Origin of the sequence: Nocardia sp. NPDC051030 (assembly GCF_040683015.1) — a bacterium.
Taxonomy (GTDB): Bacteria; Actinomycetota; Actinomycetes; order Mycobacteriales; family Mycobacteriaceae; genus Nocardia.
Map to the genome: position 1 here is coordinate 57,101 of NZ_JBFBCD010000010.1, position 56,263 is coordinate 113,363.

54 protein-coding genes, 2 tRNA genes and 2 pseudogenes (2 of these 58 cut by a window edge) are annotated in these 56,263 nt (G+C 65.5%); 21 read left to right on the forward strand and 37 right to left on the reverse strand.

All coding sequences use genetic code 11. From position 1 onward, the window contains the following. Positions 1-810 carry the 5' portion of a sigma 54 modulation/S30EA ribosomal C-terminal domain-containing protein gene (locus tag AB0N05_RS30575; protein WP_364700260.1) on the reverse strand. Its footprint begins 27 nt before the window's first position, so only the first 810 of its 837 coding nucleotides appear in the window; its start codon is at positions 808-810; its stop codon lies beyond the left edge, outside the window. 295 nt (positions 811-1,105) lie between these two features. On the opposite strand from AB0N05_RS30575, the gene AB0N05_RS30580 reads away from it, so the two are divergent. Then, positions 1,106-1,753, forward strand: coding sequence for a response regulator transcription factor (locus AB0N05_RS30580; protein ID WP_364700866.1), 648 nt, complete (start codon positions 1,106-1,108; stop codon positions 1,751-1,753). 73 nt (positions 1,754-1,826) lie between these two features. Next, positions 1,827-3,560, forward strand: a complete 1,734-nt coding sequence (locus AB0N05_RS30585) for a GAF domain-containing sensor histidine kinase (RefSeq protein WP_364700262.1) — start codon at positions 1,827-1,829, stop codon at positions 3,558-3,560. A 130-nt stretch (positions 3,561-3,690) separates the two neighbouring features. On the opposite strand, the gene AB0N05_RS30590 is transcribed toward AB0N05_RS30585, so the two are convergent. After that, a complete protein-coding gene (locus tag AB0N05_RS30590) occupies positions 3,691-4,887 on the reverse strand; it encodes a beta-ketoacyl synthase N-terminal-like domain-containing protein (protein ID WP_364700265.1) in 1,197 nt (398 codons plus the stop codon). 163 nt (positions 4,888-5,050) lie between these two features. On the opposite strand from AB0N05_RS30590, the gene AB0N05_RS30595 reads away from it, so the two are divergent. Both AB0N05_RS30595 and AB0N05_RS30600 read left to right on the forward strand, forming a co-directional pair. Next, positions 5,051-6,412, forward strand: coding sequence for a diguanylate cyclase (locus AB0N05_RS30595; protein ID WP_364700267.1), 1,362 nt, complete (start codon positions 5,051-5,053; stop codon positions 6,410-6,412). Positions 6,413-6,573: 161 nt separating this feature from the next. After that, on the forward strand, positions 6,574-8,850 hold the full coding sequence (locus AB0N05_RS30600; RefSeq protein ID WP_364700270.1) for an ATP-binding domain-containing protein: 2,277 nt from the start codon (positions 6,574-6,576) through the stop codon (positions 8,848-8,850). Positions 8,851-8,986: 136 nt separating this feature from the next. Here the strand turns inward: AB0N05_RS30600 and AB0N05_RS30605 are convergent, their stop codons facing one another. From AB0N05_RS30605 to AB0N05_RS30615, 3 genes are all read right to left on the reverse strand, one after another. After that, a complete protein-coding gene (locus AB0N05_RS30605; protein ID WP_364700272.1) occupies positions 8,987-9,439 on the reverse strand; it encodes a universal stress protein in 453 nt (150 codons plus the stop codon). A 367-nt stretch (positions 9,440-9,806) separates the two neighbouring features. After that, positions 9,807-10,223 carry a DoxX family protein gene (locus AB0N05_RS30610; RefSeq protein WP_364700274.1) on the reverse strand — a complete coding sequence of 139 codons (417 nt, stop codon included), beginning with the start codon at positions 10,221-10,223 and terminating at the stop codon, positions 9,807-9,809. A gap of 85 nt (positions 10,224-10,308) precedes the next feature. Further along, on the reverse strand, positions 10,309-11,193 hold the full coding sequence (locus tag AB0N05_RS30615) for a helix-turn-helix domain-containing protein (protein WP_364700276.1): 885 nt from the start codon (positions 11,191-11,193) through the stop codon (positions 10,309-10,311). 56 nt (positions 11,194-11,249) lie between these two features. Between AB0N05_RS30615 and AB0N05_RS30620 the strand changes: the two genes are divergently transcribed. Further along, the gene (locus AB0N05_RS30620) at positions 11,250-11,720 is read left to right on the forward strand and encodes a VOC family protein (protein WP_364700278.1); all 471 of its coding nucleotides are present in this window, start codon (positions 11,250-11,252) and stop codon (positions 11,718-11,720) included. Between the two features lie 48 nt (positions 11,721-11,768). On the opposite strand, the gene AB0N05_RS30625 is transcribed toward AB0N05_RS30620, so the two are convergent. Both AB0N05_RS30625 and uvrB read right to left on the reverse strand, forming a co-directional pair. Beyond that, positions 11,769-12,932, reverse strand: a complete 1,164-nt coding sequence (locus tag AB0N05_RS30625) for an ATP-grasp domain-containing protein (protein WP_364700280.1) — start codon at positions 12,930-12,932, stop codon at positions 11,769-11,771. 224 nt (positions 12,933-13,156) lie between these two features. Then, the gene (uvrB, locus tag AB0N05_RS30630; protein ID WP_364700282.1) at positions 13,157-15,322 is read right to left on the reverse strand and encodes an excinuclease ABC subunit UvrB; all 2,166 of its coding nucleotides are present in this window, start codon (positions 15,320-15,322) and stop codon (positions 13,157-13,159) included. 347 nt (positions 15,323-15,669) lie between these two features. On the opposite strand from uvrB, the gene AB0N05_RS30635 reads away from it, so the two are divergent. After that, positions 15,670-16,251 carry a DUF402 domain-containing protein gene (locus AB0N05_RS30635; RefSeq protein ID WP_364700284.1) on the forward strand — a complete coding sequence of 194 codons (582 nt, stop codon included), beginning with the start codon at positions 15,670-15,672 and terminating at the stop codon, positions 16,249-16,251. A gap of 95 nt (positions 16,252-16,346) precedes the next feature. On the opposite strand, the gene AB0N05_RS30640 is transcribed toward AB0N05_RS30635, so the two are convergent. After that, entirely contained in the window at positions 16,347-16,775 is a 429-nt protein-coding gene (locus AB0N05_RS30640; protein ID WP_364700286.1) for a hypothetical protein, read from the reverse strand. A gap of 189 nt (positions 16,776-16,964) precedes the next feature. Here AB0N05_RS30640 and AB0N05_RS30645 point away from each other — a divergent pair, with 189 nt between their 5' ends. After that, positions 16,965-17,489: a DUF402 domain-containing protein gene (locus tag AB0N05_RS30645; RefSeq protein ID WP_364700288.1), complete on the forward strand. Its 525-nt coding sequence runs from the start codon at positions 16,965-16,967 to the stop codon at positions 17,487-17,489. A 93-nt stretch (positions 17,490-17,582) separates the two neighbouring features. Here the strand turns inward: AB0N05_RS30645 and coaE are convergent. Next, positions 17,583-18,521, reverse strand: a pseudogene (coaE, locus tag AB0N05_RS30650) (dephospho-CoA kinase); the annotation flags it as partial. A gap of 339 nt (positions 18,522-18,860) precedes the next feature. On the opposite strand from coaE, the gene AB0N05_RS30655 reads away from it, so the two are divergent. Further along, positions 18,861-19,076 carry a hypothetical protein gene (locus AB0N05_RS30655; RefSeq protein ID WP_364700921.1) on the forward strand — a complete coding sequence of 72 codons (216 nt, stop codon included), beginning with the start codon at positions 18,861-18,863 and terminating at the stop codon, positions 19,074-19,076. A gap of 109 nt (positions 19,077-19,185) precedes the next feature. Here AB0N05_RS30655 and AB0N05_RS30660 read toward each other — a convergent pair whose 3' ends face one another. From AB0N05_RS30660 to rpsA, 3 genes are all read right to left on the reverse strand, one after another. Beyond that, positions 19,186-20,715, reverse strand: a complete 1,530-nt coding sequence (locus AB0N05_RS30660; RefSeq protein ID WP_364700290.1) for an alkaline phosphatase family protein — start codon at positions 20,713-20,715, stop codon at positions 19,186-19,188. Positions 20,716-20,860: 145 nt separating this feature from the next. Continuing rightward, a complete protein-coding gene (locus tag AB0N05_RS30665; protein ID WP_364700292.1) occupies positions 20,861-21,859 on the reverse strand; it encodes a hypothetical protein in 999 nt (332 codons plus the stop codon). Between the two features lie 84 nt (positions 21,860-21,943). After that, positions 21,944-23,425 carry a 30S ribosomal protein S1 gene (rpsA, locus tag AB0N05_RS30670; RefSeq protein WP_364700868.1) on the reverse strand — a complete coding sequence of 494 codons (1,482 nt, stop codon included), beginning with the start codon at positions 23,423-23,425 and terminating at the stop codon, positions 21,944-21,946. A gap of 295 nt (positions 23,426-23,720) precedes the next feature. On the opposite strand from rpsA, the gene AB0N05_RS30675 reads away from it, so the two are divergent. Further along, entirely contained in the window at positions 23,721-24,593 is an 873-nt protein-coding gene (locus AB0N05_RS30675; protein ID WP_364700294.1) for a class I SAM-dependent methyltransferase, read from the forward strand. A gap of 48 nt (positions 24,594-24,641) precedes the next feature. Here AB0N05_RS30675 and AB0N05_RS30680 read toward each other — a convergent pair whose 3' ends face one another. Beyond that, a complete protein-coding gene (locus AB0N05_RS30680) occupies positions 24,642-24,812 on the reverse strand; it encodes a hypothetical protein (protein WP_364700296.1) in 171 nt (56 codons plus the stop codon). Beyond that, entirely contained in the window at positions 24,812-25,696 is an 885-nt protein-coding gene (locus tag AB0N05_RS30685; RefSeq protein WP_364700298.1) for an SPFH domain-containing protein, read from the reverse strand. The genes AB0N05_RS30680 and AB0N05_RS30685 overlap by 1 nt, the downstream gene beginning before the upstream one ends. A 188-nt stretch (positions 25,697-25,884) precedes the next feature. Between AB0N05_RS30685 and AB0N05_RS30690 the strand changes: the two genes are divergently transcribed. Together AB0N05_RS30690 and AB0N05_RS30695 are read left to right on the forward strand one after the other, a co-directional pair. After that, the gene (locus AB0N05_RS30690; protein ID WP_364700300.1) at positions 25,885-26,088 is read left to right on the forward strand and encodes a cold-shock protein; all 204 of its coding nucleotides are present in this window, start codon (positions 25,885-25,887) and stop codon (positions 26,086-26,088) included. A gap of 284 nt (positions 26,089-26,372) precedes the next feature. After that, positions 26,373-27,317, forward strand: coding sequence for a hypothetical protein (locus AB0N05_RS30695; protein ID WP_364700302.1), 945 nt, complete (start codon positions 26,373-26,375; stop codon positions 27,315-27,317). Between the two features lie 41 nt (positions 27,318-27,358). Here the strand turns inward: AB0N05_RS30695 and AB0N05_RS30700 are convergent, their stop codons facing one another. Next, entirely contained in the window at positions 27,359-28,723 is a 1,365-nt protein-coding gene (locus AB0N05_RS30700) for an FAD-binding oxidoreductase (protein WP_364700304.1), read from the reverse strand. 71 nt (positions 28,724-28,794) lie between these two features. On the opposite strand from AB0N05_RS30700, the gene AB0N05_RS30705 reads away from it, so the two are divergent. The 3 genes from AB0N05_RS30705 (at position 28,795) to AB0N05_RS30715 (ending at position 31,085) form a co-directional block, all read left to right on the forward strand. After that, complete coding sequence (locus AB0N05_RS30705) at positions 28,795-29,718, forward strand: LysR family transcriptional regulator (RefSeq protein ID WP_364700306.1); 924 nt, start codon at positions 28,795-28,797, stop codon at positions 29,716-29,718. Between the two features lie 96 nt (positions 29,719-29,814). After that, entirely contained in the window at positions 29,815-30,246 is a 432-nt protein-coding gene (locus tag AB0N05_RS30710) for a helix-turn-helix domain-containing protein (RefSeq protein ID WP_364700308.1), read from the forward strand. After that, positions 30,243-31,085 (forward strand): alpha/beta fold hydrolase, encoded by an 843-nt coding sequence (locus AB0N05_RS30715; RefSeq protein ID WP_364700310.1) that lies wholly within the window; start codon positions 30,243-30,245, stop codon positions 31,083-31,085. Before AB0N05_RS30710 ends, AB0N05_RS30715 begins: the two co-directional genes overlap by 4 nt. 74 nt (positions 31,086-31,159) lie before the next feature. On the opposite strand, the gene AB0N05_RS30720 is transcribed toward AB0N05_RS30715, so the two are convergent. The 4 genes from AB0N05_RS30720 to AB0N05_RS30735 form a co-directional block, all read right to left on the reverse strand. Beyond that, complete coding sequence (locus AB0N05_RS30720; protein ID WP_364700871.1) at positions 31,160-31,912, reverse strand: amino acid ABC transporter ATP-binding protein; 753 nt, start codon at positions 31,910-31,912, stop codon at positions 31,160-31,162. Between the two features lie 41 nt (positions 31,913-31,953). Further along, positions 31,954-32,862 (reverse strand): amino acid ABC transporter permease, encoded by a 909-nt coding sequence (locus AB0N05_RS30725; protein ID WP_364700312.1) that lies wholly within the window; start codon positions 32,860-32,862, stop codon positions 31,954-31,956. Between the two features lie 102 nt (positions 32,863-32,964). Then, positions 32,965-33,873, reverse strand: a complete 909-nt coding sequence (locus AB0N05_RS30730) for an ABC transporter substrate-binding protein (RefSeq protein WP_364700314.1) — start codon at positions 33,871-33,873, stop codon at positions 32,965-32,967. Positions 33,874-34,026: 153 nt separating this feature from the next. Then, the gene (locus tag AB0N05_RS30735; protein ID WP_364700316.1) at positions 34,027-35,112 is read right to left on the reverse strand and encodes an isocitrate/isopropylmalate dehydrogenase family protein; all 1,086 of its coding nucleotides are present in this window, start codon (positions 35,110-35,112) and stop codon (positions 34,027-34,029) included. A 210-nt stretch (positions 35,113-35,322) separates the two neighbouring features. Between AB0N05_RS30735 and trxA the strand changes: the two genes are divergently transcribed. Beyond that, on the forward strand, positions 35,323-35,691 hold the full coding sequence (trxA, locus tag AB0N05_RS30740) for a thioredoxin (RefSeq protein ID WP_364700318.1): 369 nt from the start codon (positions 35,323-35,325) through the stop codon (positions 35,689-35,691). Between the two features lie 125 nt (positions 35,692-35,816). Here the strand turns inward: trxA and AB0N05_RS30745 are convergent, their stop codons facing one another. The 3 genes from AB0N05_RS30745 to polA form a co-directional block, all read right to left on the reverse strand. Beyond that, complete coding sequence (locus tag AB0N05_RS30745) at positions 35,817-36,239, reverse strand: alpha-isopropylmalate synthase regulatory domain-containing protein (protein WP_364700320.1); 423 nt, start codon at positions 36,237-36,239, stop codon at positions 35,817-35,819. A gap of 89 nt (positions 36,240-36,328) precedes the next feature. After that, positions 36,329-36,460: a hypothetical protein gene (locus AB0N05_RS30750; protein ID WP_364700322.1), complete on the reverse strand. Its 132-nt coding sequence runs from the start codon at positions 36,458-36,460 to the stop codon at positions 36,329-36,331. Positions 36,461-36,718: 258 nt separating this feature from the next. Further along, positions 36,719-39,442, reverse strand: a complete 2,724-nt coding sequence (gene polA / locus AB0N05_RS30755; protein ID WP_364700873.1) for a DNA polymerase I — start codon at positions 39,440-39,442, stop codon at positions 36,719-36,721. 158 nt (positions 39,443-39,600) lie between these two features. Between polA and AB0N05_RS30760 the strand changes: the two genes are divergently transcribed. Continuing rightward, positions 39,601-39,673: transfer RNA gene (locus AB0N05_RS30760), tRNA-Trp, on the forward strand. 57 nt (positions 39,674-39,730) lie between these two features. On the opposite strand, the gene AB0N05_RS30765 is transcribed toward AB0N05_RS30760, so the two are convergent. The 6 genes from AB0N05_RS30765 to AB0N05_RS30790 form a co-directional block, all read right to left on the reverse strand. Further along, positions 39,731-40,426 (reverse strand): ABC transporter ATP-binding protein, encoded by a 696-nt coding sequence (locus AB0N05_RS30765; RefSeq protein ID WP_364700875.1) that lies wholly within the window; start codon positions 40,424-40,426, stop codon positions 39,731-39,733. A 38-nt stretch (positions 40,427-40,464) separates the two neighbouring features. Next, positions 40,465-41,433 (reverse strand): ABC transporter ATP-binding protein, encoded by a 969-nt coding sequence (locus AB0N05_RS30770; protein WP_364700324.1) that lies wholly within the window; start codon positions 41,431-41,433, stop codon positions 40,465-40,467. Beyond that, positions 41,430-42,653 (reverse strand): branched-chain amino acid ABC transporter permease, encoded by a 1,224-nt coding sequence (locus AB0N05_RS30775; RefSeq protein ID WP_364700326.1) that lies wholly within the window; start codon positions 42,651-42,653, stop codon positions 41,430-41,432. The genes AB0N05_RS30770 and AB0N05_RS30775 overlap by 4 nt, the downstream gene beginning before the upstream one ends. Beyond that, positions 42,650-43,687: a branched-chain amino acid ABC transporter permease gene (locus AB0N05_RS30780; RefSeq protein WP_364700328.1), complete on the reverse strand. Its 1,038-nt coding sequence runs from the start codon at positions 43,685-43,687 to the stop codon at positions 42,650-42,652. Before AB0N05_RS30780 ends, AB0N05_RS30775 begins: the two co-directional genes overlap by 4 nt. 101 nt (positions 43,688-43,788) lie before the next feature. Next, positions 43,789-44,994, reverse strand: a complete 1,206-nt coding sequence (locus tag AB0N05_RS30785) for a branched-chain amino acid ABC transporter substrate-binding protein (RefSeq protein WP_364700877.1) — start codon at positions 44,992-44,994, stop codon at positions 43,789-43,791. Positions 44,995-45,255: 261 nt separating this feature from the next. After that, positions 45,256-45,879: an ANTAR domain-containing response regulator gene (locus AB0N05_RS30790; protein ID WP_364700330.1), complete on the reverse strand. Its 624-nt coding sequence runs from the start codon at positions 45,877-45,879 to the stop codon at positions 45,256-45,258. A 221-nt stretch (positions 45,880-46,100) separates the two neighbouring features. On the opposite strand from AB0N05_RS30790, the gene AB0N05_RS30795 reads away from it, so the two are divergent. Further along, positions 46,101-46,187: transfer RNA gene (locus AB0N05_RS30795), tRNA-Leu, on the forward strand. A gap of 65 nt (positions 46,188-46,252) precedes the next feature. Here AB0N05_RS30795 and AB0N05_RS30800 read toward each other — a convergent pair. Beyond that, positions 46,253-46,375, reverse strand: a pseudogene (locus AB0N05_RS30800) (site-specific integrase); the annotation flags it as partial. A 39-nt stretch (positions 46,376-46,414) separates the two neighbouring features. After that, entirely contained in the window at positions 46,415-46,753 is a 339-nt protein-coding gene (locus tag AB0N05_RS30805; RefSeq protein ID WP_364700332.1) for a hypothetical protein, read from the reverse strand. 150 nt (positions 46,754-46,903) lie between these two features. Between AB0N05_RS30805 and AB0N05_RS30810 the strand changes: the two genes are divergently transcribed. Further along, on the forward strand, positions 46,904-47,605 hold the full coding sequence (locus tag AB0N05_RS30810) for a GntR family transcriptional regulator (protein ID WP_364700334.1): 702 nt from the start codon (positions 46,904-46,906) through the stop codon (positions 47,603-47,605). A gap of 11 nt (positions 47,606-47,616) precedes the next feature. Here the strand turns inward: AB0N05_RS30810 and AB0N05_RS30815 are convergent, their stop codons facing one another. Next, the gene (locus AB0N05_RS30815; RefSeq protein WP_364700336.1) at positions 47,617-48,453 is read right to left on the reverse strand and encodes a hypothetical protein; all 837 of its coding nucleotides are present in this window, start codon (positions 48,451-48,453) and stop codon (positions 47,617-47,619) included. 225 nt (positions 48,454-48,678) lie between these two features. On the opposite strand from AB0N05_RS30815, the gene AB0N05_RS30820 reads away from it, so the two are divergent. From AB0N05_RS30820 to AB0N05_RS30830, 3 genes are all read left to right on the forward strand, one after another. Next, positions 48,679-49,341 (forward strand): DUF4188 domain-containing protein, encoded by a 663-nt coding sequence (locus AB0N05_RS30820; RefSeq protein WP_364700338.1) that lies wholly within the window; start codon positions 48,679-48,681, stop codon positions 49,339-49,341. A gap of 51 nt (positions 49,342-49,392) precedes the next feature. Next, a complete protein-coding gene (locus AB0N05_RS30825; protein WP_364700340.1) occupies positions 49,393-50,085 on the forward strand; it encodes a low molecular weight phosphatase family protein in 693 nt (230 codons plus the stop codon). Positions 50,086-50,265: 180 nt separating this feature from the next. Further along, positions 50,266-50,628: a hypothetical protein gene (locus AB0N05_RS30830; protein WP_364700342.1), complete on the forward strand. Its 363-nt coding sequence runs from the start codon at positions 50,266-50,268 to the stop codon at positions 50,626-50,628. Positions 50,629-50,734: 106 nt separating this feature from the next. Here AB0N05_RS30830 and AB0N05_RS30835 read toward each other — a convergent pair whose 3' ends face one another. The 6 genes from AB0N05_RS30835 to lgt form a co-directional block, all read right to left on the reverse strand. Beyond that, positions 50,735-51,622, reverse strand: coding sequence for an acyl-CoA thioesterase II (locus tag AB0N05_RS30835; RefSeq protein ID WP_364700879.1), 888 nt, complete (start codon positions 51,620-51,622; stop codon positions 50,735-50,737). A 39-nt stretch (positions 51,623-51,661) separates the two neighbouring features. After that, positions 51,662-53,083 carry a pyruvate kinase gene (gene pyk, locus AB0N05_RS30840; RefSeq protein WP_364700344.1) on the reverse strand — a complete coding sequence of 474 codons (1,422 nt, stop codon included), beginning with the start codon at positions 53,081-53,083 and terminating at the stop codon, positions 51,662-51,664. Between the two features lie 90 nt (positions 53,084-53,173). Then, the gene (locus AB0N05_RS30845) at positions 53,174-53,842 is read right to left on the reverse strand and encodes an amino acid ABC transporter permease (RefSeq protein WP_364700346.1); all 669 of its coding nucleotides are present in this window, start codon (positions 53,840-53,842) and stop codon (positions 53,174-53,176) included. A 20-nt stretch (positions 53,843-53,862) separates the two neighbouring features. Next, on the reverse strand, positions 53,863-54,618 hold the full coding sequence (locus AB0N05_RS30850; protein WP_364700348.1) for a transporter substrate-binding domain-containing protein: 756 nt from the start codon (positions 54,616-54,618) through the stop codon (positions 53,863-53,865). Positions 54,619-54,812: 194 nt separating this feature from the next. After that, positions 54,813-55,343 (reverse strand): NINE protein, encoded by a 531-nt coding sequence (locus AB0N05_RS30855; RefSeq protein ID WP_364700350.1) that lies wholly within the window; start codon positions 55,341-55,343, stop codon positions 54,813-54,815. A 24-nt stretch (positions 55,344-55,367) separates the two neighbouring features. Next, positions 55,368-56,263, reverse strand: the 3' portion of a protein-coding gene (gene lgt, locus AB0N05_RS30860) for a prolipoprotein diacylglyceryl transferase (protein ID WP_364700352.1). It continues 298 nt past the right edge of the window; the window shows 896 of its 1,194 coding nt (coding positions 299-1,194); its start codon lies off the right edge, out of view; it ends in the stop codon at positions 55,368-55,370.

The window sequence follows — 56,263 nt, forward strand, 5'->3', positions numbered from 1 at the left end:
CGTCAACTCGGGAACCCCGGCCGCAGTCGGCAGCGGCCGCCGCACACAGGGCGCGATGGCCCGCGACTGTAACCCGCGCTCGCGCGCCCGCTCCTCGGTAGTGACGGCCGCACCCGCCGCGGTGACCAATGCCAGATCCCCGTCGAAGCGGCGATACAGCAACCGTCCACGGCGGGTATGCGGATCGGCGTAGAACAGATGCGGCAGCCCGCCCAGGCATAGTCGCGCGGCGGCCTCGTCATCCACCAGCACGGGCACCGGATCCCGGTGCTGGCGCAGGGTGCGCGTCCCGAGCGGACCGGTCCAGCACACCACCGCGTCCGCGCCCGTCTCGGCGTCGATGAATAGGTGCGCGTCGTAATCCATGGCGTCGAGCACCTTGGCCGCCGCCGTCGGAGTCGCCACCTGTAATCGGCAATCCTTGCGCCGCACAATGGCTCGCGGCCCGGTCACCACCGCCAGGGTGGGCCGCGCCGGATCCGGCCAGGGCCGGGACAATTCGTCCGGTGGACAGCCCAATCGCAGGTCCAGGCGTTCGAGCGCGAAGGTCGCGGCGAACCGTCCCGGCCCGGCGACCTGAACCCGGTACGCCTTCCCCAGCGCCCGGATCGTCGCCTGCACCAGGGTGGTCTGCTCGGCCGAGTCGGGCCAGTGCAGGCGAACCCGCACCGGCCCTTCGACTCCGTGGCGGCGCAGGATTCTGCCCAGCCCGCGCACCACTCGGGTCACCTCCGCAGGTGGGACGGGTCCGCGAGTGGTCACCACGAAGTCGGGATCCGCCGCACTGGACCACACGTCGAACGCGTCCATAGCCGACCCTCTTTCCTTGATGCCCAGCCGATTGCGAACCAGCCCGAAAGACCGGTCTGTACCTACCCAGTCCGGTTTCGGCCCAGCCCCATACGACCCAGCCAGATCCCGACCCGGCAACCCGAATTAATGGCAACACATTCCGAGGTATTCGGGACAGGGCCGAAAGTCCCCAGCGTCGAAACAAGGGACCTTTGCCCGTATCCGCTTGGCTTCGCACGGGTTACGTTGCCTGTGTCGCCTCGCGCACGCCCGCGCCCGCGCTGCCGCATCCCGAATGAGCCTGGAGGCCGTCGTGATCAATGTCTTCCTGGTGGACGATCACGAGATCGTGCGCCGTGGCCTGACGGACCTGTTGGAGGAGGATCCCGAGCTGCATGTGGTCGGCGAGGCCGGCGATGTGGCGGAGGCGCTGGCCCGAATTCCCGCGCTGCGCCCCGATGTCGCGGTCCTGGACGTCCGGCTGCCCGACGGCAATGGCATCGAACTGTGCCGCGACCTCCTGGCCGAGCACGACGACCTGCGCTGCCTGATCCTCACCTCCTACACCGATGAGCAGGCCATGATGGACGCCATTCTGGCCGGGGCCAGCGGCTATGTGGTCAAGGACATCAAGGGCATGGAGCTGGCCAAGGCCATCAAGGAGGTCGGCGCGGGCCGCTCGCTGCTGGACAATCGGGCCGCCGCCGCGCTCATGGCCCGGCTGCGGCGCAGCACCGAATTCGACGGTCCGCTGGCCGGTTTGACCGAACAGGAACGCAAACTCCTGGACCTGCTCGGTGACGGCCTGACCAACCGGCAGATCGCCGAGCGCATGTTCCTGGCCGAGAAGACGGTCAAGAACTATGTCTCGCGACTGCTGGCCAAACTGGGCATGGAACGCCGCACCCAGGCCGCGGTGCTGGCCTCGAAACTGCGTACGGGACAGTCACGTTCGGCGTGACAACCTTTCGGCAACCAGTCGGCGCGTAGACTCCCGCGCAGCCCGTGTGCCACCGACGGACCGCAGGATACCTATGCACGACGCCCACCGCGCCGGTCCACCCTCGGTGCGAGAGACGCTCTCGCAGTTGCGATTACGCGAACTTCTCTCCGAGGTCAAGGACCGGGTAGAGCAGATCATCGATGCGCGCGATCGCATCGACGGACTGGTCGAAGCCATGCTCGCCGTCACCTCCGGCCTCGACCTGGATCAGACCCTGCGCACCATCGTGCGCGCCGCCACCGGTCTGGTCGACGCCAAATACGGCGCGCTGGGCGTGCGCGGGCACGAACGTCAGCTCAGCCAGTTCATCTATCACGGCATCGACGAGCAGACCCGCATCCTGATCGGCGACCTGCCCGAGGGGCACGGCGTGCTCGGCCTGCTGATGAGCAAACCCGAGCCGATCCGCCTGGAAAACCTGACCCGCCATCCCGCCTCGATCGGCTTCCCGCCGCATCATCCGCCCATGCACACCTTCCTCGGCGTGCCGGTGCGGATTCGCGGCGAGGTGTTCGGAAACCTGTATCTCACCGAGAAATCCGGCGGGCATCCCTTCACCGAGGACGACGAGGTGCTCTTGCAGGCCCTCGCCGCCGCGGCCGGTATCGCGGTCGACAATGCCCGCCTCTACGAGGCCGCCCGCACCCGGCAGGCCTGGATCGAGGCCACCCGCGATATCGCCACCGAATTCCTGGCCGACACCGACCCGAATCAGGTGCTGGCCCATGTGGTCGAGCACGCGCGCGAACTGACCGCCTCGCATCGGGCGCTGCTCGCCGTGGTGGCCGATCCGGATACCCCGCCCGAGGACGTCACCGAACTGATCGTCGTGCAGCGCTCCGGACAGGGAGTCGAGAACGGCGACGCGATCGTGCGCACCACCGGTACCGCGGTCGGCACCGCGCTCACCACCCGCACCCCGCTGCGCTTCGACGACGCCCGGCACATCGACCTGGGCAAGCCGATCGCCGGAATCGGGCCCGCGCTGGTGCTGCCGCTGCACACCCCGGATTCCACACTGGGCGTGCTGATCACGCTGCGCACCGCCGAATCCGCGCCGTACAGCGACGAATTGGTGGAGCTGATCGCCGCCTTCACCGATCAGGCCGCGCTGGCAATGCAATTGGCGGTGGCGCAGCGGCGCATGCGCGAACTCGACATTCTCACCGACCGCGATCGCATCGCCCGCGATCTGCACGATCACGTCATCCAGCGGCTGTTCGCCATCGGACTCGCCTTGCAGGGCACCGTGCCCCGCGCCCGCGTGCCTGAGGTGCAGCGACGACTCACCGACACCATCAATGACCTGCAGGACGTCGTGGAGGAGATCCGCACCTCGATCTTCGATCTGCACGGCGGCGACGGGCACAGCACGCGACTGCGCCAGCGCATCGAGCGTGCGGTCAAACAGCAGACCGCCTCCACCAAGATCCGCGCCCTCATGCACGTCACCGGCCCGCTGTCGGTGGTCGAGCCCGGCCTGGCCGATCACGCCGAAGCCGTTGTGCGCGAGGCGGTCAGCAATGCGGTCCGCCATTCCGGCGCGGACACCATCACCATCGATATCGGCGTCGCCGACGATCTCACCATCACCGTCGCCGACAATGGCTGCGGCATCGCCGACGACATCACCCCCAGCGGCCTGACCAATCTCGCCCGCCGCGCCGAGGAATCCGGCGGCAGCCTGGCCGTCTACCCCCGCCGCGACCCCAAGGACCAGAACGGCACCGGCACCAAACTCAATTGGTCGGTGCCGCTGCACTGACCCGCCTCTCCGCCAATTCAGCGCACGGCTGAGTGCCTTTTCAGTTATGCACGCGTGGTGCGGTCATGGGCAACACCGATCATGGTGGTACCCGGGGAGTTACCCGGACCTTACGAAATCAGTTGTCGCGTCAGCTGATCGGCCCAAGGAGTAGGGCGGAGTTGTTGCCGCCCATGCCGAGTGCGGTTTTCAGGGTGAGGCCGTCGGTGCCTTGGATCACGCCGTCGACCAGCCGGGCGTGCGCTTCGGAGACGATGGGGGCCGAAACCACCAGGCCGCGTTCGTAGCCCAGCGCCACGCCCGCCACCTCGACGCCCGCCGACGCGGCCTGACAATGCCCGGTCAGCGGTTTGGTGGCGATCACCTGGGGCCGGTCGTCGAACATCTTGGCCAGCAGCGCGGTTTCGGCATCGTCGCACTGCTGGGTGCCCGAACCGTGCGCGTTGAGATACGCGACCTCGTCGGGACGCACATTCGCGCTGGACAGGGCGCGGCGCACGCATTCGAAGATCTGCTCGTGCGAGGGCTCCACCGAGATCACGTGGTGGCCGTCATTGGACATGGCCCCGCCCAGCACCGCCGCGTACGGCCGGTCGGCCTCACGGGTCACCACGAAGGCGGTCGAGGCCTCGCCCCAGCTGAACCCCCGGCTGCCGGTCTGGAACGGGCGACACGCCAGGAGCGGTTCCTCGTCGGTGATGGCCGCGCCCAGCGCCTCGAAATGGTTGACCATATCGGCCGTGCCGGACAGGTCGGTGGCCACCACCACGACATCGTCGGCGACACCCTGTGCCAGCCACATCTGGGCCGTGATCAGGGCGGCATTGGCCGAGGAGCAGGCCGCGGTGACATTCATGGCCGGGCCGTGGAAGCCGAATTCCTGCATGATCATCGAGTTCGGGGTCGAGGGCAGCAACCGCATGTAATCGCGGGCCCGGCGGCTCCCGCCGTCCTCGACGTAGAAGTCCCGCATCTCGTACACATTGCCGAGCACGATGGCGTGCAGCAGGCCGACCGTGCGGCCGCGCCGCCAGCCGCGCGCGGTGGCGTCGGCGACCGCCTCGCGCACCGATTCCAGAATCGCGTGCATATAAATGCTGGGTCCGAAATCCTCGGAATCGAGTTCCGGCACGCGGGCAACCCAGCCGGGACGATCACGTTCCGGGCCGTACCCTGGGTACAGCCGGGCTGCGGGCTTGCCACTCAGCAAACCCTCCCACAGGGCTTCTCGACCCCAGCCGTACCCGGTGACGGCACCGATGCCGGCAATGGTCATATGATCTTGGTGCTGCTCTGCGGTATCCGTGGTGGGGGTGGTGCCAGGCATTGCATCGCTCCCTTCAGAGCCAGTGCCTGTAATGATCACAACCTCAGGCCGATGCTGTTCGGAAGTGTGATTGATTCAATACGGTTGGCGCGGTATCCCAGCAACCTTGCCGACCCCACAATAGTGCCGTGCTCCACCGACGTGTTTCAACGACGATCAGGGGGTGCTCGAGGTGGTTGGTAACGATCGGGCTAACGCTCCGACCGATGCCGAACAGCTTGCCCAGCGGTACCGCTCACTCGTGGAATTCAGCCCCGACGGGGTAGTCGTCCACGAACGCGGGACCATCGTGTACGCCAACCCGGCCATGGTCCGGCTGCTCGGCGGCGAGACCGCCGACGACATCGTGGGTCAGCCGGTGGCCAGATTCGTGGAACCGCGTGATGTGCCCGCCATGCTCGAGCGCATCCGCCGCCTCACCATCGCCGGCACCGCCTCCGAACCGGCCGAGCTGAGCCTGGTCCGCACCGACGGCAGCAATGTCGAGTGTGAGACCGTCTCGGTGCTCACCGCCTGGCACGACCGCCTCGCCTATCAGGTGGTCGTGCACGATCTGACCCAGCAGCGCCGCGCCGAGGCCGCACAGCGGCGCGCCGAGCAGTTCTTCACCACCGTGGTGTCGCAGCTCGAAGAAGGCGTGGTGGTCATCGACAAGGAGGGCCGCATCGAATCGGCCAATCCGGCCGCGCGGCGCATTTTCGGGTACGACGCCGACGATCTGATCGGCACCAGGATCGACGACCTACCGCTGGCCTTGCTGGACGCCAATGCCCAACCCATGCCGACCGCCTGGTATCCGGTGATTCGCACCCTGTCCACCGGTGAGACCGTCACCCGCTTCGTCTTCGGCGTGGACCGCCCCGACGGGCAGCGGCGCTGGCTCTCCGCCTCGAGCCGCCTGCTCAACCCGGAGGATCCCAACTCCTCGGCGGTGTCCTCGTTCAATGACATCACCGAATTCCGAGCCAGCCGAAGGCAATTGGAGTACCAGGCCACCCACGACCCACTCACCGGGCTGGCCAATCGGGCGCTGGTGCTGTCCCGGCTGGCCGGGGCGCTGGGCACCACCGAGACGCTGCCGGTCTCGACCGTGCTGTTCATCGACCTGGACGGGTTCAAGCAGATCAACGACACGCTCGGCCACGCCATCGGCGACACCGTGCTGCAGATCGTGGCCCAGCGCCTGCAACGCGGGCTGCGCTCCGATGACATCGTGGGCCGGATCGGCGGCGACGAATTCCTGGTGCTGCTGTCCGGACGCACCCTCGGCGAGGATTTGGACGCGCTGGTCACACGGCTGCGCCAGACCATGGCCGAGCCGATCATCGCGCGCGGTCACCGCATCCAGGTGAACGCCTCGATCGGCATCACCCCGCTGCACATCGGCGACAGCCGCAGTCCCGAGGCCGTACTGCACGATGCCGATCTGGCCATGTACCGAGCCAAGCCGTCCGGCCACCAGAATGGCACGCTGAGCGGCCGCAGAGGCGATTCGGCCAGAAGCGACTCGACCCACGCCTCCTGAGCCGCGCATCACGGTTCGACCTGGCGATACGGCGAGCTCGCGAAACGCGAACTAGACTCGACAACTCTGTTCTCGATGCTTCGCACGCGCGCGCCCGGAAGGCCGGCGTGGTGACAAGGAGTTCCGCTTTGCCTGATTTGACCGAGGAGCGTCAGACGTCTGTGTCCGAACACAAAGACGTGGAACGGGAACAGCAGCACCTGGACGTGCTGTACGACCGACTCGACAGCATGCGCGAATACGCGCAACGCCGCCTGCGCACCGTACTGCTGGAGACCGGCGGCACCCCGCAGGCCCGCAGTGAACGGGAATCGTTCACCCAGCTCTACTCCGAAGACCTATCCAAATACGATGCGGCCGAACACGGTTTGTGCTTCGGACGCATCGACCTCTCCGAGAACGGGGACTCCGAACAGCGCTATATAGGCCGCATCGGCATCCTCGACGAGAGCCACGATTACGAGACCCTGCTGCTGGACTGGCGCGCGCCCATGTCCCGGCCGTTCTATCTGGCCACCACCGCCGCCCCCGACGGCGTCACGCGGCGGCGGCACATTCGCTCGCGCAATCGCAAGGTCACCTCGCTCAATGACGAATACCTGAGCCTGGAGGCCGCCGTCCGCGACGGCGTGGTGGACAGCGACGGTGGCGTCGGCAGCGAGAGCGCGCTGCTGGCCGCGCTCAATGCCGCCCGCACCGGGCATATGAACGACATCGTCGAAACCATTCAGAGCGAACAGGATTCGATCATTCGCTCCGAGCACAAGAGCGTGCTCGTGGTGCAGGGCGGGCCGGGTACCGGCAAGACCGCGGTGGCGCTGCATCGCGCGGCGTTCCTGCTGTACACCTATCGCAAGCAGCTGGATAAGTCCGGTGTGCTGATCATCGGGCCGAACAGCACCTTCCTCGACTACATCGGCCAGGTGCTGCCCTCGCTCGGCGAGACCGGCGTGCTGCTGTCCACCATCGGCGACCTGTACCCGGGAGTGCGGGCGACCGTGGAGGATTCGCTGCGCGCCGGGGAGCTCAAGGGCTCGCTGGCCATTCTCGATGTGCTCAAGAAGGCGGTGCGGGACTGGCAGGACGTGCCGTCCGAGCCGGTGCGGCTGCACTTCGACGGGCACGACCTGCTGCTGGACCGCAAGATCGTCACCCGGGCGCGCGGCCGGGCCCGATCCTCGCGGCGCGCGCACAATCTGGCCCGGCCGGTCTTCGCGGCCGGGGTGGTGGACGCGCTCACCGAGCAGCTCGCGGAGATCATCGGCCGGAACCCGCTCGGCGGGCGAAACCTGTTGAGCCAGACCGATCTCACCGAGATCCGCGACGAAATGCGGGGCGACGCGGAGATTCAGCGCGCCATCGCGGCGCTGTGGCCCATCCTGTCCCCCCAGGAAGTGCTGGGCGGACTGTGGGCCGACCCCAAGCGATTGGCCAGGGCCGCAGGGCAACTCAGCGACGCCGACCGCGCCGAACTGTACCGCCCCGACCACAATGAATTCAGCGCCGCGGACGCCCCGCTGCTGGACGAACTGGCCGAACTGCTCGGCGTGGACGACACCGAGGAACGCGAGCGCGCCCGCCGCCGCTGGCGTGCCCAGCTGGCCGAGGCGCAGGACGCCCTCGACATCCTCACCGGCTCCGCGCCGCAGGATCTCGAGGACGACCTGGACCCCGAACTCCTCATGGCCTACGACCTGATCGACGCCGGGCAGCTCGCCGAACGCCAGCAGGTCCGCACCAGCCAGACCACCGCCGAACGCGCCGCCGGGGACCGCACCTGGACCTACGGGCACGTCATCGTCGATGAGGCGCAGGAACTTTCGGAAATGGCGTGGCGCATGGTCATGCGGCGCATCCCGAACCGCTGGATCACCGCCGTCGGCGATGTCGCCCAGACCGGCGACCCGGCGGGCGCGTCCTCCTGGCAGCAGGTCCTGGAACCCTATGTGGCCAAACGCTGGAAGCTCACAGAACTGACCGTCAACTACCGCACCCCCGCCGAAATCATGGAGGTCGCGGCGGACGTCCTGGCCGAAATCGACCCGGGCGCCTCCATCCCCCGCTCGGTCCGCGACTCCGGCTTCCGCCCCGCCGCCCACCGCGTCCCGAAATCCGAACTCGCCGACCAGGTCAAGCGCCTCGTCACCGACGAGGCCGAACACCCCGGCACCACCGCCGTCATCGCCCCCCACGACCTGGCCGCCGAACTATCCCACCTGACCGGTGATTCGGTCCGAGTCCTCACCGTCCACGACGTGAAGGGCCTCGAATTCGACGCGGTAATCCTCGTAGAACCCCAACAAATCCTGACCGAGTCCCCCCGAGGCCTCAACGACCTCTACGTAGCCCTCACCCGAGCCACCCAGCGCCTCAACGTAGCCCACACCGAACACCTCCCCCCGGTCCTCCACCGCCTCTACGAGGACTCGGCCACGTAGCCGCGGGCGCAGCCCTAAGGGGTTCGCCGGGCGCAGCCCTAAGGGGGTTCGGGGGCTTAGCCCCCGTCCTCCGTTCCTCTTTCAACAGCGAAGCGGCCGTGCCCTTTTGGGCACGGCCGCTTCGTTATGTTGAGCTTCAGCGCACGGTGTGCACGATCAGCACGTCCGAGCGGGACTTGCGAGCTACGTCCGAGGGGACCGAGCCGAGCAGGCGGCCAGCAAGGGTGTTCAACCCCCGGTTGCCGACCACGAGCAGGTCGGCGTCGACCTCCTTGAGCAGGGTGAGCAGGGATTCGACGGGCTCGCCGACCACTGCCTTCTCCACCACGTTGGCGGCGCCGACGGCAACCGCCTTGTCACGTGCGATGCGCAGGATCTCGCTGGTCGGGGCGGACCCGCGGACCTGGTAGGCCTCTTCCTTCAGCACATCCGCGGCGGCCGCCACATCTTTTGCGTCGGTCGGGTAGTAGGCGCAGGCGATGTACAGCGTGGCGTCTTCGTTACCGGCCAGAGCAGCGGCCCGCTCGACGGCGACGTACGACGAGTCCGAGCCATCGGTACCGACGACAATCGTCCGGTAGGCGGTCATTCTCTCCTCCAAGTACAAGGTTCGGGCCGCGACGCCCCCGCTAATACGGTTACCGGCGCGGCAACTTCGCCTGACAATAGCGGCATATCCGACGGAAATTTTCGATATCGCACCACATCACACTTGCGCGCCGCACCGGGCGTACAACACATTCCCCGATCGCGCCCGAAACGGCCTCGGCTACCAGCGAATTTCGCAGTACTCGCCGGAACGATCCGAAAACGTTAACCCTATTGTGCCCCTGGGATATTCGTCACAAGTCCGATGTGCCCGGCCCGCCCGTTGTGACAGTGCACAACAGACGGGCCGGTAAATCATGGCGATTCCAGCCGATCAATGACGGGCAATACTATCCGCCAGGTTCGACTCAGAGGTTGAAAAGCGGTCCGGTGAGCGTCAATCCGAGGTCGCTGCCCACATAGGAGAAGAAGGCGAACAGCATCAGCGATGCGCCCGCGAGCGCCACATCCTTGTTGAACGAGATCATCTCGGTCTGCTTGGCCTGCGGATCGGTTTCCTTCCAGAACGCGTGCATGAGGAACGCGGTCGGCAGCAGGAAGATGAACAGCAGCAGCGCGCCCAGGTCCGCCCAGACGCCGAGCAGCACGCTCAGTCCGCCCAGCACCAGCAGCACGCCCGAGGCGAACACCGCCGGCTTGGGCGCGGGAATGCCCTTGAACTGTGCGTACTGCGCCATCTGCTCGGTCTGGGTGAGGTGACCCACGCCCGAGCTGAGGAACAGTGCGACGAAGAGGATCCGCCCGATCAACACCAGAACATCCATGGCTCGCTCCTTGGTCGATGCGCCATTAGGTGACACGGCAACCAACTTCATCAGGGCGGTGCTTATTCCCGATCTTGCAGGGCTGTCAGGAGAGTAGCGAGGTCCGCGCGTATTCCAGCGGAGCCATTCCGATCTCCTGCGCGAACTCCCGGGAGAAGTGCGCCTGATCGAAATATCCGAGCTCCAGGGCCAGCGCGGCCAGGTCCGAGGTGCGCCCCTCGGCCAGCAGGTGCGCGCCATCCTGCAGGCGATAGCGGCGCAGCACCCACTTCGGACCCGCGCCGACGTAGCGGCGGAACACTCGCTGCAAGGTGCGGACCGGAATGCCGAAAAGGTCGGTGACCTGGTCGACCCGGGTCAATTCACGGTGTGATTCCATGGCGGCGACGATCTCCAGGACCTGCCGGTAGGCGGGATCCTCGGTGAGATCCAGGCGCTTGGCCGCGGCGCTGAGGAAGTCCTCGACCAGGGTGCGGCGCTGCTCGGAATCGGCTGCGGCGAGCACGCTTTCGGACAGGCCCTCGACCTCCGGGAAGGCCGATTCGGGAAAGACCTCGGCCATGGGCACCGAGGTATCGCGCAGCGATCCCACGTCAAGCCCGGTGAACGCGCCGAAGCCGCCGGGCAGGAACTTGGCCCCGAACGTCTCCCCCACCTCCGCCAGCTCGCGCACGTACTTCTTGGTCCAGACGCCGGTCACGAAGCCGCCGGTGCGCTCGTGACAGTCCTCGAAGGTCAGATTCACCGAGGGATAGGGCAGCACCTCGGCGTAATAGGGCGGCATCCCCCGACGGTCCCAATTGACCGACCAGTACCACTCGACATAGCCGCTCACCCGCGGGCCCGCGGCCAATCGGCCGAGGTTGCTGGCGCGCAACTGCTCGCGTGGGCGCAGCAGGCCCTTGGCGGTTTCCGGCGGCGGCACCGGACGCGGCCGGAAGCCGTCTCCCCCAGCATTTCCGGTGGTCATCGGGCCTGTCGCTTTCTTCCAAGACCATGGCCGCCGCGACGACGAGAGTAATAGCCATGAGCAACGCAGTGAATCCGATCCCCGAGGGCTACCACTCCATCACCTGCTTCCTGGCCGTCACCGACGGCAACAAGGCCATCGATTTCTATTCGAACGTCTTCGGCGCGAAGGTCATTTCCCGCAGCGATCTGCCCGACGGCCAGCCCGCGCACGCCGAGCTGCTGATCGGTGACTCCACCATCCAGACCGGCATGGAAATGCCGGATATGGGCCTGCGCGCCCCGAACGGCGAATGGGTGCATACCAGCATCGTGCACTACTGCCCCGACGTGGACGCGGTCGTCGCCCTGGCCACCGAGAACGGTGCGCGCCGGGTGGAGGAACCGGCCACCTTCGTCACCGGTGACCGGTTCGGCGTGGTCATCGATCCGTTCGGGCACCGCTGGGTGGTCATGACCCGGGTCGAGGACGTGCCGCGCGAGGAGGCCGAGCGCCGCGTCAATGAGTGGCTGGCGCAACAGAATTGACGAATGGCGGGGCCGGTGACCGGCCCCGCCATCGCTATTCCATCCCGCTTACGCGACGCCGATCGAGACCGGCGCGGACGCCGGAACCGAGACGGTTATGGACGCGTCCGCAGCCACCGGCACGGGCGTCGGAACCGCCACGGCGATCCGGGTATCCGCGGTGACCTGCCCGGGCGCGGGCACCGAGACGACCGCCGCCGGGACCGGCACGGGTGCCGCCACCGGCAGCAGCGCGCGCGGGGGGACCTCCATCACCGCTTCCGTCACCGCCAGACATCCGCCCAGCCGGGGCGGCTGCCGCAATCCCGAATCCCCGTGCAGCAGTACGCGTACCGCGGCCCACGGCAGGTTCACACCGGTGAACTCGGTCTGGAACAGTCCCGCCGCCGGGCGCGGGTTCGCCTCCAGCAAGACCGGCTCGCCGTGATACTGGCGCAGCTGCACATTGGTCAGATACGCCAGCTCGAAATGCTTGACCAGGCGTTCGGCAATGCCGGTGGCCCGAGGGTCGTCGAGCAACATGCGATAGCGCCCCTGCTTGGCGCGCGGAATGCCGACCAGCAGTTCGCCGCCGGGGGCGGACAGGCAGTCGACGCTGATCTCCGGGGCGTCCAGGAACGGCATCACGATCAGTTCGGGGACCATATCGCTCTCGTCCGCGGCTCGCCGCAGCGCCTGTGCCACGGCGTCCACCGAGGCCACCGGCAGCGGCGGAACCAGCAGATCCTTCATGCTCAGCGGCCGGTCTTGCAGAATCCGGAAGCCGAATGCCGAGTACTCCCCGGTCGGTTTGATGCAGAGCTTGTCATCGGTCAGCGACAGCTCCTCGACGGCCGCGCGGAATCCGTCCGCATCCGCGACCACCCGCCAGGGCGGCACCGGAAGGCCTGCCGCACTTGCCTCTTCATAGGTGCGGCGCTTACTGGTCAGCACCTCCACCGCGGACAGCGGCGAGCACATGAGCCTGGTGCCGATCTCGGCGAACTCCGCCGACCGCCCCGCGAGCGCGGTCAGGCGGCGCGGCGGAATCATGACATCGATGCGATGCCTGCGACAGAAGTCCAGGGCGAACCGCGCGTACTCGTCATTGCCGACATGGCGCGGCTCGATCTCGGACACATCAGAAGCCGAGAGCGCCGCCGCATCAGGATCAACATTGCTGGTGTAGATACTGACATCGACCCCATCGGGGTTCTCTCGTAACAATCGCATCACCTGGGTTGTGGCAACCCCGGCGCTGCTGAGCCAAATACGAAGCGCTATAGCAACGCTCCTCCCCGCTAGCGCGAACGTGTAACGGGCGGATCGTAGCTCGGTTCTATGTCCTGAGCATTTCGTCGAAGATGAACATGTCCACAGCGTCGAAGATGAACGTGTCACACAGCGTCGAAGATGAACATGTCGACAGCGTGAAAGTTACTGCGGTGAACTAGCTGTCATTGTAGTCCGGCGGCGTCCATACCGCGGAGTTCCTTCTTGAGATCCTGGATCTCGTCACGCAGCCGCCCGGCAAGCTCGAACTGCAGCTCGCGCGCCGCGTTCATCATCTGCGCGGTCATGTCTTTCACCAGGTCAGCGAGCTCGGCACGCGGCATGGACTTGATATCGCGACCCTCGTAGACCCCGGCGCTGACGGCCCGGCCGGGCTCACCCTGCGCCCGCCGCCCACGGCTGACATTGCGCCCGGAGCCGCCGATCTCGACCTCGACATCCTCGGCCTCGCGATACACCTGATCGAGAATGTCGGCGATCTTCTTGCGCAAGGGCATTGGGTCGATGCCGCGCTCGGTGTTGTAGGCGACCTGCTTGGCCCGGCGGCGTTCGGTCTCGTCGATGGCCTGCCGCATGGAGTCGGTGATCTTGTCCGCATACATGTGGACCTCACCGGAGACATTGCGCGCCGCGCGGCCGATGGTCTGGATCAGGCTGGTGCTACTGCGCAGGAAGCCTTCCTTATCGGCATCCAGGATCGCGACCAGCGACACCTCGGGCAGATCCAGGCCCTCGCGCAGCAGGTTGATGCCGACCAGCACGTCGTATTCACCCAACCGCAGCTGGCGCAACAGTTCCACGCGGCGCAGGGTGTCGATCTCCGAGTGCAGGTAGCGCACCCGCACGCCGAGTCCGAGCAGATAGTCGGTGAGGTCCTCGGACATCTTCTTGGTGAGGGTGGTGACCAACACGCGCTCATCGCGTTCGGTGCGCAACCGGATCTCGTGCACCAGATCATCGATCTGGCCCTTGGTCGGCTTCACCACCACGTGCGGATCCACCAGGCCGGTCGGGCGGATGACCTGTTCGACGAATTCGCCTCCGGTCTGGCCCAATTCGTACTTGCCGGGGGTGGCCGACAGATACACCGTCTGCCCGATGCGCTCGGAGAATTCCTCCCAGGTGAGCGGCCGGTTGTCGGTGGCCGAGGGCAGCCGGAAGCCGAATTCCACCAGATTCCGCTTGCGCGACATATCGCCTTCGTACATGCTGCCGATCTGCGGCACGGTCACATGCGATTCGTCGATGACGAGCAGAAAATCCTCGGGGAAGTAATCGATCAGCGTCGCGGGCGAGGAACCGGCGGGCCGCCCGTCGATATGACGCGAGTAGTTCTCGATGCCGGAGCAGAAGCCGACCTGCTTGATCATTTCCAGGTCGTATTGGGTGCGCATCCGAAGTCGTTGCGCCTCCAGCAATTTGCCCTGCTTCTCCAACTCCGCGAGCCGCGTTTCGAGTTCGGACTCGATATCGCCGACCGCGCGTTCCATGCGATCGGGACCGGCGACATAGTGGGTGGCCGGGAAAATGCGAACCATATCCACCTGCCGCACCACATCACCGGTGAGCGGGTGCAGATAATAGAGCGCCTCGACCTCGTCACCGAAGAATTCGATGCGGACCGCCAATTCCTCATAGGAGGGAATGATTTCGACGGTATCGCCGCGCACCCGGAAACTGCCGCGGGTGAAGGACATGTCATTGCGGGTGTATTGCACGTCCACCAGCAATCGCAGCAGCCGGTCCCGGTCGATCTCGCCGCCGACCTCCAACTGCACCGAGCGATCGAGATAGGACTGCGGGGTGCCGAGGCCGTAGATGCAGGACACCGACGCCACCACCACGACATCGCGCCGGGACAGCAGGCTGGAGGTGGCCGAGTGGCGCAGCCGCTCCACATCGTCGTTGACCGAGCTGTCCTTCTCGATATAGGTATCGGTCTGCGCGATGTACGCCTCGGGCTGGTAGTAGTCGTAGTACGAGACGAAGTACTCGACCGCATTGTTCGGCAGCATCTCGCGCAGCTCATTGGCCAGCTGCGCGGCGAGGGTCTTGTTCGGAGCCATCAGCAGCGTCGGGCGCTGCAACTTCTCGATGAGCCAGGCCGTGGTGGCGGACTTACCGGTACCGGTGGCACCGAGCAGCACCACGTCCCGCTCACCCGCATTGATCCGCCGCTCCAGCTCCGCGATGGCGGCCGGCTGGTCACCGGCGGGTTTGAGCTCGCTGACCACCTCGAACCGGCCGTCGGCGCGTTCGATCTCGCCGATCGGGCGAAAGTCGGAATGCGCGAGCGGCAGGTCATCCGGGGCGTCGGTTGCGAAAGCCATGCCCACCAGCCTAGGACGACCCACCGACAGATTCAGCCCGACCTGCCCCGACCGGCTCGGCTTCTCCGGCACGCCGGTCCGATCGCGCCGCGCCGGAGAAGCCTCAGACGTGACGAGAACGACACTCACCGCGTTTCCCGTGGTCACCGGTCGACGGTTTTACCATTCGAAAACCTTCGCAATACCAACGAAAGGGCAAATGTCCGAATTTCCCTTCCCCCAACGTTCTTCGAGCACATATCGACTCGGCGTGGGTGAAATATCGTCTCGCTCACGGGGTCCGATTCCCAGAGTCCAGGTGTAACCTGATCTGGCTGGTCGCACGAGTCGAGAAAGAGGGCAGGGCCATGGTCGGTCTGCGTATGCCACAGCGGAATTCCACCAATGGTGTGCACCCGTATCGATCGGTCGGCGCCAAACCGGCGACCCCGCATCGCCCCAGACTCGAATTCTTCAATCTGGCCGAGCTGTCCTGGACCGACTACCACGGCTACCTGCATCAGGTGGAGCATATGCATGCCGAACCGTGGGGCCTGTACATGGAGCGGATCGTGGACAATCCGCGCTTCCGCTACATCGAGTCCTGGATGCTGCCGGAGCTCTCGCTGCGGGTGACCGTGTATCACCAACGGCCGGGCCATGATCGGGGCCAGACCTACTACCTGGATATCGGCGATTACGGGCCGGTCGGCCCGAAGAAGTGGCGCGCCGAAGGCCACTATGTGCACGTGGTGGCCCGCCCGGGCCAGGTGCCCGAACTGCTCGGCATCGACGAACTGCTGGCCGCCCACGCGGCCGGGCACTTCGATTCGGTGCGCACCCAGACGGCCATCGCCCGCGCCGCCGCGGTGGTGGACGGCATCGCGGGTTGTGGTCACGATGTGGATCGCTGGCTCGCGGCGCAGGGTGTCGCGCTGAGCTGGCTGTAATCACCGATCCGATACAAAGAAGACCGCTCGGTCCGTATTCACAACGGGCCGAGCGGCTTTCGTTCAGGACTTCTCCGGCACTGTCCGTCCTCCGACTACCCGGACAGGCTCGGGATCAGCCCACCGAGGCCGCCGCCGCACCCCGCGCTGCCGGAGTTGCTCGCCGCGGCCACCTGCACGGTGATCGAATCGCTGATCAGGATCTGCCGCGCTTCCAGCTTGTGCGCGCCGACCGAGTCCGGGGTCCACTTGATGGTGACCTTATTGCTCAGCAATGACGGCGAGACCGGACTGCCCGGCAGGTCCTTGCCATTGTCGGTGAACTTCACGGTGGAGAGCCGGTCGACCTCGACCGAGGCGGTCACGGTGTAGGAGCAGCCGACCTTGTGGTCCTTATCGGATACCTCGAGGTTGCCGACCCAGGCGCCGGCCGTCGGTGCGGCCATGACCATGGCCCCGGCGAGCGCGCCGAAGGTCGTGAGCCCCATACCAACCCGGCGGACCCGGGTCTTCTGTACGTTCATGCAGGTACTTCCCTTTGCTCTGCTACCCATTCGCATCGATGGGTAGCCGCGACAGTAGCGAAACGCATGTGCTTCAGATTGCGTTTTCGGTAAATCCGCCCCGCCGCGGGCCCCCGCCCCCGCAACCTGTGGGCGACTCCTCACGCCCTCCGCTGGACGACTGCCGCCCGACACGCGATGCTGAGAGACATGACCCAGGCGCCCGCGGTGGACCTGCACCGACCGAAGGTGGAGTACTTCAACGTCGACGAGCTCACCAATATCGATCCCAAGGGCTTCGTCCGGCAGGTGGAGCGATACCAGGTCGAGCCGTGGGGGCTGTATATGGCCAGGACTTCGGACCATCCGGAGTTCCACTACATCGAATCCTGGCTGCTGCCAAGCCTGTCCATCCGCGCCACGGTCTTCCACTTCACCCCGGCACACCTGCGCGATCAGGACTATTACATCGACATCGGCGAATACGCCCAGGTCGGACCCAAGAAGTGGAAGTCGGTCGATCACTACCTGGACCTGGTGGTGCGCAGCGGGCGCGAGGTCGAGTTACTCGATGTGGACGAACTCCTCGCCGCCCACGCCGCCGGGTACCTGGAACTGTCCGAGGCACAGCAGGCCATCGAGACCGCCACCGCGACCATCGATGGAATCGCCGCGCACGGACACAGTTTCGAAAGCTGGATGGCCGCACACGACATCAAGCTGACCTGGATGTAGCGGCTGCGACTTCGGCATAGCGAAGGGCCGCCCACACCCGATCGGTGTGGGCGGCCCTTCGAGTGCGGCGGGCTACTCCCCCGGCGTGACGATCACATTCGCGGGGCGGCCGGGATCGGCATTCGCATGCAGGCGCTCGCCGGGCGCGAGGTTCACCCCGGCGTCGCCCGTGACCTGCGGAAAACCAATGTTCGCCAAGCGCTCTCGGAGCGAATCGGCCACCGCGGCGTCCGCGACGGTGATCCGGATGTCGACCACATCGGCGGCGGGCTTGCCCGGCACCGAGGTGGGGCCGACGTGCTCGATGCGCCGGGCATCGGCGGCGCACGCCACGGCCAGGCGGGCAATGATCCGCTGCGCCTGGACCGGCCAGTCCGGATTCGCCTCGACCACCGGCAATTCCGGCCGCGCGGCGGGCGTGCCGGTGCGCAGATTGTGTTCGAAGGGGATGACGCGCTCATCCCAGAGCCGGTGTACCTCGGCGTCGATCGCGCCGCCCGCGCCATTGTTGTCGAGCAGCACATCGGCGACGGCACGCCGCTGCGCGTCGGTCGCCTGCGCGGCGATCCGGGCGCGCGCGTCCGCCTCATCGATGCCGCGGTGTTCCACCAGGCGGCGCACCCGGGTCTCCTCGGCGGCATCCACGATGACCACGAGGTTCATGAATGCCGCGAGGCCGTTCTCGACCAGCAGCGGAATGTCCTGCACCACAATGCCATCGGCGGGCGCGCCCGTGATGAGTTCATTGGCGCGCTTGCCGACCAGCGGATGGGTAATGCCATTGAGGGTGGCGCGGGCCTCGTCACTGGCGAAGGCCTTGGCCGCGAGGATGGGCCGGTCCAGGCTGCCGTCAGCGGCCAGAATGTCATCGCCGAAGGCGGCGACCAGGGCGGCCAGGCCCTCGGTGCCGGGGGCGACCACTTCGCGGGCGATCACGTCGCTGTCCACCAGCACCGCGCCACGTTCGACGAAAATGCGGGCCACGGTGGACTTGCCCGCACCCATCCCACCAGTGAGACCGATTCGCAACATTTGACCAGTCTCGCATCCGGGCGCGCACACCGCGTTTGCGGGACTCCGCGCGGGCTCAGCGCCCCGACCTCGTGAATCACTATCCGGCACTGCGGAATAGCGATAGAGCCGATTACCCATTCCCTCATGCAATTGCACTCGCAATGGCCGGACTTACTCATTCCGTGATATCGACGAGACCAACTCGCAACTTTTTCCGGCGTTTACCGACCGTATGTCGGCAACATTCCGACACGCCGGGGCGAATGTCGCGCAAAATACGGCATCGCACACTTTTGTTCGGCTAAGGTTCGCGCCGAGGCGCTCCAAGGCCGGTAAAACGCAAGAGAAGGAACACCATTGGGCACCAGAAACATCCAGACGGGTCGCCACCGTCTGGGACTGCCGGGCACGATGCACTGCATCCTGATCCCCGCAGTCGCGGCAGCGCTCGCCGAGCACCGTCGTCCGTGGCTCGCCACCCTGTTGAACCCCGCGCGCCACAGCTTCGCCGCCATGCGAAAACGCACCGCGTCGGCGACAGCCCCGCAGTGGGTACCGGCTACCGCCGCCTGACCACATTCGTCACCGCCACCCAGATCCGATCGGACTGGGTCGTTGTCATGTGTTCACCCGGGGCCGTTGGTTCGAATACGGCCCCGGGACTCAGGCTCTCGGCAAATTCTCAGACCACGCCGCTGGGGCGGCGACGCGTACCCGGCTCCTGGGTCGGCATGGAATTCGACGGCACCGGATAGGACACACCGGAATTCGCCATACCCAGAATGGCATTCGGCCCGCATTGCGCCATGGCCGCGGCGACCTTCCGATCCGCCGGTGCGAAGGCGGGTTTCGCGGCATCGGGCCGGGATCCGAAGTCGAAGGCCGAGGTCATATCGCCGGTGGTCTGCCGACGCCACGCGGTCAGGTTGGGCACGTCCACCCCGAAGCGACGCTCCAGTAGTCGCAGCTGCGAGGTGTGGTCGAAGGTCTCCGAGGCGACCAGTCCGCCGCGGCTGTAGGGCGAGATCACCAGGCCGGGAACGCGATAGCCGAGACCGATGGGTCCGGCGATGCCCTCGGATTTCGACACCCGATTCAAGGGGACCGTCACGAACTCGCCGGGCGTACCGGGCGGGGCGGTCGGTGGCGTCACGTGATCGAAGAAGCCGCCGTTCTCGTCGTAGCTGACGATGAGCGCGGTCTTCTCCCACACCGCCGGATTCGAGGTCAGGATGTCCAGGACCTGCATGATGCCGACCGCGCCCAGTGCGGGCGGCAGCGCCGGATGCTCGCAGTTGAACAGCGGCGGAATCACCCACGACACGGCGGGCAGCGTTCCGGCGGCCACATCCGCGGCGAAGTCGCTCGGGTAGACGGGAGCCTTTCCGCGCCGGGCCAATTCGGAATTCGGGTCGGCGGCCTGCTTGAAGCAGCCCATCATGCCGTCCAGGATCACCGAGGAGAGCGGGCCCATATCGCGATTGTTGTAGATCTTCCAGCTCACGCCCGCATCGGAGAGATTCTCCGGCATGGTCCGCCAGCTGTAGGCGTTCTGCGGAATGAGCGCCGGAGTCTCCAGCAGCGGACCACCATTCAGCCCATCCGGATCGATGGTGGCCGAAACCCAGTACAGGCGATTGGGATCCGTGGGACCGAGCACCGAACAGTGGTAGTTATCGCACAGGGTGAAGGCGTCGGCCAGGTCGTGATGCACCGGAATGTCGGCACGGGTGTAATAGCCCATGGCCGCAGGGCCGTTCGCCGCGCCGACCGAAGCGATCGACATGGGCATCCAGCCGTCGTTCGCGCCGTTGTTCCACGCCTTGTGCATACCGGCCCAGGTGTGGTCCGGGTCGTTGATGCATTCGCCGTCGAGGGTCGCGCCGAGCTCGGTGTCCAGCCGGAACGGGTTGATGAAGCCGTCCGGGGTCGGCCCGATGCCGGGCGCGTATCCGTACTGATTCCACGCCGGTGACGGATCATCGAAACCCCGTACGCCGGAAAGGGTTCCGAAGTAGTGGTCGAAGGACCGGTTCTCCTGCATGAGCAGCACGAAGTGCTCGATATCGCCGAGTCCGCCCATGCCCGCCGGGTCCGCGGCGTACGCCCGTTCGATGATCGGATTGGCCCAGGCGGCCATGGCGCCCACGCCACCGGCGGCCATCGCCTTCGCCAGGAAATCTCGTCTGTTCAAACCGGCGAAAACGCCCATAACCCGGAAACGCCCTTCATCGTATGCGAAACGTTAGCGTGCCAAATCATGTCACGGCCGCCGGAACCCCTGCATCAAACCTTCGTATGATGACCAGTCAGCAAACGATCCGTAACCGCCGTGAAAACCCGTCGGCGGACGTCCATCACACCGTTGCCGCGGCCCGCTCGCGCTCACGCGCCGCCAGCACTCCGGCATCCAGCGATCGGTCCATGGCGATCAATTCCTGAACCTCGGCCCCGTGCCGTTCCAGGAATTCCGCCCGCGCCGGACCCCGCCGGAAGGTGATGAACGCCTTGCTCGAATGCAGCTGCCACATATGCCAGAACAGGTACGGCACGGTCAGCGCGAAGTTGACCCCGCCCCAGATCAACCAGACCCGCTCATTGAACCAGCCGTCCGACGGCATCACCTTCGGGAAGAAGTTGTAGATGCCGATACACAGCATGAGCACCGGCAGCGTGTAGATGCGCGCCATGATGTACAGCTCGGGCCGCCCCTTGACCAGCGGATAGATCTCGGCCACGGCCAGAATGCAGATACTGGCCGCGAAGTGCTCCTCCTGCGGCGGGTAGCCACCGAAGGTGAAGCACAGGTTCCAGGTGGTGTAGAGGAAGTTCCACGCCGCGGTCGTATACGCCACCAATTCCGCATTGCGCCCGGTCATCTCCCAGAAGCGCGGGCTGTACGGAATGGTCAGGCATAGCCCGAGCCCGACCGCGGCATTCCACGAGTTCCCGATCTGCGCGTCACGCAGGGTGGCCTCGGTGATATTGAGGAACAGGATGGCGTAGGGGAACCAGAGGAACCTCGGATTGCGCAGCAGGGTCCACACCTTGCCCTGGCGTTCGGGTTCGGACGCCGCGATCCGCATGGCGCCCACGACGGTCAGCGGAATCAGCACCGACAGGATCTTGGCCCAGGAGAACCAGTTGATCAGCCCGATATCGCGGCCCGGGCCCCAGATCCACAGCGGGAAGGTGAGAATCGACAGCCCCCACACCCACATGGACGGCCGCGGATGCTTACGCATGTAGTCCACGATCAGCCACAGGACCGCGCAGAACACGGCCATGGATACCGCCGTCACCCAGGTGAAGGGAGCCGGATTTCCCGAAACCGCCTCGGAGGCCGCCATGATCATGGTGCTCAGCGTGGCATAGAAAAGACCCCCGAGTCCGTAAGGACTCGGGGGTCTTTTTCAGTCGCTTATCGCGTACTCAGCGAATCAGGCGTTGCCCGACAGCTTCTCGCGAAGGGCAGCCAGCTGCGCGTCGCTCGCGAGCGAGCCACCGGCCGACTCGGAGGTCGACGAGGTGGAGCTGCTGGTAGCGGTCGCCTGCGCGCCGGTCTCCGAGGAGTAGTTCTGCGGTCCGCCATTGGCGGCCTCAGCGGCGGCGTCGGCCGCCATCTTCTCCATCTGAGCGGTGTGCATCTTGTGGCGACGCTCGGCCTCGGCGTACCGGGACTCCCACTCCTCGCGGACCTTGTCCGAACCCTCGAGCCATTCGTTGGTCTCGGGATCGAAGCCCTCGGGGAAGATGTAGTTGCCCTGGTCGTCGTAGCTGTCGGCCATGCCGTACTTCGACGGGTCGAACTCGGCGTTGTAGTCCTCGTTCGCCTGCTTCAGCGAGAGCGAGATACGACGACGCTCCAGGTCGATGTCGATGACCTTGACCATGGCGTCGTCGCCGACGGCCACAACCTGGTCCGGGACCTCGACGTGGCGCTCGGCCAGCTCGGAGATGTGGACCAGGCCCTCGATCCCCTCTTCGACGCGCACGAAGGCACCGAAGGGGACCAGCTTGGTGACCTTGCCCGGGACGATCTGTCCGATCGCGTGGGTCCGGGCGAACTGACGCCACGGGTCTTCCTGGGTCGCCTTGAGCGACAGGGAGACACGCTCGCGGTCCAGATCGACGTCGAGGACCTCGACGGTGACCTCGTTGCCGACCTCGACAACCTCGGACGGGTGATCGATGTGCTTCCAGGACAGCTCGGAGACGTGCACCAGGCCGTCGACGCCACCCAGGTCCACGAAGGCACCGAAGTTGACGATGGAGGACACGACGCCCTTGCGGACCTGGCCCTTCTGGAGCTGGTGCAGGAACTCGGAGCGGACCTCGGACTGGGTCTGCTCGAGCCAGGCGCGACGCGACAGGACCACGTTGTTGCGGTTCTTGTCGAGCTCGATGATCTTGGCCTCGATCTCCTTGCCGACGTACGGCTGGAGGTCGCGGACACGGCGCATCTCGACCAGCGATGCCGGGAGGAAGCCGCGCAGACCGATGTCCAGGATCAGGCCGCCCTTGACGACCTCGATGACGGTGCCCTTGACGGCCTCGTCCTTCTCCTTGAGCTCCTCGATGGTGCCCCACGCACGCTCGTACTGAGCCCGCTTCTTCGACAGGATCAGACGGCCTTCTTTGTCCTCCTTGGTGAGAACGAGGGCCTCGACCTCATCGCCCACGGAAACGACCTCGGACGGGTCGACATCGTGCTTGATGGAGAGTTCACGGGAGGGGATGACGCCTTCGGTCTTGTAACCGATGTCGAGAAGGACCTCGTCACGATCGACCTTGACGATGGTGCCTTCGACGATATCGCCGTCGTTGAAGTACTTGATCGTCTTGTCGATAGCGGCGAGGAAGTCCTCGGCAGAGCCAATATCGTTGATGGCTACCTGCGGCGAGGTCACGGTGGTGGGCATATGTTGGGAGGCTCCGGACGGATTGTGGTCGGTAGTGGACATGTGGGCTTTCGGTATTGCTGCGAACACACAGCGATGGAACTAACGTTGGCGTCTTAGCAAGGACATGCACTGCACATCGCTGCGGCGGAGCACAACGCTGCACTCAAAGCATGCGGACTCACAGCACGATTGTCTGCTCTACGCGGCTCGCAGTGAAACCGAGTACAGAAGACACTCGCGGAAAACAGCGTACGCGACATGCGTTGTACCAAGCAAACAAGGGTCCCCTGTAGCGGGTCGATAGGGTGAGGCCATGTCCGAAGATCACTCCGCCGCCCCCGATGATACTCGCCACGCCGAGGCGAACGCACTGCTCGGAACGGCGGGAGTGACTCGCGCCAAGGTTGATTCGGAATCCAGTCAGCGCGCCAGCCGGCGCTGGTGGGATGCCGACGCCACCGCCTACCACGAGACCCACGCGGACTTCCTGGGCGTGGACTCCCCCGCCGGTGAATTCGTCTGGTGCCCGGAGGGCTTGCACGAGGGCGACTGGCAACTGCTCGGCGATATCACCGGCAAACGCATTCTGGAGATCGGCTGCGGCTCGGCACCCTGCTCCCGGTGGCTCGCCGCGCACGGCGCGCACCCGGTCGGACTGGACATCTCGCGGCAGATGCTCGATCGCGGCATCGCGGCCATGGAGGCGGGCGGGCCCCGAGTGCCGCTGGTCCAGGCGGGCGCGGAGTACCTGCCGTTCGGCGACGAGACCTTTGATCTCGCCTGCTCCGCTTTCGGTGGCGTGCCGTTCGTGGCCGACTCCGCACAGGTGATGCGCGAGGTCGCCCGCGTCCTGAAGCCCGGCGGCCGCTGGGTCTTCTCGGTGAACCACCCGATGCGCTGGATCTTCCCCGACGATCCCGGCCCCGAGGGCCTGCGCGCCACCATCCCTTACTTCGACCGCACCCCTTATGTGGAGTACGACACCGAAGGCGAGCCCACCTACGTCGAACACCACCGCACCATCGGCGACCGGGTTCGCGAAATCGTCGGCGCGGGACTGATTCTCACCGACATCATCGAACCCGACTGGCCGGAGTGGCTGGACCGCGAATGGGGCCAGTGGAGCCCGCTGCGCGGCGAGATCTTCCCGGGCACAGCCATCTTCGTTACGGAGAAGCCTGCCTGAGACACGAACGTGCCGCGGTCCAACGTGGACCGCGGCACGGGTACTGATCTAGTTGGTTTTGGGTTCGCGGCCCGCGTTCTTCAGGGCCACCCGCAGTGCGTATTCGATTTGTGCGTTGATACTTCGCAGGTCGTCGGCTGCCCACTTCGCGATGGCGTCGTGGACGACCGGGTCCAGGCGTAGCAGCACCTTCTTGGGCTCGCGTTTTGCGGCGCACATCAGGCGTAGAGGGAGCCGGTGTTCACGATGGGCTGGATGGCGCGGTCACCGCACAGCACCACGAGCAGGTTGGAAACCATTGCCGCCTTGCGCTCCTCATCGAGTTCGACCATGCCCTGTTCGGCGAGTCGATCGAGGGCGAGACCGACCATACCCACCGCGCCTTCCACGATCCGGCTGCGGGCGGCGACCACCTGGGAGGCCTGCTGGCGGACCAGCATGGCCTGGGCGATCTCCGGCGCGTAGGCCAGGTGGGTGATGCGGGCCTCGATGATGTCGATACCGGCCAGCAAGGTGCGCTCACGCAGTTCGACGGTCAGTTCGCTCGCCACCTCCGCGCCATTGCGCAGGCTGGTGCCCTCGTTGTCGTCGGACTGGTAGGGGTGGGTGGTGGCCAGGTGCCGGACGGCGGTCTCGGCCTGGGTTTGCACGAAACCCTCGTAGTCGTCGACGGCGAAGGCGGCCTTGTAGCTGTCGACCACGCGGTAGACGACGACGGCCGCGATCTCGACCGGATTGCCGTCGGAGTCATTGACCTTCAGCTTCTGGGTCTCGAAGTTCCGCACCCGCAGCGAGATGCTGCGACGGCTGCTGAACGGGGTGATCCAGTGGAATCCGGCCTCACTCACCGAGCCGGTGTACCGGCCGAAGAACTGCACCACCTTGGCCTGGTTCGGGTTCACCACGATGAATCCGGTCAGCACCACGATGGCGGCCAGGATGCCGAGGATGAGCAGGACCACCCCCGCCGGTGAGCCATTGCCGCCGTCGCCGTTCTCGGCGTTCCCGATGAGGGCGAGGCCGACGACGCACAGCACCCCCAAAAGTACGAGCACGCCCAACATGAGAAAGCCGTTCAGCCGGAAGGCTCTGCGCAACTCCATGACACTCTCCTAGTATCGAAGTGATATCACGACGATAGCGCGGATCGGCACGCGTGCCAAGGGGGCGGACCCCGGCATCACGGCGCGATGCGCGCGATCGGCGTCGGCTGTGGCATAGTTGGGCGTTGAGAACGGGCTTTCCATCAGGAATGTGCCCGGCTCACTACAGAAAAGAAGTTGTTTACAGCATGGCTCAAGGCAGTGTGAAGTGGTTCAACGGTGAAAAGGGCTTCGGCTTCATTGCGCAGGACGGCGGCGGTCCCGACGTTTTCGTGCATTACTCGGCCGTAAGCGGCGCGGGTTACAAGTCCCTCGACGAGGGTCAGCGTGTCGAGTTCCAGGTGGAGCAGGGCCAGAAGGGCCCCCAGGCCCAGGACGTCCGCGCCATCTGATTCCGCGCGATCTTCTGTGAAGAGCTTCGCACCGATGTCGGTGCGAAGCTCTTTTTCTGTTTTCTGACCTCAGGTGATAGCCAGCAGCGGCGAGGTCACAACGCCCAGGTGAGGTCTCCCGTCCGGATGCGCCCGGCGATCCCGCCGAGCCAGGCGACGTCGTGCCGCAGACGCGACAGCAGGTTGTCGAGCGCGTTCTGAGACACATTTCGGAGTCTGGCCAGCAATTAGTCGTATACGGCTACTCGTACAGAATTAGCCGTATACGACTAACTGGAGGTGTCATGATCTTCGGAATCTGGCCAGGTGTCGTCGCGGCGGACCTCATCGCACTGCGGCCCCTCGAGGTTCCGCCGGAGGACCCGACCGCCACGCTGGCGGCGCTGCGCGATCTACAGGGCGATGCGAGGCGGTTCTATGTGCGCTGTTACCGGCACTTCGGCCGGGGCGTACCTGAGAACGCGGGCATCGTGCCGACCCCGCCGAACCCCGAGTTATATTGCGGTGAAGGACGTCTCATCGACCTGGTGGCCTGCTATCAGAGCCCGGTAGCTGATCCGGACGGCTTCGCGCGGTTCGTCCGCGAGGCAGTCCGGGAGGTCGCGGCGTGGGGTGGCGGCAAGGTGCAGGTGGGCGAGGAACTCAATATGCCCGCACCCCTGGATGGTGGCAGCCCGGGCTGTTTCGAGGCCGTGGCGGCCGGACTCGCCGCCGCCTTCGACGAACGCGAGCGGCTCGGCGTGGATGTGGAGATCGGCGTGAACTCGGCGGGCCTGGCCGACCTCGCCTTCTGGGAACGGCTGGCGGACACCGTCGGCGCGGACCGGCTCGCGGCGGTCGACTACGTCGGATTGGACGCATTCCCGGACGTGTTCCGTCGCATTCCGCACGAGCAGCTCGCCGGTTCCGTCACCTATCTGATCGAGCATTTCCGCACTGTGACAAGCAAAGTCGGCGTTCCGGAGAGCACACCCATACATATCACCGAGACCGGATGGCCGACCGACTCCGAACGCGACGAGGCGACCCAGCGCCATGTTCTGGAAACCGTTGCGGAGGCCGTCCTCGCCTCCGGGGTCGGCGTGACGGCCTACGAATTCTTCGGGCTGCGTGACGGACGCAGCGATGCCACCTGGACCAGCCGGTTCGGGCTGCTGCGCGATGATTACACGCCCAAGCCCGCTTATCACGCCGTCCGTGAGCTGATCGCGCGCCGATCCGGGCAGTGAGCGCGAGGGTCGCACGCACTGCCCGGATCGGCGGTCTCATATCAGAGGGGCCGGATATTGCGGTTGTGGCGGAACAGGTTTCGCGGGTCGTACTCGGCCTTGAGCGCGGCCAGCCGGTCATAGGTTCCGTCGTCGTAGATCGCCTTGGTCTGCGCCTCGTCGGCGAAGTCGCCGCCGCCGTAGAGGAAGTTCGGATTGTGGCCGATCGTCCACGGCGACAAGGTCTTCTGGATCTGCGACAGCCGCTCCCGCACGGCCTCCGGGGTGCCACCGCCGGGCATGGAGATCGCGCGGGCCACATACTCGGCCTCCCGGTGATCGACCGAGATACCGGCCGGGCCACGCCGCCGCAGCGCACCGCCGAGGTGCCGGAACCCGGCGACGACCGGCAGCCCCGAATCGGGACCGGTGGCCTCGAGGAAGGCGTCGGTGGCATCGGCGGGCAGTTCGGTCAGCAGGACATTGGTGGCGGTGTAGGCGTGCGGGGTCGGCGGATCGCGGTGGATGGCATGGCTTTCCAGGTACGGCATGACCCGCAGATCATCGGCCAGCCGGGGGCCGACCTCGCGCAGCGGTGCGACCAGGCGTTCGCCCTCCTCCGCCGAACCGGTGAAGGCGAGGCTGATGGTGGCGACGTACTTGCCGCGCATGGCCTCGGGCATCTGCGGGATATCGGGGAAGCTCAGCATGCCGATGGCCGAGGTGAGTTGCTCCGGCACATCGGCGGTCCACAGCCGCCACGCTTCGAGTGCCCGCGGCACCAGCGCGCCCTCGAATTGCAACTGACCGCCGTACACCGTGGTGACCGGGATCAGGTCGATTTCCAGCGCGGTGACCACGCCGAAATTGCCGCCGGTGCCCAGCACCGCGCCGAACAGTTCGTCGCCCGGCTTCAGGTGCCGCAGCCGACCGTCGGCGGTCACGATATCGATGGCGCGCACATGTTCTGCGGCATAACCGTATTCGCGGGCCAGCAGGCCGATGCCGCCGCCCAGGGTGTAGCCGATCACGCCGACCGAGTTCGAGGAGCCGTTCAGCGGGGCGAGACCATGTTCGACGGCCGCCTCGATGAGCGCGCCCGCCTGGACTCCGGCGGCCACACGGGCGGTGCGGGCCTGCGCGTCGATCCGAATGTCGGTCATGCGGCGGGTATTGATGAGCACACCGCCGTCGGCGGCCACCGAGAGGCCGTGCCCGGTGGCCTGCACGGCGACCGGAAGACCGTGGCGCGCCGCGTATTCCACGGTGGCGCGCACATCCTCGGCGTGTACCGCGCCGACGATGACGGCGGGCTGATGAGTGTAACCCGTTTGGTAGCCCGCGATTTCGGCGTCGTATCCGGTGTCACCGGGCTGGAAGACCGGGCCGGTGGTGGCGGGCAGTTCGGTGATCGCTGTCTTCGTCATGACTATAACTCTGCTCCGGATGGATTAATAACTCCAACAGATAGATCTTCTTATAGCTAGAATCAGTAGTTATGGAACTTCGGCAGCTGCGCTACTTCGTCACCGTTGTCGAGGAAGCCAACTTCACCCGGGCGGCGGCCCGGCTGCATCTGGCCCAACCGGGCCTCAGCGCCCAGATCAAACAGCTGGAAAAGGAGCTCGGGCAGCCCCTGCTGGATCGTTCGACGCGATCGGTCACACTGACTCCGGTCGGCGAGGCGGTGCTGCCACTCGCCCGGGCCGCGCTCGAGGCCTCCGAGCGGATCACGCACACCGTCGACGAGTTCGCCGGTCTGATGCGCGGACACGTGCGCCTGGGGCTGATCTCCGGTGCGGCCAATGACGAGATCGATATCGCCAAGGTGCTGGCCGAGTTTCACACCGATCATCCACAGGTCGGCATCTCGCTGATCGAGGACAGCTCGGAGAACATGTACGCGGCACTGCGGCGCGGCGAGCTCGATATCGCGCTGATCAGCTTTTCCGGAGAGGATCCCGATCCGGCCATCGCCGCCGAAACCGTCTTCAGCACCGCCATTGCCGCGGCCGTCGCGGCGGATGCCACCGGCTTCGGTGACTGCATCACCCTCGCCGACCTGTGCACCCATCCACTGATCTCGCTGCCGCGCGGAACCGGAATCCGCGGCCTACTCGAAAAGGCATGCGCCGCCGAGCATCTGGTTCCGAATGTGGCGTTCGAGGGAGGTTCTCCGCCACTACTGCTGCGGCTGGCGTCACACGACCTGGGCGTCGCCATCGTGCCGCCGATTCCCGACGAGAACGCCGCCGCACTCGGAGTGCGCATCCTGGCCATCGAGCCGCCCATGCAGGGGCGGCTGGCACTGGCCTGGCATGGCGAACGGCTGGTCAGTCCGGCCGCGAAAGTGCTACTGGGACAGCTGCGTATCGCCCTCAAGAGCTGGAAGGATCCGGAGCCCATGTTCTTCCGGAACTAGAGGTCCACCAGGCGAGTCATCCAGACGGAATCACTCCCCAAACTTCCCTAAACTTCCCTATTGCGCCCCTTCATAGAGTCGTTTACGGTATTTCATGTGAATGATCGCCTGTACTCCGTGGAAGAGGTCGCCGAACGCCTCGGCCTGCACGTCCGCACGGTCCGCAACTACGTGCGTGACGGGAAGCTGACCGCCGTGCGCATCGGCAAGCAGTACCGGATCGCGCAGGCGGACCTGGAGGCCTTCACCGGCCTGCCGGTGCCCGCCGCCGCGCGCGAATCCACTGTGCGGCAACGGCATTCCGAGGTATCGAGCATCGTGGAAATCGACGCCATCGACCGGACCATGGCCGATCGGGTGATCACCCTCGCGACCGCCGGGGTGCAGACTCACGATCCGCGCGAGCAGCCGATGCGCATTCAGACCATCTACGACGCCGAGCGAGCCCGGCTCAAGATCATCATCGTCGGCGGTGTCGCCGATACCGCCCAACTGCTGGCATACCTGGAAGGGGTACTCGCGTCATGAGCACGATCTACAAGTCCGAGGCAGGCGCGCACGAGATCCAGGAGCACTATCGAGAGTCGCTCTGGTCCTGGCCGGTTCCCGCCGAGCAGTTGCGCATCCCCACCCGTGAGGGCGAGACCTTCGTCATCGCCTCCGGCCCCCGGGACGCACCGCCGCTGGTGCTGCTGCACGGTTCGGGCTCCAACTCGAACACCTGGCGTGGTGACATCGCCTCCTGGGCACAGCATTTCCGCACCTACGCCGTCGATCTGGTCGGCGAGCCGGGTGGCAGCGACCCCTCGCGCCCGGTCCTGAAATCCGAGGCCGTGGCCCTGTGGCTCAGCGATGTCCTTGCGGGCCTGAACCTTTCGAGCACGGCGATGGTCGGCATGTCGCTCGGCGGCTGGACCGCCCTGGATTACGCCATCCGCCGCCCGGAAAAGGTCACCCGCCTGGTGCTGCTATGCCCCGGCGGAATCGGCAAGCAGCGCTTCGGCTGGATCTTCAAGGCCGTCCTCCCCCGCCTGCTCGGCCGCCACGACCTGCGCCGCCAGGCCGCCCTGGTGACCGGATTGACCGGCCCCGGCCTCGATCCGATCCTCGACGACATCGAGCTCACCTTCACCCATTTCAAACCCCGCACCGAGCGTCTCCCCCTCTTCACCGACGCTCAGCTGAAGTCCCTCCCCATGCCGGTCGAGGTCATAGTCGGCGCGGCGGACGCCATGTTCGACTCTGCCGAAACCGCCCGCCGCGCACGGCAATCCATCCCGCACGCCACCGTGCACGTACTCCCCGACGTCGGCCACGCCATCCTCGACCAAACCGATACGGTGCTGAAGTTCCTGCTGGACAGCTGAATACGCGCCTGTATACGCATTCGACCCGCCCCGAAGCCACGGAGCGGGTCGAATTGCCGTAAAACGTTGTCCCCCTACAGGATGCGCGAAAGGAATGCCTTCGTGCGGTCGTGCTGGGGGTTGGAGAGGATCTCGCGCGGGTCACCGGCTTCCACGACTACACCGGCGTCCATGAACACCAGCTGGTCGGCGACCTCACGGGCGAAGCCCATTTCGTGGGTCACGACCACCATGGTCATGCCGGAGGCGGCGAGTTCGCGCATGACGCCGAGGACCTCACCGACCAGCTCCGGGTCGAGCGCCGAGGTGGGCTCGTCGAAGAGCATGAGCTTGGGATCCATGGCCAGGGCACGAGCGATGGCGACACGCTGTTGCTGTCCGCCGGACAGCTGCGCCGGATAGGTATCGGCCTTGTCCGCCAAGCCGACTCGGTCCAGGAGTTCCTTGGCCCGCTTGATGGCGTCGGCCTTGCGGAGCTTCTTGACCTGGGTCGGCGCTTCGATGACGTTCTCCAGCACCGTGCGATGCGGGAACAGGTTGAAGTGCTGGAACACCATGCCGATATCGCGGCGCTGTTTGGCGGCCTCGCGCGGATGCAGCTCGTAGAGCTTGCCATTGGTCTCCCGGTAGCCGACGAGATCGCCGTCCACGTAGAGGCGGCCGGCGTTCACCTGCTCCAGATGGTTGATGCAGCGCAGGAAGGTGGACTTGCCGGAGCCGGACGGGCCGATCAGGCAGAGCACCTCACCGCGCTTGACCTCCAGCGAGATGCCCTTCAGCACGTTCAGCGCGCCGAAGTTCTTGCACACCCGCTCGGCGCGCACCATCGGGGTGGAGCTGTCGAACGTCACGGAATCGGTTACCGAACTCAATGCCCCTCAACTCCCCGGGTTTCCATCGCGGCCAATGCCCGCAGCTGCTTTCCGGTCAACTGCCGCGAGGAGCCGCGCGAGTAGTACCGCTCCAGGTAGAACTGGCCGACCATGAGCACGCTGGTGATGATCAGGTACCAGGTGGCGGCGACCAGCAACAGCGGAATCGGCTGGAAGTTGACGCTGTAGATGTCCCGCGCCCGGCCGTAGAGGTCGGTGGTGAGCGGGATGGCCGTGACCAGCGAGGTGGTCTTGAGCATGGAGATCAGCTCATTGCCGGTCGGCGGGATGATCACCCGCATGGCCTGCGGCAGCACCGTGCGGGTCATGGTCTGCATCCACGACATGCCCAGCGCGGTCGAGGCCTCCCGCTGCCCGTCGCCCACGGAACCGATTCCGGCGCGGACGATTTCGGCCATATAGGCGGCCTCATTGAGACCCAGGCCGATCATGGCGAAGAAGAACGGAGCCGACCAGTGCTGCACATCGAAGCTATGCAGCGACGGACCGAACGGCACACCCACCGTGATGGTCTTGTACAGCGCCGGGAACAGGCCCCAGAACACCAACTGCACGTACACCGGGGTACCGCGGAAGATCCACAGGTACGCCCAAGCCACCGACCGCAGAACAGGATTCGGCGATAGTCGCATGACCGCGAGCAGCACACCCAGCACCACGCCGATGGCCATGGCCAGCACCGTGAGCTCGAGGGTGACCATCGCGCCCTTGGCGAGATTGGTGTCGCGCAGGTAGTTGAAGTACGTGTCCCAGTGGTAAGCCGGGTTGGTGGCCGCGCCGTAGAGGAACAGGCCCAGCGCCACCAGGATGACCACGGCCGCGATCCACCGGCCCGGCCGACGCAGCGGAATCGCTTTGATCGGCTCGGGTTCGGCGTTCGTCACGACCGTCGCAGCCGGAGCCGCATCTTTCCGGAGGCTGGCCCCCGGGTTCTTTTGGAGGCTCGCCTCCGTGGAATTACTCTCGTCCTGCGACATGGTCCTTTATCAGCCCTGTGCTCCGTTGATGACCGACTTGGTGATCGCGCCGGCCTGCACGCCCCAGTTCTCGGCGATCTTCTTGTACTGGCCATTGTCGATCAGGTACTGCACGGCCTCCTGGAGCACGGGGCCCAGCGCGGAGCCCTTCTTGACCGGCCAGCCGTACGGGGCCGAGTCGAAGATGTGGCCGGCGGCCTCGATGGTGTCGACGTTCTGCTTGATCGCGTACGCGGTGACCGGGGAGTCGGCGGACATGGCGTCGACCTGACCCTGGACCAGCGCGGTGGCCGCGGCGCTCTGCTCGTCGTAGGCGACCTTCTGGATTTCCGGCTTACCCTCGGCGACGCACTTGGCGCTCTTGGTCGGGATCTCGTCGGTGTCCTGAACGGTGGTGCGCTGCACGGCGACTCGCTTGCCGCAGGCATTATCCGGGTCGATGGTCTTCCCCTTCTGCTGCGCCCACTGGCTGCCGGCGGAGAAGTAGGTGACGAAGTCGGCGGTCTGCTCGCGTTCCTTGTTATCGGTGAACGAGGACATGCCCAGGTTGTAGGTGCCGGCCTCGACGCTCGGGATGATCTTCTCGAAGTCGGCTTCCTTGAAGTCGGCCTGGAGGCCGAGCACCTTGGCCACGGCGTCCATCAGGTCGACATCGAAGCCGACGATCTTGCCGGTCTTGGGATCCTTGTACTCGTTCGGCTGATACGGGACGTTCACGCCGACGGTGAGTTTCCCGGCGGACATCAGATCGTGCGGCACCTTGGCGGCGATGGAATCGACCTTGCTGACATCGACCTTCGCGATATCGGAACCGCTGCTGTCCGAGTTGCTGGTACAGGCGGTCAGGGCGAGGGCACCGCAGGCGAGCACGCCGGCGGCCCGCAGGGCACGCCCGCGGAGAGAGATACGAACAGACACAGCAGTCCTCCACAATTCGGTTGCGCGACATCCGAGCGTCGCCCGCCGTTTGAAACCTAGGCGAGTCGGACCGTCCGTGCGGGTCGGTAACCGAACATTAATCGGCGACACGCCGTTGCGTGGCCGATACACGCCCGGTTGCCGGAAGTGCGCTCACCAGCGGTGCAGCCGGGCCCGCACCTGTTCGGTGAATTCGGTGGTAGATGCTAACCCACCCAAATCGGATGTAGCGACCCCGGCCCGCAACGTATCCGCAATCGCGTGTTCAATTCGGTCCGCGGCGCGATACAGCGCGCTGTGCGAATCGCGGGTGCCCAGCCAGCGCAACATCCCGACCGCCGACAACTGCAGGGCCATCGGGTTGGCGCGATTGTGCCCGGCAATCATGGGCGCGGCACCGTGCACGGCCTGCGCCATCGCCTGGCTGTCCGAACTGTTCAACGAGGCGGCCATACCGATCGAACCGCTCAGCTCGCCCGCCAGATCGGAAAGGATGTCGCCGAACAGGTTTTCGGTCACGATGACATCGAAATCGGCCGGCGTGCGCACCAGCAGCGCTGCCATGGCATCCACGTGCTCATCGTTCACCTCGACGTCCGGATACTCCTCGGCCACCTCGTAGCACACGTCCCGGAACAGGCCCATGGTGCGCGGCAGCACGTTCGCCTTATGCACAATCGTGACCTTCTTGCGGCGTCGAGTCGCAATCTTGAAGGCCTGGTGCGCGATTCGCTCGATGGCCGTGCGGGTGAATACCCCGACCGCCAGGGCCACATCGGAGGTCGGGCTGAACTCGCCGGAGCCGCCGTGCATATTGCGGTCGGCGTAGAGCCCTTCGCTGTTCTCCCGCACGATGATCAGATCCATATCCGGAGCCACCGCGCGCACGCCCTCGTGCGCCCGAGCCCAGCGAATATTGGCGAACAGATCGAAGCGCTTGCGGACGGCCCCGGCGGGCGGCAGGCCCGTGCGATGCTCGGGCGCGTAGGAGGCGCTGTCGTGCGGGCCCATGATCCACGCGTCGAGGCCCTCGAGGGTCTTCAGCGTCTGCTCCGGCATCGGATCCCCGAACTCCGCGATCGCGGTGTGGCCGATGGGCAGCGTCACCCACTCGATGGGATCCAGGCCCACGACCTGGAACGCGTCGTCGACCACGGCACGGGTGGCGCGCACGACCTCCGGGCCGATGCCATCACCTTCGATCAACCCCAGTCGCAGTCGGGTCTCGCTGTCACTCATGAGAGTCATCCTCGCGCAACCACCGAAACGCGCGCGCGGTGGCACACGCGCACGCATATTTCGAGACCTTGACGATCACCCGGCAACCTCGGCACCGAGGCCGGGCACCCAGGATTTCCCGACTACCTTAGTGGGTAACCGGCGATGGGACGCAGGGAAGATAACCGCACGGCCCGGTGTTGACCGGGTAATCGACCACGAGAGGACGCCATGGCCACCCAGACCCTGACCGAGCAGAACTTCGACGACACCGTCACCAAGAGCGACGTGGTACTCGTCGACTTCTGGGCTGCGTGGTGCGGCCCGTGCCGTAGCTTCGCCCCCACCTTCGAGGCTTCCTCGGAGAAGCATCCGGATGTGGTGTACGGCAAGGTCGACACCGAGGCCGAGCAGGGCTTGGCCGCCGCGGCCAATATTCGCTCCATCCCGACCCTGATGGCCTTCCGCGAAGGCATCCTGGTCTTCGCGCAGCCGGGCGCACTGCCGCCCGCCGCGCTCGAGGATCTGGTCACCCAGGTGAAGGCCCTCGATATGGAGGACGTCCGCAAGCAGCTCGCCGAGCAGCAGGCCGAAGCCTGATCCAGCGAGCCTGATCAAGCGAAGCCTGATTCGGCGGGCCTGATCGGCCACCGCAATCCACGGCTCGGCTGCCACAGCTCACAGCAATGCGCCGCAACCCCGAGAGGGTTGCGGCGCATGCTGTTTCAGCTGAAGCGGTTGAGCCCGGCGATCACGGCGCGCACCATGGATTCCGCGCTGTCGTCGGCAATGGCCGCGCCCCAGCCGCGGCGGCCATTGAACTCGCACTGCACGAAGGTGGCGGTGCCGCTCTGCGTGGGCCGCTGGTGGAATTGCAGGATCTCCACCGGATAGCCCTCGTCGTACAGGGCGGAGGTGAGCGCGGCGACCGGGCTGCCCGAGGCCGTCACGGTACGGAGGTGACCGGCGAACTCCAGGGTCGCGGTGAACTCCGCCGCGCGGCGGTGGGTCCAGTCACCGAGCTTGATCGGGCCACCGTGATCGGTGTACCGGTCGTGGAACTCGGAGGGGGTGATGTCGCGGCTCTCGGCCCGCAGGCTCGCGGGGGCAGCGGCAATGAACGCGTGGGTATCGATGGTGATGGTCATTGAACTAGGTCTTCCCGGCTTCTTTCCAGAATGGATGGGGACCAGCGCAAAAAAGATGTTCAGCGGCCGCAGCGAGGGGCCGGTCCGAATCAGACCCCGCTACGGCGGAGAACTACGAGTACGCGCGGCACAGCCACCATCGCGGTGAGCGGAAGAAGCGCGGCGCGGTCGCGGTCGGCGACTTCGAGCGCAGCGCTGCGGCTGTGGGCGGGATTCGGCACGGCACCGAGCATAGGCACACATCTGGGCATTGGCAACCATATTCGCAATCGACCCACGAGTAACTTTGTCGCAGGTCACCTGGCATGTGCCTCCACATATAACAGTGCCCTGGACCACACCGAGCAAATCCCGCCGGGCCGTGGATCGAACGCTGTGTGAACACCCCATGCCGCACTTCGCCAATGGATTGGGCTCTTCACCCACGCAATAACGTGGGTGAAGAGCCCAAATGGTGTGTGAAGTCGGTTAGGTCCGGATCAGTGGGCGGCGGAATCCCAGCTGCGGCCTACGCCGACCGAGACCTCGAGCGGGACCGAGAGTTCGATGGCATTCGACATGTGTTCGCGGGCAAGGGCTTCCAGTTTCTCGCGTTCACCCGAGGCCACCTCGAAGATGAGTTCGTCGTGGACCTGAAGGAGCATGCGGGATTTCAGGCCCGCCTCGCGGATGGCGCGCTGGGTGTCGATCATGGCGACCTTGATGATGTCGGCGGCCGTGCCCTGGATCGGCGCGTTGAGGGCCATGCGCTCGGCGGCCTCGCGGCGCTGGCGGTTGCTGGAGTCCAGATCGGGCAGGTAGCGGCGGCGGCCGAAGAGGGTTTCGGTGTAGCCGACCTTGCGGGCCTGATCGACGGCATCGTGCAGATAGTCGCGAATCGCGCCGAAGCGGGAGAAGTACACGTCCATCTGGACCTTCGCCTCCTCGGCGCTGATCTTGAGCTGCTGGGACAGGCCGTAGGCGGACAGACCGTAGGCCAGGCCGTAGGACATGGCCTTGATGCGGCGGCGCAGTTCGGGATCGACGTCGGCGATGGGGATGTCGAAGGCCTTGGAGGCGACGAAGGTGTGCAGGTCCTCGCCGGAATTGAAGGCCTCGATCAGGCCCTCGTCCTTGGAGAGGTGGGCCATGATCCGCATTTCGATCTGGCTGTAGTCGGCGGTCATGAGCGATTCCGCGCCGGGGCCGACCACGAAGGTGTCGCGAATGCGGCGGCCGGTGTCGGTGCGGATCGGAATGTTCTGCAGGTTCGGCTCGGTGGAGGACAACCGGCCCGTCGCGGCGACCGTCTGATTGAAGGTGGTGTGGATGCGGCCGTCGTCGGCGACCGACTTGAGCAGGCCGTCCACGGTCACCTTCAGGCGGGTGGCGTCGCGGTGTTCCAGCAGGTGTTGCAGGAACGGGTGCTGGGTCTTCTCGTAAAGGCCTTCCAGCGCATCGGCATCGGTGGTGTAGCCGGTCTTGGTGCGCTTGGTCTTGGGCATGTCCAGCTCGTCGAACAGGACGACCTGGAGCTGTTTCGGGGAGCCGAGGTTGATCTGCTTGCCGATCACGCCGTAGGCGGCATTGGCGGCCTCGCCGACGCGGTCGGCGAATTCGCGCTGCAACTGCTCGAGCTGATCGGAGTCCACCGCGATACCGGCGGCCTCCAGATCGGCGAGCACGCTCAGCAGCGGGAGTTCCATATCGTGCAGCAGGGCGGTGGATTCGATGCGCTCGAGTTCGGCGTCGAAGGCGTCGGCGAGGTCGAAAACCGCACGGGCGCGCAGCATTTGCGCATTGGCGATCTCGATGTCGACGTGATCCTCATCGTCCAGCAGGGACAGCTGGGATTCACCGGCATTGTCGACCCGCAGTTCCCGGCTCAGGTAGCGCAGGGACAGGTCCTCCAGATTGAAGGTGCGCTGTCCGGGCAGGATCAGGTAGGCCGCCAGCGCGGTGTCACTGGTGAGCCCGCCCAGTGGCCAGCCGCGGCCGTACAGCGCGTGCATGGCGGACTTGGCCTCGTGCAAGGCCTTCGGGGTCTCGACGTCCGCGAGCCACGCGCCGAGCGCCTGCTCGTCCTCCGGGGTCAGGGCGTGCACGTCGACATAGCCGCCCTCGCCGTCGGCCGCGGCGATCGCGATGGCCTGCGCGTCACCGTGGATCGGCGAGCCATTGCCCACCACCGAGACGCCGTGCCGCACACCGGCTTTGGCATGCTCGGCCAGCCAGTCACCGACCGTGCCGGGCGCGATCACCCCGCCGGTGATCTCGAAGCCGGACTCGGCCTCCGCCTCCACCGGCGCGAGCGTGTCGAACAGCCGGTCGCGCAGCACCCGGAATTCCAGCTCGTCGAAGAGCCGGTGAATCTTGTCCCGATCCCATGGCTGCATGGCCAGCTGATCCGGGGTGTAGGGCAGCGTCATATCCCGCACCATCTCGGTGAGCTGGCGGTTCAGCACCACGCTGGACAGGTTGGCGCGCAAGGCATCTCCGACCTTGCCCTTGACGGTGTCCACCCGATCCACCAGCGCGGCCAGATCGCCGTACTCGCGTATCCACTTGGTAGCGGTCTTCTCCCCCACGCCCGGAATGCCCGGCAGATTGTCGCTCGGGTCGCCGCGCAGCGCCGCGAAATCCGGGTACTGCGCCGGGGTCAGCCCGTACTTCTCCTCCACCGCCGCCGGGGTGAATCGAGCCAGCTCGGAGACGCCCTTCTTCGGGTACAGCACCGTGACGTTGTCGTTCACCAGTTGCAGCGAATCCCGGTCGCCGGTGACGATCAGCACCCGGAACCCTTCGGGCACCGCCTGGGTGGCCAGCGTCGCGATGATGTCGTCGGCCTCGAAACCTTCGATGGCCATCACCGGAATCCCCAGCGCCCCCAGCACCTCCTGGGTGGTCTCCACCTGCCCGCGGAACTCGTCCGGTGTGGTGGCCCGATTCGCCTTGTACTCCGGGAACGCCTCGGCCCGGAACGTCTTCCGATTCACATCGAACGCCGCCGCCACATGCGTGGGCTTCTCATCGCGCAGCAGGTTGATCAGCATCGCGGTGAACCCGTACACCGCATTGGTGGTCTGCCCACTCGCGGTCTTGAAGTTCTCCGCGGGTAGCGCGTAGAACGCACGGTAGGCCAGCGAGTGCCCATCCAACAGCAGCAGCGTCGGCTGCGCACCGGACGAGGCGGAGCTGGAAGCGGCTGTTCCCGCTGAAGACATGGCACTCGGACGCTGATCGGTAGAGGCAGGGGTCACGCCAGAGAGTCTAGGGAGCCGCACCGACATCCGTGAGCAGCGGGCTTATTCCGCCAGTCGTCGCAGGTCAGGAAAACCGATTTCACCCTGGGATCGCCACCTGGTAGCGTGATCGCTCGCCAAGGGGTGTAGCTCAATTGGCAGAGCAGCCGTCTCCAAAGCGGCAGGTTGCAGGTTCGATTCCTGTCGCCCCTGCTGTAAGACTTCGGGCCGGTCACCAATGGTGACCGGCCCGAAGTCTTTTGGGTGGTTTCAGCCGACGCCGAGGTAGGCGGACTTGACCGCCGGGTCGTGCAGTAGTTCGCGACCGGGGCCGGTCTTGGTCACCTCGCCGGTTTCCAGGATGTAGGCGCGGTCGCTTCGGGTCAGGGCCTGCTGGGCGTTCTGTTCGACCAGCAGGACCGTGGTGCCCTGGGCATTGATATCCGCGATGATCTTGAAGATCTGCTGGATGACCATGGGGGCCAGGCCCATCGACGGTTCGTCCAGGAGCAGCAGCTTCGGACGCGCCATCAGGGAGCGGGCAATGGCGACCATCTGCTGTTCGCCGCCGGACAGGGTGCCGCCGACCTGCTTCTGGCGTTCCTTCACCCGGGGGAACAGGTCGAAGACCCAGTCCAGGGTCTTGTTGTATTCCGACTTCTCCTTGAAAGGCCGGGCGTAGCAACCCATGTCGAGGTTTTCCTGGACGGTCATGCCCGGGAACACGCCGCGACCCTCGGGTGCCTGAATCAGGCCGACGCCGACCCGCTCGTGGGCCTTCATGCGGGTGATGTCGCGGCCCTCGAAGACGATGCTGCCGCGGGTCAGCGGCAGCAAGCCGGACAGCGCGCGCATGGTGGTGGTCTTGCCCGCACCGTTCGCACCCAGCAGGGTGACCAACTCACCCTCCGCCACGGACAGCGAAATACCGTGCAGGGCTTGAATTCTGCCGTAACCGACCACCATGTCGTCGACCTGGAGGAGGGCATCGGTCTTCGGCGATGTCACTGGGCTCCACCCGCTTCCTCGTCGGGGACGCCGAGATACGCGGCGATCACCTTGGGGTCCTCCCGAATCTCCGATGGCAGGCCGTCGGCGATCTTGCGGCCGAACTCGAGCACCACGATCCGGTCGGTCACGCCCATCACCAGGCGCATGTCGTGCTCGATCAGGAGCACCGTGAACCCGTCGTCACGGATCTTCCGGATCAGATCCATGAGAGCGGCCTTCTCACTGGGATTGAAGCCCGCCGCCGGCTCGTCGAGGCACAGCAGCTTCGGTTCCGTCGCCAGCGCACGGGCGATCTCCAGCCGGCGCTGGTCACCGTAGGACAGGTTGCGCGCCTTCTCCACCGCGCGCGGCGCGATACCGACGAATTCCAGTAACGCCATGCCTCTTTCGACGGCATCGCGTTCCTCACGGCGATGCCGCGCGGAACGGAACAGCGCACCCGGCACCGAGGTGTGGTGCCGAGCGTCGGTGCCGACGGCCACGTTCTCGAGCGCCGTCATCTCCTGGAACAACCGGACGTTCTGGAACGTGCGGGCGATGCCCAGGCGGGTGATCTCGTTCCGCTTGGTCTTGGTGAGCGGCTTGCCGTCGAAGGACACCACACCGGACGACGGCTTGTACACACCGGTGATGGCATTGAAGCAGGTGGTCTTGCCCGCACCGTTCGGGCCGATCATGCCGAGGATCTCGCCACGCCTGATGTCGAAGGTGACATTGTCCAGCGCGGTGAGGCCGCCGAACTTCACCGTCAGCCCGTCGGTGCGCAAGAGCGGCGCACCCACCTCGGTCTCGATATCACGGTGCGGCGCAACGACTTCCGCGACGACATCGGGATCCTTGAAGACCGGAAGCACCTCGGTGACGTCCAGCGTGCCCGCGCTGGGTTCGGCCGCGGCGTCCGCATACCCGGCCTTCATGTCCTCGTTGTCGAACAGCGCGCCACCCGCGCCCGGCCCGGTCATTGCGGTCCTCCACTCTTCTCGTCGCCCGCTTCCGGTTCGCGGTGCACCGCACGGAACACCTTGCGCCCCTGGGCGAGCAACTTCTGACGCACCGGGAACAAGCCCTGCGGGCGGAAGATCATGACAACCACCAACGTGATGCCGTAGAACAGATACTTGTAGTCGCCGAGCGACTGGCCGCCGATATTCACCGACATGAACCGGTTCGGCAGGTACACGATCAGGAAGGCACCGACGATTACACCCAGTTTATTGCCCTGACCGCCGATCACCACCGCGCACAGGAACAGCATCGAGTTGATGATGTTGAAGCCCGTGGGATTGATGAACTGCACCTGACCGGCGTACAGCGCTCCCGACAGGCCGCCGATGCCCGCGCCGATCATGAACGCCCACAGCTTGAACTTGTACGTGGGCACGCCCATCATCTCGGCGACGTCCTCGTCCTCGCGGATGGCCACCCAGGAACGGCCCACGCGGCTGCGCTCCAGATTGCCGACGAGCAGCAGCACGATGACGACCAGCGCCATGCCGATCCAGAACCACCAAGCTCCGGAGTTGGCCCGGTCCAAGAGATTCCAGCTGTGCCTATCGCCCAGATTGCCGGAGGAGAAGTACCCGTCCGGGTGGGAGTCCGACACGCCGACGTGGGGATACGCGATCCGGGACAGGCCCAGGCTGCCATTGGTGATATCGCCCAGATTGTCGGCGAGCAGTCGCACGATCTCAGCGAAGCCGAGAGTCACGATGGCGAGGTAGTCGCCGCGCAGGCGCAATGTGGGCGTGCCCAGGATCAGGCCGGACACCGCGGTGAAGGCAATGGCCAGCGGCACGCACACGAGCCAGGCCCAGCTCGATGAGAGCCAGCCGTTGGTCTGGTTCCACGGACTGTTGGGGCTGGTGAGCAGGCCGACGGTATACGCGCCGACCGCGTAGAAGCCGACGTAGCCGAGGTCGAGTAGACCCGCTTGTCCGACAACGACATTCAGGCCGACAGCGACCAGCGCGGTCATGGCGAACTGCGCCATCACCCCGGAGAAACTGGTGCCCGGTGTATCGAGCAAGGGCGGCGGGAACAACGGAAGCAGACCGAGCAGCAGGACCGCGGGCACGCCCACACCCCATTGCGCCGGTCGTGACAGGCCGCCCCACCAATCGCGCACGGAATCACCGATTCCGCGGCCGAGGGTCGGCTTGGTCGAAGTATTCACGTCGGTCATACCCGCGCCCTCCCCAGGCTCTCACCGAGGATGCCGGTCGGACGGAACATGAGCACGGCCACCAGCACCACGAAGGCGACGACATCGCGCCACTGGGTGCCGAAGAGGATCTGACCGTAGTTCTCCGCGAGTCCGAGCAGCAGGCCGCCCAGCAGCGCACCCCGCAGATTGCCGATACCACCGAGCACCGCGGCGCTGAAAGCCTTGATGCCCAGGATGAATCCGCCCGAATAGATGATGCCGTTCGGGATCTTCAGCGTGTACAGCAATGCGGCTGCGCCCGCCAGGAGACCGCCGAGCAGGAAGGTTGTCATGATGATCCGCTCCCGCGACACACCCATCAGGGTCGCGGTGTCCGGATCCTGCGCCACGGCGCGAATGCCGCGGCCGAATTTGGTCCGGTTGATCAGGATCTCGGTGACAGCCGCCAGGATCACCGCGGCCACGATGATCACCAGGGTCACATTGGTGACCGACGCGCCGAAGAGCGAGAACTGCTCGGTGGGTCGCACCAGCATGATCGGCTGCTGCGCATTGGTGCCGCCGAGTGACTTGGAGATCTTCGGCAGCACATAGTGCACGAACTCCTGCAACACGAACGACATGCCGATCGCGGTGATCAGGAAGATCAGCGGTTTGGCTCCGCGTTTGCGCAGCGGCCGGTAGGCAATGCGTTCCAGGCCGACCGCGGTGGCACCGGAAACGAGCATGCCGAACACCATGGCGACGGCCAGGTACACGATTGTGAGGACTATGCCCTGCGAATACACGTTTCCGCTCGGGTTGAATCCGAGCAGCATGAGGCCTACGTACTGACCGAACATGCCCACCATGAAGATTTCGGAATGGGCGAAATTGATCAGCCGAAGCACACCGTAGACCAGGGTGTAACCGACAGCGACCAGGGCGTAAATCGAGCCATATGCCAAGCCGTCCACGGTGAGTCGCCAGAACTGGTCGATCACGCCGGAGACATTGAATTCGATGGACCCGCTGGCAAGCAGTGTCGCATCAGCCAATAGGGATGAAGACATTCGTTACTCTCGCCGTCGAGGAAGCGGCGGGTACCGGGACGGGCTGCGCTTCATATCAGCCCATCGGAAACCGGCACCACGCCGCTACCGAATCGGTGGGACTACTTGACCTCGTACATCCAGATCAAGGCGTTGGTCAGTTCCCCGGTGTCGCCCCACTTGTATTCGCGGGCGAGACCCTGGCCCGAGTAGGTCTTCACGTATTCGACCAGGTCGGAGCGGGTGACCTTACCGGCGGCGATGCCCTTCAGCACGATCGTGGTGAGGTCGTAGCCCTCGGTCGAATAGGTCCCGGCTTCGTAGCCCTGGTTGAAGGCCTTGTAGTCGGCGGCGAACTTATCGGAGGCCGGACCACACGGGCAAGACAGCAGCGCGCCCTTCGACGCGTCACCGGCCTGCTTGGTGAACTCGACGTCCTTGGTGCCGTCATCGGAGATGAAGGCGGCGGTCACGCCACCCGAGCGCAGCTGCTGCACGAACGGGGCCGCCTCGGCGTAGTAGCCCGCGTAGAAGATGGCGTCCGGCTTGGCGGAGGCCAGCTTGGAGACCGCGGCCGAGAAGTCCTTGTCGCCCGCCTTGAGCTGGACCGAGCAGCTGGGATCGGCGAGTGCGCCGAGACCTTCGGTCAGCGTCTTGGCAAGGCCCGTACCGTAATCCGAGTTGTCCTGCGCGACGCAGATCTTCTTGTACTTGCCGGTGTTGACCAGGTACTTGGCGACCGACGGACCCTGAACACCGTCATTGCCGAGGCCGCGGAAGAAGGTCTTCCAGCCATTGGTGGTGAGGGTGACGTTGGTGGCCGACGGCGTCAGCGACAGCAGTCCGGCATCGCTGATGACCTGGCCGGTCGCCTTGGTCTCACCGGAGAAGGTCGGACCGATCATCGCGACGATGGACGGATCATTGATGATCGTCGGAATGACCTGGGTGGCCTTCTGCGGATCGCCCTCGGTGTCGAATTCCTTGACCGCCACCTGGCAGTTCGGGTTGGCCTTGTTGTGCTGGTCGAGCGCCAGCTTCACACCGCGCACGATATTGAGGCCGAGGTTGGCGTTCGGGCCGGTCAACGGGCCCGACATGGCGATCGTCTGCGGCGCGCACTTGTCCTTGCCGTCGCTGGCCGGGTTCGCCGCGGCGGTATTGTCGCCCTTCGGGACTTCCTTGCCGTCTTTGTCGATCTGGACCAAGGGCTGGATGGTCAGACCACTGCCGCCGCCATTTCCGCCGGTGCTGGAATTGTCGGTGGACTTGCTGCTACATCCGGCGGCGCCGAGCGCGAGTACTGCCGCGGCTCCGACGACGACCAGTCGTGCACTGCGGCTGTGCCGCAGGGTAGACGTGCGCGTCACGATTCACCTCTATGTTCTCTACTCCCCTCGGGTTCGCCGAGGAGGGCCGCCCCATCGATCGGCCCGTCCAGAACATAGCCTTGCTACGTTAGCTCTGCATCACATTCGGATCATCCATGTGACATCGCAACAAACGAAAGTGCCCCTACTGTTACAGGCATGTAAACCGTGTCGGCTTACTTGCGGCAACAGAGGGGCAACAACGTAGTAAACCCGTGCTTACTTCGGTGCGAGGTTCTCCAGTACAACCTCGGCAACCGCCTTCATCGTGGTGCGGCGATCCATTGCGGTGCGCTGAATCCACTTGAATGCCTGCGGCTCGGATAGGCCCTGAGTTTGCATCAGCACACCCTTGGCACGCTCCACCAGCTTGCGGGTTTCCAGGCGATCCGTCAGATTCGCGACTTCGCTCTCCAGCGCGGCGATCTCATGGAATCTGCTTGCGGCCAATTCGATGGCGGGCACCAGATCCGATTTGGTGAACGGCTTCACCAGGTAGGCCATCGCACCCGCGTCGCGCGCCCGTTCGACCAGGTCACGCTGGCTGAAGGCGGTCAGAATCACCACCGGCGCAAGACGTTTCGAGGCGATCTCGGCCGCGGCGTCGATGCCGTCGCGGCGCGGCATCTTCACGTCCATGATCACCAGATCCGGACGGTGCTCCTCGGCCAGGTCGACCGCCTGCTGGCCGTCACCGGCCTCACCCACCACGAGATAGCCCTCCTCGGAGAGCATCTCCACCAGGTCCATCCGGATGAGCGCCTCGTCCTCGGCAACCACCACCCGCTTGGGGGCGGACGCCGCGGCATCCTTCTTCGAACCGCCCCCTGCTGTCGTTCCCATAGATGAACCCCTGTCGCTCCGTAAACCAAACACCCGACGCCACCGGTCCGACGCCACCCTCGCGGGACCGGCACGCAACCCGAGTCCCCAAAGAGTACCGTCCACCCGCCGCCACAACCCATCTACCCAGCGCAAACCGACCAGTATCACAACGTCATCCGCCCAATCGACCCTCGATTAGTCCGGCGAGCCCCCCACCCGCTATGCTTTCCACCCGGTGCGCCGAGTTGGCGGAATAGGCAGACGCGACGGTCTCAAAAACCGTTGCCCGAAAGGGCGTGTGGGTTCGATTCCCACACTCGGCACCAAGGTAGAGGGCTGTTTCGGTGATCACCGGAGCAGCCCTTTTCTCATGCGGTCCGCAGTTCGTACGCAGCAGGTGCGGGTCGAGCGTCAGCGTCGCGGTCTTGTGGCCCAGCATCCGTTGCACGACTTCGATATTCGCGCGGGCGCTGGTCGCCGGTGAGGCGGCCGGGCGCCGAAGGCCGTGCGGCACAACTCCTTCAGACGGAATTCTTGTGCCTGATGCACGATGTCAGTGGTCGGTGGGGAGGGGTGGGATGGACCAGCGGGCGTAGGTGTGTTCTGGGTCGACGGTGATTACGTCTAGTTGGGCTATCAGGGAGTCGGGGATGGTGGCGCCTTCGAAGTGGGTGGGGGCGGGGGTTATTACGGCTTCGGCGGCTAGGCGGGTGGCTCGAGACTTGAGGCGGGCCAGGGGTGGGCGGTCGGTGCTCGGGTCGTGGATGACCATGCCCGCGAAGTCGTAGCCGAATCGCTCGGCGAGTTTGCGGATCTGCGCTTCGTCCCAGGCTTGTGAGAGGCGTGAGACGTCGGTGCGCAGGTAGCCGAGCGCCGTCGGCCGGTATCGCATGAGGTACTCCCTGTGTCGGTTGGCGTTTGGGGTTTCGCTATGCCACTGATTTGCGAGAGCTCAAGCGTATACACAACTGGGTATACGCGTGGGCATATACTAAGACTGTTGTCGTGGCATGGACAATGCGATCGGAAGGGACTGAGCCCCATGGGTGAACCGGCCTATGTCTCCATTGCAGGCGAGCTCGCGCGCAAGATCCGGGTGGGCGCGCTACCTCCGGGCACGCAGTTGCCGAGCTTCTCCGAGTTGGCGGAGCGGAATCGGGTGTCGCCGATCGTGATTCGGCAGGCGGTCAAGCTACTGCTGAGCCAAGGTCTGGTCCGGACCGTCGAGCGGCGCGGGACATTCGTGGCCGATCACCCCAACCTGGTCCGTGTCTCCCCCGAGCGCCAGTTGGAAAGCCCGGAAACCACCTTCGGTCATGAATCGGATCGCGAAACGAGCGTGGAACGTAACTCCAAGCGGATCACGGCGACCGATATTCTCGCGGAGATGCTCGGCATCACGCCCGGCGAGGAGGTCACGCATGTGATCACCCGGGCCAGCGAGGAGGGGCGGCCGATCTCGATCTCGGACTCGTACCAACCGCTCGGTGTGCATGACACCACGAGCGCAGCATTCCTCGAGGAAACGCTCACCGACAGACTCCCGGCCCCCACCCACGCCGCCTGGCTCGGCACCCCGCCCGGCGACCTCGTCAAGGCCGTGCACCAGCGCTTCCTGGCCCGCGACGAACGCGTCCTGATGGTCGCCGACGTGTCCTACCCCCGAGACCGCTACGACGGCTTCGTCTTCCGCATGTCCCTGGACTTCCTCGATTTCGGCGGCCCCGTCGACAAGACCGCCTGACGCAAGTTCGCCTAACGCCTGCGCCACCCCTGCGCCACATCGGCGAGGTTCCACCACGACACGTAGCGCGCATCCTCCGATTCCAGCTCCCATCCGGCGGCCAGCGCGTCGAAAAAGGCGTCGTCCCCGGTCTTCCCGCCCTTCGGCTCCCCGATGAAGATCACCCGCTCACCACCCGCCCGCTCGAATCCCGCGAGTGCCTCCGAGGCCATCGCACTCCCCCACCCCGGCGGCCAGCACAGCAGCAGAACGTAATCCGCCCCGCCCGCCACGCGCGCCGCGTACTCCTTCGCCCCGCCGACCCGATGCCACACATCCCGCTGCCCCGAGGCCCGCGGAAACGACAGATTCTCCACACTGTCCGGCGGCTCGACATCGAATGCGTCCACGGTGATTCCGGCCCGCGCCAATTGCGCGGCCCAATACCCCCGCCCCGCACCGACTTCCACCACCGGCTTTCCGACACAGAACTCCGCCACCCAGGCCACCGTCTCCGGCGAGGGAATCGCATAGGCGTACACGGCCTGCAAAACGGTCTGCGCATACCCCAGCCGAGCACTCCCCGTCGCCCGTCCCCCATTCACCACCCGCCGCCCCTCCTGCACGAACACCGACGGCCCCACAATGTCCCAATACGGATTCCCCGTCACCGAAGCACCCCCGGCCAGGTAATTCACCAACCGCAGATCGAATCCCGCATCCCCCTGCTGATCCCCCGTCCCCGGCAGCAGCGCAGCGGTATCCAAATAATCCGCCACCTTCGGATACTCCCCCCGCAACCGCGCCTCATCCCCCAACAGCGCCGCCAACTCACTCCGCCGCTCCGCCGACAACCCCATCTCACCCATCCCCCGATTCTCACTCCCCCCAACACCTTCCGCCCCCACTTCGCATAGTTCCCTCCTGAATGCGTGAGGGAGCTCTGGTGGTGGGAAATGGGCGGTTTTTCCGCCACCAGTGCTCCCTCACCGTCTTGATCACGACATATCAGGCACGATGGGGGTAGCAGGTTGAACCGGGAGGTGGAGGAATTCGTACATCCCCGTGAAGATCAAAACGTGCGGAGGCAGCGCATGCGGGTTACCAGGGTGACGGCCGATCTATCGGAGTACCCGGACTTGGTCGTGATCTTGCTGGGGATGCGGGTTCGTACCCCTCGGGGGATTCTGCGGCTGTTGGGGGTGGGGCCGAAGCTTTACAGTTCGCAGCGGGGGCGGCCGGACGGGTTGCTGTCGCATGAGGATGTGGTGTGGTCGTTGTGGCCGCCGCATTGGGGAGCCCGGCAGTACTGGCGGGATCTGGAGAGTCTCGAGAAGTGGACTCGGTCGGAGCCGCATCGGATCTGGTGGCAGGAGTTCCTCAAGAATTCCGGGGGGACGGGGTTCTGGCATGAGGCGTACTTCGCGCGCGGCGGGATCGATTCGGTGTACGACGATATGAGCAAGCCGAGTGGGCTGGCCCGGTTCGCGCCGACGGTGGCGGCCCGGGGGCGGATGTTCTCGACGCGGGGGCGGGTGCGGGGCACCGAACCCGAGATCGCTTCTGTGGTCACGGAATCCGAGTTGTATCAATCGGATGAGCAAACTCGCGGCACTATTGATTTGCTGGACGAAAACCCGCATGCTCACATTCCAGGGGCGTTGACGCCGCCGGTTCCGGACCGATCGGTACCTGGGAGCGAACAGCAGGCGACCGACACCCGACCGAAGAATGAACATCCCGGTCAGATGGTGTGATTCGGTCTCGGAAGCGTTTCGAACGGATCTCGGCGGGCCTAGGTTGAGCCCATGCATGTGCTGTTCGTGTGCAGCGGAAACGTTTGCCGGTCTGTTATTGCCGAACGCCTGACGCTGGCGATAGCTGCCGATCACGGACTACAAGAGCTATCCGCCGAGAGCGCCGGCGTCCGAGCGCTCGTCGGCTTCCCCGTGGAACCGCTTGCGGCCCAGACGATCGTCGGGCTCGGCGGTAACGCGGACAATTTCAAGGCGCGGCGACTGAAACCGGAGATGGTGCATCGCGCCGATCTGGTGATCACCATGTCCGACAAGATTCGCGACCAGGTACGGGATCTGGTGCCCGAGGCGCTACCGCGCACCTTCACACTGCTGGAGGCGTACCGGATCGCGAAGGTGAGCGGTGCGCGCTCGGTTCTCGGATTGCATGCCGCACGTGACGATCTCGCCTATGTCGGCCGGGAGAACATCTCCGACCCGGTCGGGCTCTCCCCGCAGGCCTACTGCGACGTCGGCGATCGCATTGCCGAGGCCCTGGTTCCACTGCTGCTGGCGTTGCACGCGCATGAGCATCCGCAGGCCACCGTCCACCCCCGTACCGCCGCCAGTGATGCCGGTGCACAACGACCTCCGCTCCTCGTCTTGGAGGGCGGCCGCGACGATTCGGCCAAACCGGCCGAATCCCCCAAGCACCCAGCGCAACCCGCGTCGCACCAGCAGATCGGCCTGCGCCCGGCCCGCTGATCACGCGGCGCGCCCGGCCAACTCGGCCGTAAAACACACCGTGTCAATGGACCTGTCTGCGCGTTTGGTCCGGTAAGGGATTACACTTCCGCGCGGAACACCACCAACCGGTGGTTGCGACACAAGAACAGGACCTTGGACATGCCGAAGCGAATTTCGGATGTTTCGCTCCATGTTTATGTGACACCTCAGACGTTGAATCACGTCACCGAAACCGTGTGCCGCGTGGTCGACGAATACGTCGCCGATCGGGACATCTTCGCGTGGCGGTTCACGCTTCCCGTGGAGTGCGACGAACCCACCCACACCGTCCTCGAAACCCAATGGCGGCTCGACCATCCCGAGCAGGAGCCGGGCGACCGCCACACCTTCGAGATCGCCCTCAGCCTCGTCGGCGAGGCGCGACAACTCACCAAGGCCGGTATCGCCAAGCTCGAGCAGCGGCTGGTGCTGGAGCTATCCTCGGGCGAGCCGATCCCCTACATCGTGCACGCGCTCCAGCGGGAGAACTTCGACCTCGAAGAGAACCGCGAACTGATCTGACGATCGGGGGGACCTGACGGTCAGTCGTGGGGGCAAGCCCCCACACCCCCTAAACACACATCGGGCCGCACCGATTGGTGCGACCCGATTACGCGTTGTTCGATCCTCAGCCTCGCGACGGGTAGTGGCGAATTACGCCTTCCTGCACCGTGGTCGCGAGGAGGTCGCCGTTGCGGGCGTAGAAGTGGCCGCGGGCCAGGCCGCGGGAACCGGCTGCCACCGGGGACTCGGTGGCGTAGAGCGCCCAGTCGTCGAAGCGGAAGGGGCGGTGGAACCAGATGGAGTGGTTCACCGTGGCGGCGAGGATGCGGTCGAAGCCCCAGGAGAGGCCGTGGGTGGTGATGATGGAGTCCAGGACCGTGGTGTCGGATGAGTAGGCCAGGGCCGCAACGTGAATCAGCGGGTCGTCGGGGAGCGCGCCGTCGGTGCGCATCCAGACCCGGTTGTGGTTGAGCTTCTCGCCGGTGCCCTTGAGGATCCAGGCCGGATCGTTCGTGTACCGCATATCGATGGGATGCGGGGCCTTGACGAACATTTGGAGCTTGTCCTCGAGGCCTACGAACGATTCCTCCACGCGCGGAAGATCTTCCGGAGCCGCCACCTCGGGTAGCGGAGTCCCGTGCTCGAGCCCCTTGCCGTAGTCCTGGAAGGCGGCGAGCATGACGAACAGCTCCTTGCCCTCCTGGTAGGCCGTCACCGTGCGATTGGCGAAGGAGCGCCCGTCGCGATGCCGGTCGACGTGATATTCGATCGGCTGCTTGGGATCTCCGCCGCGCACGAAATGCGCGTTGACGGCGTGCACCGGGCGCTCGGGCCCGACGGTGCGCCCGGCCGCGATAATGGCCTGGGCCACCAGCTGGCCGCCGAACGTGCGGCTCCACACCTTCTCCGGATGCTGCCCGATGAAGATATCGGGGCCATGCTCTTCCAAATCCAGCAGGCGCAGCAGCACCCGCAGATCATCGGATAGACCGGCCCCGTCGGGGTCCGCGATTCCGTGTGAAGCGGGCTCGGCGCCCAGCCATGCACTCACCTAGTGGTCCTCCTCGCCGATACGATGCACGTGGATCATATTGGTGGAGCCGACAGTTCCGGGCGGCGAACCTGCCACGATCACCACCAGATCACCCTTCTTGTATCGCCCGATGGACAGCAGCGCGTTATCGACCTGGTGGATCATCTCATCGGTGTTGTCCACCCGCGGCACGATGAAAGTCTCGGTGCCCCAGGTCAAAGCGAGCTGGCTGCGGATGGCCGGGTTCGGCGTGAAGGCCAGCAGCGGCAGCGGGGTGTGCAGGCGCGCGAGGCGGCGCACGGTGTCACCGGACTGCGTGAAGGCAACCAGCGCCTTGGCATTGAGCCGCTCGCCGATGTCACGGGCCGCGTAGGAGATGACGCCGCGCTTGGTGCGCGGGACGTGGGTCAGCGGCGGCACCCGGGTGGAGGATTCCGACTCCACGGCGTGCACGATGCGGGCCATGGTGCGCACGGTCTCGATCGGGTAGTCGCCGACGGAGGTCTCGCCGGAGAGCATCACGGCGTCCGCGCCATCGAGCACCGCATTGGCCACGTCGGAGGCCTCGGCGCGGGTCGGGCGCGAGTTGGTGATCATGGATTCCAGCATCTGGGTGGCCACGATGACCGGCTTGGCGTTCTCACGCGCCATCTGGATGGCGCGCTTCTGCACCAGCGGCACCTGCTCCAGCGGCAGCTCCACGCCGAGGTCGCCACGGGCCACCATGACGGCGTCGAACGCCAGCACGATGGCTTCCAGATTGTCGATGGCCTCGGGCTTTTCGAGCTTGCCGATGATCGGCACGCGACGCCCGACGCGATCCATGATCTCGTGAACCAGCTCCACGTCCGACGGGGACCGCACGAAGGACAGCGCGATGAAGTCGACGCCGAGCGCGAGCGCGAACTCGAGATCCTCGATGTCCTTCTCCGACAAGGCCGGAACCGAGACATCCATACCGGGCAGTGAAACGCCCTTATTGTTGGAGATGGGGCCGCCCTCGGTCACCCGGCACACCACGTCATTGCCGTCGACGCGAATGACGGTCATGCCGATCTTGCCGTCGTCGACGAGCAGGCGGTCGCCGGCTTTGGCGTCCTGGGCCAGCTGCTTGTAGGTCGTGGAGACGCGGTCGTGAGTGCCCTCGATGTCATCGACGGTGATGCGCACTTCTTCACCCGTCGCCCAGACGGTCTTGCCCTCGATAAAGCGGCCGAGGCGAATCTTCGGACCCTGAAGGTCCGCAAGGATTCCGACGGCGCGGCCGAGCAGTTCGCTGGCCTGTCGTACCTTCTTGTAGTTATCGGCATGATCGGAGTGCTCGCCGTGACTGAAATTCAATCGAGCGACATCCATGCCACTCTCGACGAGTTCACGAATACGGTCCTCGGACGACACTGCGGGGCCGAGTGTGCACACAATCTTCGTTCGTCGCATCACGCGGACAACCCTAGTCCTGTGACAAACGTCGCGCTAAGCGGGATCACACCATTCGGAAAGATATACACCTGCTGTTCAGCAAACCCCGGGTCAGCGGGCTACATGCCGGGCGAGTCGCGTCTCCAAACGAGTCTGACCAAAGCCCAGGATCAGGCAAATTACCCAGTAGTAGATAGCGGCGACGCCATAGAGCGCGAAGAAGTCGAACGTCGGCGCGGCCGCCAATTGCGCGGTGCGCAACAACTCGGTCACCAAAATGGTGGAGGCGAGCGAAGTGTCCTTCACCAAGGAGATGAGCGTGTTCGACAACGGCGGCACGGCGATGCGCGACGCCTGCGGCAGGATGATCATGCGCAGCGTCTGCGCATAGGTCATCCCGACCGCATAGGACGCCTCCCACTGCCCGTGCGCCACCGAAAGAATGGACGCGCGAATCACTTCCGCCGCATACCCGCCCACATTCAGGCTGAAGGCGATCACCGCCGCCGGAAACGGGTCGATGATGATCTGGAACTGCGGCAGCGCGTAGAAGATGATGAACAGCTGCACCAGCAGCGGGGTGCCACGAATGATCGAGATGTAGAACCGGGCGACCGCGGACAGCGCCCAGTTCGAGGACATCCGGGCCAGCGCCACGAACAGCGCCAGCACCAACCCGAGCATGAAACTTATGGCGGTCAGCGGCAACGTCATGTGGACGGTGGCCCGCAGCATGGGCCACAGGTTCTCCCGGATCAGCGCCCAGGTGGCGTCATTCATCGTCGAATGCTCAGCGCCGCTTACTTGCTGACGTCGGTGCCGAAGTACTTCTCGGAGATCTTGGCCAGGGTGCCGTCGGAGCGCAGCTGATCCAAGGCGGTGTTGATCTTGTCGATCAGTTCCGCGGAGTCCTTGCGGGCGGCGAAGCCCTGCTTGCTGGTCTCACCGGTCTTGCCCGCGACGTGAATGCTGGTGTCGCCGGTCTTCTTGGTGTACTCGGCGACCGCGAGGGTGTCGTTCACGGTGGCGTCGACGCGGCCGTTCTTGAGCAGCTGCACGGCCTGCACGAAGCCCTCCACGCCCTCGACCTTGCAGCCCGCGCCGGAGGCGACCTTGCTCCAGTTGCTGGTGGTCGACTGCGCGCAGGTCTTGCCGTTCAGGTCGGTCAGCGCGTGAATGCCATTGTTGTCGGCCTTGGCGACAATGACGCCGTCCGAGGTGGTGTACGGCTGCGACAGCGAATACTTCTGCGCGCGTTCGGGACTGATGGTCACCTGATTGGCGACCAGGTCGAAGCGCTTGGACTCGAGGCCCGCGAAGATGGCGTCCCACGGCGTCTGCACGAATTCGACCTTGCGGCCGAGCTTGTCGGCGACGGCCTTGACCACGTCGATGTCGTAGCCGGTGAGCGAGCCGTTCTCCTGGTAGCTGAACGGGGAGTAGGTGCCCTCGGTGCCCACCTTCAGCACGTTGGGGTCGTCGTTGCTGCTACCGCAAGCGGTGATTCCGGCGGCCGCGACGACAGCGATGACGGCGGCGATGAGCTTACGGCGCACGAGGGGGTACCTCTCCTAAGGCGTGGGGCAACCACGCGACGAACAACCGACAAAGAGTACGCCCGGAACCAACCGGACGGCACGCGAACAATCACGCCGCACAGAAACCTTGTTCGATTACGTCGGTGATGATAACGGCGAGCGGGCACCCTCTGCCCGGTGGTGCCCGCCTATCCCCGTGTGTCGCGCTCGGTTCAGTCCTTGAGCGGACGGCCCTGCGGGTCCGGCACCTTGCCGGTGAGGATCATGATGCCGTCGATCAGCGCCCAGATGCCGAAGCCGCCGCACGTGATCAGTTGCAGCACACCGATGGTGGTGTAGCCGAGGTAGAAACGGCCGATACCGAAACCACCGGTGAGCAGCTGCAGCAGACCCGCGGTCAGCTTGCTCTTGTCGGAGTACGGGACGCCGTACATGTCCCGGCCGTACGGGGCCTCCGGGTCCATGCCGTACTGGCCGGGCATGGGCTGACCGTATCCGGGCTGGCCGTAGCCGGGCTGACCGTAGGGCTGGGGCTGCTGGCCGTAAGCGGGCTGCTGCCCGTAGGCGGGCTGTTGCCCGGGTGCACCGTACGGCTGCTGGCCGTAGGCGTCCTGCTGCGGCTGACCCGGCGCACCGTAGGGCTGCTGGCCATAAGGCTGCTGCTGGCCGTACTGCGGGCCGGTTCCCGGCTGGCCGTACTGCGGGCCACCCTGCTCGGGCTGCTTATTGAACGGGTCGGTCACTCGAATCCTCCTGAGAAGCGTTGGTCAGGAGCCATTCTTGCCCGAGTCGACCGTTTTCGTCTTCTCGAGTGATGCCGACTCCGTCGCCTCCGGCGTGGAATCGCCGGATTCGGAAGAGTTATCGCCATCCGGCTCGGATTCGTTCACTTCCGATGAGGATTCGGAGGCGGCATCATCCCCGGATGGCTCGGCGGTGTCCTCGGCTGCCTCGGCGGTGTCTTCGGCTGCCTCGGCCGCTTCGCCCTTCGCGAGAGAAACATCGGCGGCCGCCGCGCTGGTCGCCCCGAACGCGCGCAGCGCCCCGAACTGCCACGGCCACGGCCGCTCGATACCCGGCCGGAGCATCTCGGCCGTCTCGCGGCCCTTGGTCGCGAGCACGAAATACGCGAGGGCTCCGGCGAACACGATGAACGAGGTGAAGGTATTGACCCGCAGACCCGCGATATGGGTGGCCTCGTCATCGCGCAGCAGTTCGACGAAGAACCGGCCGAAGCAGTAGATGGCCACGTACAGCGCGAACAGCCGCCCGTGCCCGATGCGGTACTTGCGATCCAGGTACAGCAGCACGCCGACGCCGAGCAGATTCCAGACCAGCTCGTACAGGAAGGTCGGCTGCACGATCTTCTCCACCACGCCGGTGGAGACGCCGTTCATCATGTCCAGCTGACCGTTTTTGTCATAGCGCAGGTAGATCTCGAGACCCCACGGCACCTTGGTCTCGCGGCCGTACAGCTCCTGATTGAAGTAATTGCCGAGTCGGCCGATGGCCTGTGCCAGCAGAATTCCGGGCGCGATGGCATCGCCGAAGGCGGGCAACGGAATCCGGTACACCCGGCAGCCGATCCACGCGCCGATGCCGCCGAGCAGCACCGCGCCCCAGATGCCGAGGCCGCCCTGCCAGATCTTGAGCGCGTCGAGCG

What these genes read in the sequence shown, in the direction of transcription:
- AB0N05_RS30825 (WP_364700340.1), top strand. Translation starts at nt 49,393, where the DNA reads ATGCATGTGCTGTTCGTGTGCAGCGGAAACGTTTGCCGGTCTGTTATT.
- AB0N05_RS30585 (WP_364700262.1), top strand. Translation starts at nt 1,827, where the DNA reads ATGCACGACGCCCACCGCGCCGGTCCACCCTCGGTGCGAGAGACGCTC.
- AB0N05_RS30645 (WP_364700288.1), top strand. Translation starts at nt 16,965, where the DNA reads ATGACCCAGGCGCCCGCGGTGGACCTGCACCGACCGAAGGTGGAGTAC.
- AB0N05_RS30625 (WP_364700280.1), bottom strand. Translation starts at nt 12,932, where the DNA reads ATGCGATTGTTACGAGAGAACCCCGATGGGGTCGATGTCAGTATCTAC.
- AB0N05_RS30700 (WP_364700304.1), bottom strand. Translation starts at nt 28,723, where the DNA reads ATGACGAAGACAGCGATCACCGAACTGCCCGCCACCACCGGCCCGGTC.
- AB0N05_RS30765 (WP_364700875.1), bottom strand. Translation starts at nt 40,426, where the DNA reads ATGGTGGTCGGTTACGGCAGAATTCAAGCCCTGCACGGTATTTCGCTG.
- AB0N05_RS30820 (WP_364700338.1), top strand. Translation starts at nt 48,679, where the DNA reads ATGCGGGTTACCAGGGTGACGGCCGATCTATCGGAGTACCCGGACTTG.
- AB0N05_RS30660 (WP_364700290.1), bottom strand. Translation starts at nt 20,715, where the DNA reads ATGGGCGTTTTCGCCGGTTTGAACAGACGAGATTTCCTGGCGAAGGCG.
- trxA (WP_364700318.1), top strand. Translation starts at nt 35,323, where the DNA reads ATGGCCACCCAGACCCTGACCGAGCAGAACTTCGACGACACCGTCACC.
- AB0N05_RS30610 (WP_364700274.1), bottom strand. Translation starts at nt 10,223, where the DNA reads ATGGATGTTCTGGTGTTGATCGGGCGGATCCTCTTCGTCGCACTGTTC.
- AB0N05_RS30690 (WP_364700300.1), top strand. Translation starts at nt 25,885, where the DNA reads ATGGCTCAAGGCAGTGTGAAGTGGTTCAACGGTGAAAAGGGCTTCGGC.
- rpsA (WP_364700868.1), bottom strand. Translation starts at nt 23,425, where the DNA reads ATGCCCACCACCGTGACCTCGCCGCAGGTAGCCATCAACGATATTGGC.
- AB0N05_RS30640 (WP_364700286.1), bottom strand. Translation starts at nt 16,775, where the DNA reads ATGAACGTACAGAAGACCCGGGTCCGCCGGGTTGGTATGGGGCTCACG.
- polA (WP_364700873.1), bottom strand. Translation starts at nt 39,442, where the DNA reads ATGTCTTCAGCGGGAACAGCCGCTTCCAGCTCCGCCTCGTCCGGTGCG.
- AB0N05_RS30810 (WP_364700334.1), top strand. Translation starts at nt 46,904, where the DNA reads ATGGGTGAACCGGCCTATGTCTCCATTGCAGGCGAGCTCGCGCGCAAG.
- AB0N05_RS30815 (WP_364700336.1), bottom strand. Translation starts at nt 48,453, where the DNA reads ATGGGTGAGATGGGGTTGTCGGCGGAGCGGCGGAGTGAGTTGGCGGCG.
- AB0N05_RS30780 (WP_364700328.1), bottom strand. Translation starts at nt 43,687, where the DNA reads ATGTCTTCATCCCTATTGGCTGATGCGACACTGCTTGCCAGCGGGTCC.
- AB0N05_RS30615 (WP_364700276.1), bottom strand. Translation starts at nt 11,193, where the DNA reads ATGACCACCGGAAATGCTGGGGGAGACGGCTTCCGGCCGCGTCCGGTG.
- AB0N05_RS30635 (WP_364700284.1), top strand. Translation starts at nt 15,670, where the DNA reads ATGGTCGGTCTGCGTATGCCACAGCGGAATTCCACCAATGGTGTGCAC.
- AB0N05_RS30680 (WP_364700296.1), bottom strand. Translation starts at nt 24,812, where the DNA reads ATGTGCGCCGCAAAACGCGAGCCCAAGAAGGTGCTGCTACGCCTGGAC.
- AB0N05_RS30805 (WP_364700332.1), bottom strand. Translation starts at nt 46,753, where the DNA reads ATGCGATACCGGCCGACGGCGCTCGGCTACCTGCGCACCGACGTCTCA.
- AB0N05_RS30715 (WP_364700310.1), top strand. Translation starts at nt 30,243, where the DNA reads ATGAGCACGATCTACAAGTCCGAGGCAGGCGCGCACGAGATCCAGGAG.
- AB0N05_RS30705 (WP_364700306.1), top strand. Translation starts at nt 28,795, where the DNA reads ATGGAACTTCGGCAGCTGCGCTACTTCGTCACCGTTGTCGAGGAAGCC.
- uvrB (WP_364700282.1), bottom strand. Translation starts at nt 15,322, where the DNA reads ATGGCTTTCGCAACCGACGCCCCGGATGACCTGCCGCTCGCGCATTCC.
- AB0N05_RS30685 (WP_364700298.1), bottom strand. Translation starts at nt 25,696, where the DNA reads ATGGAGTTGCGCAGAGCCTTCCGGCTGAACGGCTTTCTCATGTTGGGC.
- AB0N05_RS30620 (WP_364700278.1), top strand. Translation starts at nt 11,250, where the DNA reads ATGAGCAACGCAGTGAATCCGATCCCCGAGGGCTACCACTCCATCACC.
- AB0N05_RS30675 (WP_364700294.1), top strand. Translation starts at nt 23,721, where the DNA reads ATGTCCGAAGATCACTCCGCCGCCCCCGATGATACTCGCCACGCCGAG.
- AB0N05_RS30605 (WP_364700272.1), bottom strand. Translation starts at nt 9,439, where the DNA reads ATGACCGCCTACCGGACGATTGTCGTCGGTACCGATGGCTCGGACTCG.
- AB0N05_RS30695 (WP_364700302.1), top strand. Translation starts at nt 26,373, where the DNA reads ATGATCTTCGGAATCTGGCCAGGTGTCGTCGCGGCGGACCTCATCGCA.
- AB0N05_RS30845 (WP_364700346.1), bottom strand. Translation starts at nt 53,842, where the DNA reads ATGAATGACGCCACCTGGGCGCTGATCCGGGAGAACCTGTGGCCCATG.
- AB0N05_RS30790 (WP_364700330.1), bottom strand. Translation starts at nt 45,879, where the DNA reads ATGGGAACGACAGCAGGGGGCGGTTCGAAGAAGGATGCCGCGGCGTCC.
- AB0N05_RS30770 (WP_364700324.1), bottom strand. Translation starts at nt 41,433, where the DNA reads ATGACCGGGCCGGGCGCGGGTGGCGCGCTGTTCGACAACGAGGACATG.
- AB0N05_RS30745 (WP_364700320.1), bottom strand. Translation starts at nt 36,239, where the DNA reads ATGACCATCACCATCGATACCCACGCGTTCATTGCCGCTGCCCCCGCG.
- AB0N05_RS30735 (WP_364700316.1), bottom strand. Translation starts at nt 35,112, where the DNA reads ATGAGTGACAGCGAGACCCGACTGCGACTGGGGTTGATCGAAGGTGAT.
- AB0N05_RS30720 (WP_364700871.1), bottom strand. Translation starts at nt 31,912, where the DNA reads ATGGTGCGCGCCGAGCGGGTGTGCAAGAACTTCGGCGCGCTGAACGTG.
- AB0N05_RS30775 (WP_364700326.1), bottom strand. Translation starts at nt 42,653, where the DNA reads ATGACCGACGTGAATACTTCGACCAAGCCGACCCTCGGCCGCGGAATC.
- AB0N05_RS30665 (WP_364700292.1), bottom strand. Translation starts at nt 21,859, where the DNA reads ATGATCATGGCGGCCTCCGAGGCGGTTTCGGGAAATCCGGCTCCCTTC.
- AB0N05_RS30590 (WP_364700265.1), bottom strand. Translation starts at nt 4,887, where the DNA reads ATGCCTGGCACCACCCCCACCACGGATACCGCAGAGCAGCACCAAGAT.